The following is a 49,238-nucleotide window of genomic DNA, read 5'->3' as shown; positions in this document are numbered from 1 at the left end:
TCAGCGGCCACACCAAAGCCGATCTCAAACACATCCAAGACAAGCTCAACAGCCGGCCCCGGCCGACCCTGAACCTCGACACACCCGCCCAACGCCTCGCCAACCTAATTAGCCAAGCCGCCTAAATGTTGCACTAACCACTTGACAACGGGCGAGTGGGCCGCGCGCTCGCGTCGATTTCGGTGCCCAAAAGCGCGATCAGGCGCGAGCGGCGATGTAGGCCATCACCCGGTCGAGGATGAGGTCGTAGGTGTCGCCGTCTTCCACGAGGCGGTCCAGTCCCTGCCGGCGCAGGAAGCCGTCGAGGCGCCGATCCAGCGGCCAGTCGGCATAGTCGTCGTCGGCGTAGGGCGAGTGCAGGAATTGCCACGCGAGCGTGTCGACGTCGCCGTCGGTCAGCAACGGCGGACCGCTTGGCACGGGAGTCATTTCAGCCGCGGTCCGCTCGGTGGATCGCCGCCTGGACCGCGGCGATCCGAGACCGCGCGCGCTCGTCGGCGGCCCTCTGCTCGGCGGCGGTGACGACGATCGCGTCCGGGCCCGGAAACACGGTCGCCTCTTCGTCGGTGTCGAGCCATCGAACCCGAAACGGCGGCTCGCCCTCCGGCGAATGCACCGCGGTGATCAGCCCGCGCAGGTCGCGGCGCCCGACCGTGCCGCCCTTGATCACCAGCCAGTCCCCGGCTTCGGCCTTCATCGCCGAATCTCCAGCACTTCCCGCATCGGCCGCCGCGGGGTCGGCTTGGGGGCCGGTTCGCCCTCGGGTTCGATGCCGACCCTGATCAGAACCTGAGGTACCGACGCCGGACGGGCCGTGAGGTCGACGATGACGTCCCGGCTGGACACCAGTTCCGTGAGGTGCGTGACCGGGCAGGTGGCCAGCCCGGCCATCGTGCACTCCAGCAGGATCGCCGAAAGTGCCTCGCCGCAACGCAGGGCGTCGGCGCGGGTGTCCTGCGGGGTGGACAGCACGAGAATCTTCGCCTCGTCGTAGGTGCCCGCGGAGCTGCGCTCGTCCGACGGATCAACGGGGAACCGGCGGTTGACGTCGACCCGCCGGGCATCCGACTGCGAGACGAGCGCGCTGTCGGGGATGCCCTCCTGCTCCCGCAACGGCGATGTCCACCACAGCAATTCATGCTGATAGGAATCGTCGTAGCGGCGCAGGGCGTCGGTGAGCCGGGACGCATCGGCCAACTGCGGCCTGGCCGCCTCGGTCAGCACGTCGAGGAACACCGCGTCCTTGTCGAACGAGCTCCGCAAGACCGGTTCGAACGTGCCCCAGTGCCTCGGGGCGCGAAACGGCAGGCGGTTGGTCCGGCGATGAAGTATCGCGTCGGCGCGATCGCGCCGTGCCTGCGTCACGTCGTCGACCGGGGCGAAGTCGGTAGCGGCGAGGTGGTCGAGGTTGTTCGGGTTGGGAAAGCGATCGACGTCGGTCGCCCACCCCGCCGCGGCCATCGCCACCCGGAAGTGATCGAGCGCCGCGCCACAGCTGATGATCGCCTCGCGACCCGAGGTGTCGGTCGCGGTGACCGTTCGACGCGGGTCGACGAACAGGTCGACGCTCGTGCCGCCCGCAACCCAGTGCCACGGCTGGATGTTGTGCAGGGACGGAGCACGGCACGCGAGTTCCACCGCGCTAGTGATCACGCCGGTGTCCACCGTCGTTCGGGTCATGCGCTCACCCTCCGGCATGCGCGCACATCGACGCCAGGGTCCTTGGTCCCCTGCCCCACGTCATTGGGCCCGACGCGACCGTCGGGACGACCGGCCGGTCATTGATGACTTTCGTCTCTATTGCGGCACCGGGGCCCGGCAAACGATGAGGATGCCCAGGCGAGGAGAAATGTGCCCCCATGGAAATGATCCGCAAGACGCCCCACGACTTCTCCGTCCGTCCCAACCTCACGGACTATGAACGCACACGCGCGCAGTTCCACTGGTCCGACGTGCCGGCGCTGTGCGAAGGGATGGGTCCGGGCCGGTGCAACATCGCCTACGCCGCGCTGGACCGGCACGCCGACGGCCCGGCCTCGACGCGCACGGCGCTGAGGTTCGTCGCCGACGTGGGCTGGAACGGCGCGATCACCACGCACGACCTCAGCTACGCGGAGCTCGGACACTTCGCCAAGCGGTTCACCAGCGCCCTGCGCTCGCTCGGGATCGACAAGGGCGACCGCGTTTTCACGATCATGGGCCGCTGCCCCGAGCTCTACATCGCGATGCTGGGCGCGCTGCGCAACGGCAGCGTGATCTCGCCGTTGTTTTCGGCCTTCGGGCCGGAACCGATCGCCACCAGGGTGACCATCGGGCAGGCCGACGTGCTGGTGACCACCAGGGCGATCTACGAGCGCAAGATCGCCAAGATCCGCGATCGGCTGCCGTCGGTCCGCCACGTCTTCGTCGTCGACGGCGGCCGCGGGGGCGACCCACCGCCCGGGACGCTCAACTTCTGGGACTGGCTGGACGCGGCCGACGAGAACGCGCCGATCGAGCCCACCACCGCCGAGGACCCGTCGCTGCTGCACTTCACCAGCGGCACCACCGGCACACCCAAGGGCGCGATCCACGTGCACGGCGCCGTGGCGATGCACTACGTCACCGGCCTGTACGCGCTGGACCTGCATCCCGACGACACCTATTGGTGCACAGCGGATCCCGGCTGGGTCACCGGAACGTCCTACGGCATCATCAGCCCGCTGCTGCACGGGGTCACCTCGATCGTCGACGAGGCCGACTTCGACGCCCAGCGGTGGTACCAGATCCTGCAGGACCAGGCCGTGTCGGTGTGGTACACGGCGCCGACCGCGATCCGGATGCTGATCAAGGCCGGCCCCGAGCTGCCCGCCCAGTATCGATTCCCACGGCTGCGCTTCATCGCCAGCGTGGGCGAGCCGCTCAACCCCGAGGCCGTGTGGTGGGGAAAACGGGTGCTGGGCTTGCCGATTCACGACAACTGGTGGCAGACCGAGACCGGCGGCATCATGATCGCCAACACTCCCGCCTTCGACATCAAGCCCGGCTCCATGGGGCGGCCGCTGCCGGGCGTCGACGCCTACATCGTGCGCCACAACGACGAGGCGTCCGGTGGCAGCACGGAGGTCGTCGACGAACCGGACGTCGAGGGTGAGCTCGCGCTCAAGCCGGGATGGCCGTCGATGTTCCGCGGCTACCTCAACAACGAGGAGCGGTACCGCAACGCCTTCGCCGACGGGCTGTACCTGAGCGGGGATCTGGCCAAAAGGGATGCCGAAGGCTACTTCTGGTTCGTCGGGCGCAAGGACGACGTGATCAAGTCCGCGGGCCATCTGATCGGCCCGTTCGAGGTCGAGAGCGCGCTGACCGATCACCCGGCGGTCGCCGAGGCCGCCGTCATCGGCATACCGGACCCGACGGTCGGCGAGATGGTCAAAGCCTTTGTCACGCTGAAGAATGGCGTGACCGGCGACGAGGACCTGCGCCTGGAGCTGCTGGGCCACGCGCGCAAGCGGCTCGGCGCGACCGTGGCGCCCAAGGAGATCGAGTTCGTCGACTCGTTGCCGCACACCAGCAGCGGCAAGATCATGCGCCGACTGCTCAAGGCCCGCGAACTCGGCCTGCCCGAGGGCGACACCTCCACGATCGAAAAACACCCTGACCACCACACCGAGGGGGTGCCGTCATGACCGACACCAAGCTGGCCCATGAGCTGCTGACCGACATGATTCGGGTCCGGCGCATGGAGGAAAAATGCGCGGAACTGTACAGCGCGGCCAAGATTCGCGGGTTCCTGCACCTCTACGTCGGGGAGGAGGCCGTCGCCGCCGGGTCGTTGCGCGCCCTGGCCGACGACGACGCGGTGGTCGCGACGTATCGCGAGCACGCGCACGCGCTGCTGCGCGGCATCCCGATGACCTCGATCATGGCCGAGATGTTCGGCAAGCAGGAGGGCTGCTCACGCGGCCGCGGCGGGTCGATGCATCTGTTCGACGCGGCCAAGCGGTTCTACGGCGGCAACGCGATCGTCGCCGGCGGCCTGCCGCTGGCCGTGGGCATCGCCCTGGCCGACGCGATGCTGCAGCAGAAGCGGGTGACCGCCTGCTACTTCGGCGACGGGGCGGTGGCCGAGGGCGCGTTCCACGAGTCGCTGAACATGGCCGCGCTGTGGAACCTGCCGGTGCTGTTCTGTTGCGAGAACAACCTTTACGCGATGGGCACCGCGCTGGACCGCGCGCAGTCGCAGACCGACCTCACCGTCAAGGCGGCGTCGTACCGCGTTCCCACGATGGCCGTCGACGGGATGGACGTCGAGGCGTGCCACGTCGCCGCGCAGCAGGGCGTCGATCACGTCCGCGACACCGGCGGGCCGTTCTTCATCGAGTTCCGCACCTACCGGTTCCGGGCGCATTCGATGTTCGACCCCGAGCTGTACCGGGACAAGGGCGAGGTCGAGAAGTGGCGCGAGCGCGACCCGATCCGGTCGTTCACCGACAAGTGCCTGGATGACGGCAGCCTCTCCGAGGATGACGTGCGTGAGATCGAAGACGCGGCCGCCGCCGAGATCGAGGCCGCTGTGGCGTTCGCCGAGGCCGGAACGTGGGAGGACGTGGCGGATCTCGAACGCGACGTCCTCACCCCGCAGCCGGAGGCCCTGCGATGAACACCGCGAAGACCACCTACCGGTCCGCCGTTCACGACGCGATGCGCGACGCGATGAACGACGACCCGCGCGTCGTGCTGATGGGAGAGGACGTCGGCCGCTACGGCGGAACGTACGCGGCGTCCAAGGGCCTGCTGGAGGAGTTCGGTCCCGAACGGGTGCGCGACACGCCGCTGTCGGAACTGGGCTTCGTGGGGATCGGGATCGGGGCCGCTATCAACGGGCTGCGCCCGATCGTCGAAGTCATGACGGTGAACTTCAGCCTGCTGGCGCTCGACCAGATCGTCAATACCGCTGCGGCCCTTCGTCATATGTCCGGCGGGCAGTTCTCCGTCCCGCTCGTCGTCCGGATGGCCACCGGCGCCGGACGACAGCTCGCCGCCCAGCACTCGCACAGCCTGGAACCCTGGTACGCCCACATCCCCGGCATCAAGGTGCTGGCCCCGGCCACCGTCGAGGACGCCTACGGCATGCTGGGCCCGGCGCTGGCCGATCCGGACCCCGTGGTGATCTTCGAGCACGTCCAGCTCTACAACACCTCGTCCGACGTCGGCGCGCTCGGCCCGACCGACATCGCCCGGGCGGCCGTCCGGCGCAACGGCACCGACGTGACCGTGGTCGCCTACGGCGGCTCGCTGTGGAAGGCGCTGGACGCGGCCAATGAGTTGTCACTGACCGGAATCGACTGCGAGGTCATCGATCTGCGGATCCTACGGCCCCTCGACGAGGGCACCATTCTCGAATCGGTGCGCAAGACTCATCGCCTCGTGGTCGTCGACGAGGCCTGGCGCAGCGGCAGTCTGGCCGCGGAGATCACCGCGCGCGTGGTGGAGGGCGCGTTCTACGACCTCGACGCCCCCATCGCCCGGGTGTGCAGCGCCGAGGTCCCCATGCCGTATGCGAAACACCTGGAACAGGCGGCCCTGCCGCAGGCCGCCCAGATCGTCGCCGCCGTCCAGAACCTCTTCGGTGAGCGGCAATGATCGAGTTCACCATGCCGGCCCTGGGCGCCGACATGGACGAGGGCACGCTCAACGAGTGGCTGGTCAAGCCCGGCGACAAGGTGACCCGCGGCCAGATCGTGGCCGTCGTCGAAACCACCAAGGCCGCGGTCGAGGTCGAATGCTGGCAGGAGGGGACGGTCAGCGAGCTGCTCGTGCCGGTCGGTGAAACCGTCCAAGTGGGAGCCCCGTTGGCGACGCTGCTGGCCCCGGGTGAGAAGGCGGAGAAGCGGCCCGCGAAGCCGCGGCCGGCGGCGAGCGAGGTCACCGAGCCGGAGGCGGCACCGGCGAAGCCGCACATCGCCGTCACACCGCCCGGCATCCCGCAACATCGCCGCTGGGTATCGCCGGCCGCGCGCCGGCTGGCCCTGTCGCAGAACGTCGACCTCAATGCGGTGAGCGGCACCGGTCCGCAGGGCGCCGTGACCATCATCGACGTCGAGCACGCCGCCGCGCACCTGCATCACGAAGCCGTTGCCGCTCCCAAACCGGCCGCCGAGGCCCCGGCCAAGACCAAGCCGGCGGACCGCGCGGCGCTGATGCGCAAGTCGATCGCGGCGGCGATGAGCCGTTCCAAGCGGGAGATCCCGCACTACTACCTCGCCGAGGAAATCGTGCTGGACAGCGCGATGACGTGGCTGACCACCCGCAACGCGCAGCGCTCCATCGACGAACGGGTGCTGCCGGCCGTCCTGCTGTTGAAGGCCGTCGGCGTTGCCGCGCAGCGATTCGGCGAGTTCAACGGGTTCTGGCGGGACGACGGCTTTCAGCCCGCGAACGGGGTGCACGTCGGCGTGGGGATCTCGCTGCGCGGCGGCGGCCTGGTCGCCCCGGCCATCCACGACGTCCCGGAGAAGAAGCTCGACGAGCTGATGGACGATCTCACCGATCTCGTGGCGCGGGCGCGCTCGTTCTCGCTGCGGAGCTCCGAGATGTCGGATCCGACAATCACCATCACCAACCTCGGCGACCAGGGCGTCGACGCGGTGTTCGGAGTCATCTACCCGCCGCAGGTGGCGCTGGTCGGTTTCGGTCAGCAGGCTCAGCGCGTCTGTGTCATCGACGGCGGAATCCGGGTCGTGACCGCGGTGCAGGCCACGCTGGCCGCCGACCATCGGGCAAGCGACGGCCACCGGGGTGCGCTGTTCCTGAAAGCCATCAACGAGCTGCTCCAGCAGCCCGACCTCTTAGAAAAGTGAGTGTGCAATGACGACGAACGAAGACACCCGCGCGGTGGTGCTGTCGGTGCTGACCACCATCGCCCCCGAAGTCGAGCCGGACGACATCCGCGACGACGTCCTGCTTCGCGACCAGGTCGATCTCGATTCGATGGACTGGCTGAGCTTTCTGCGCGGCATCCACCGGCGGCTGCACGTCGAGATCCCCGAATCGGACTACGCATCGCTGCGGACGCTGGCCGACGTCGTCGGCTATGTCGAAAAGAACGCCACGGCACCCAGTGCGTAGCAGCGCGGCGCAGGGCCTTTCGGCCCACCGATGCCCCCGTCGACCGGGGACGAACGGCCCTGCCCACGGCCCGCGAACTCGCCTACCGTCGATGCCATGATCGCGACGCTGGACACCCAGACCCTGAAGAGCGCGGTGCAGCTCGCGTGCCGGGCCCCGTCGGTGCACAACAGCCAGCCGTGGCGGTGGGTGGCCGAAGACGGGGTTGTGCACCTGTTCGTCGACCGCGACCGGACGGTGCCGGGCACGGACCGTTCCGGGCGGGAAGCGATCCTCAGCTGTGGCGCCGCGCTCGATCACTTCCGGGTCGCGATGCTCGCCGCGGGTTGGGGCACGGAGATCGACCGATTTCCCAACGCCAAGGAGCCCGACCGGTTGGCGACGGTCGAATTCCGTCCCGTCGAACACGTCACGCGCGCGCAGCGCGACTACGCCAACGCGATCATGCAACGCAGAACCGACCGGCTTCCGATGGGTCAGCCCAGCTACTGGAGCCTCTTCGAGCCCGTGCTGCGCGGTGCGTTCGACGCGAACGTGGTGATGCTCGACGTGCTCGCCGACGACCACCGGCCAAGCCTGGCGCGGGCCTCCATGCTCACCGAGGCGCTGCGCCGCGATGACGCCTCGTATCACGCCGAACTCCAATGGTGGACTTCGCCGTTCGCGTCGCACGCGGGCGTGCCGCCGGGCGCGCTGCTGTCGGACAGGGAAAGCCACCGGGTGGACGTGGCGCGCGAGTTCCCGGTCAGGAGCCACGAGGATCGCCGCCCCGAGGTGGCGGTGGACTGGTCCAAAATCCTGGTGCTCTCCACCCCGAAGGACACCAGGGAGGATGTGCTGCGGTGCGGCGAGGTGTTGTCGACCGTCCTGCTGGAGTGCACGATGGCCTTCCTGGCGACCTGCACACTGACCCACCTGATCGAACTGGACGAGAGCCGCGAGGTGGTGCGCGGCCTGCTCGACAAGGGGGGCCACCCGCAGGTGCTGATCCGCGCCGGGATAGCGCCGCCGTTGGAGGCCGTTCCGCCGCCCACCCCGCGGCGCCCTCCGGGCGACGTCCTCGAGATCCGCTAGCACCCGCGGTTCTGCAATAGCCTTGTTGTCGAACACGACCCATCAAAGAAGGGTGGCTGATGTCTCCGACGTCCGGGATCGACGATGAGGTGACCATCCTGCCGGTGCACGAGTGCTGGGAGCTGATGGCCGGTGTCACGCTGGGGCGGCTGGTCACCAGCGTGGACGGCCAGCCCGAGATCTTCCCCGTCAACTACGTCGTCCAGAACCACACCGTGCTGTTCCGCACCGCGGAGGGCACCAAGCTGGTCAGCACCGCGATCAACAACCGCGTGCTGTTCGAGGTCGACGACCACAACGTCGCCGAGGGCTGGAGCGTGATCGTCAAGGGCAGGGCGCGCTCGCTGCGCACCAACGAGCAGATCGAGGAAGCCGAACGCGCCCAGCTGCTGCCGTGGACGTCGTCGGAGAAGAACCATTACGTGCGGGTGATGCCCGAGACGGTCACGGGCCGCCGGTTCCGGTTCGGTCCGCCGCTGCTGGGCAGCCGGGATCGCACCTGAGTCATCGGACCAGCCGCCGACGGCGCGGCCGCGGCATGAACTCCAGCGACAGCAACACCAGCAGCGCGGCCGGGATGTGGTGGGCGCACACCACCACATAGCGCCGCTCGGCCAGCGCGTGGAACTTGCGCAGGTAGCGGTACAGCGACTCCAGGCGGATGAACGGGTCCAGCAGGTGAATCAGGCGGTACGCGACCCGCTGCAGCGGGGTCGGTTGCGCCGCATCGAAGATCTCCGGAAACGCGGCGAATGCCAGCGAAAGGCGCAGCGCGCCTTGGCTTTTCGCTGCGGTGATCATCTCGACGCTGAGCCGCTCGTCGACACCGTTGGGCGCGTCGGGGCGGCGGAACGGCGCGTCGAGGCTGACTTCCAGCCCGGCGTCGGCGGTGGCGTATCGGTGAAATGCCACCGCCCGCCCGCGCCGGTCGCGCGCGATGGCCAGCTGCACCCCCGGGTAGCGTCCCCGCAGGGCCCCGTCGAGGTTCATGCAGAACCCGCGCTCGGTGCGCGCCGCGCGGTGGGCGGCGTAGAGCACCTCGGTGAGCTCGGCGGTCAGTGTTGGATCGAGTCCCTGTTCGTCGACGATCTGCGTGGTGATCCCGCTGTTGCGGGTGCGCTGCACCGCCTGGCGGAGGTTGCGAAAGCGGCGCCCCCGCAACGTGAAGTGGCGAACGTCGACGACGACGTCGCGGCCGATCGGCACCGTGATCATCTTCTGCCCGACCACGTCGTCGCGCCATAGCGCGACGTGCCGCTCGCCGCCGGCCAGCACGATGATCTGCCAACCCCGGCCGCGGCACATGCGGACGAAATCGGCCACCAGCCCTTCGAATCGGGCGGCGTCGCCGATCGGGTCGCCGCTGACGACGGCGAACCCGAGGCGGGTGCGGAATGCGATCGCCGCGGATCCGTCGGCGTTGAAGTGGTAGCTCTTGCCCGAGTGCATGGCAAAGGGCGCCAGCGCGTCCCCGTGGGTGGCGTCGACGAGCGGCCACACCCGATCCAGTAGCTCCGGTTGGGGTTTGGCCGTGGTCGGCGACATCAGCGCGAGCCCGCTGGCCGCGATGAGGAAGTTCCCCAGCCCACCGAACGACAGGAAGTGCGCGCACAATCCGGCGCCCACCGCGGCGGCGGCGATCGCGGCGTGCCCGGTGGTGACCGGCCGGCCCAGAAAGATGCCGCGCGCGATCAGCGCCGCGGCGGCGAGCAGCGCCACCGACCACCCGAACCTGCCGGGGGCGGCCCGCTCGTAGCCGAGGTGTTCGCGCGCGGCCAGCACGGTCAACCAGGCCAGGGCGCACAGCAGAACTGCGAGGCTGCCGAGGCGGGCGCCCCGGACGTCGGCCCTGACCAGAACCCGCTCGCGGCCGCGCGCCGCGACGGCCCCCCGGCTGCCCTGGTTAGTCCTCATGGCGCGCTCTGTTTCCCGGCCGCGTCGCGCAGGCATTCGTCGGCGGGCCGAACGGGCTGGTCGGACATACATCAACCTTTTCCGACAGGGTTTTGAGGCGGCCGTCAACGACGCTCCCGACGCTAATCGGCGCGGCCCGCATCGGGGAGAGCCGTTTGTCCTCCGGTTATTGCCATTGGTCCCCGGCGCTGAGCCGGCTGCCGGCGCTGCGCGGCACCTCGGCTACGCGTCTCGGGCTTTCGAGACCAGGCCCCACAGGCAGGCGCGAAAAGCGCTCTCGTCGATGCGCATTCGCGAAGCGATCTGGCCGTCGGTATGGCCCCGCAGGACCAAACCGAGAAGCTCACCTTCGAGTTCGGTCAACGACGCGGCGTCCAGGAGGTTCGCGCGCGCCCGGTCGGCGAGGTAGGCGGTCGCGGCGCCGGTGTCGTAGAGCAGGTCACCGGCCGCGGCGCGTTTGATCCCGGCGACCACTTCGGATCCCTTCGCGTTTCTCACGATGCAACCGTCGGCGCCGGCGCGCATCGCGTCGAAAAGATCGCTGCTGGACCCGAATGAGGTGAGGATGATGCAGTGCAGCCCCGGCACCAGCGAACGCAACTCCCGGCACAGGCCGAACCCACCGCCGTTGGGCAGCCGGTCATCCAGCAGCACCACATCGGGGCGGCACGGCGGGATGCGCGACAGCGCTTCGCCGACGTCGGCCGCTTCGCCGACGACCTCGATGTCGGCGTCGCATTCGATCAACTCGCGCAGCGCGTGCCGGACGATGGCGTCATCGTCGACGAGGAACACGCGGACTACGCGTCGCACGAGACGAGTCTCCCCTCCCCCAGGGCCGGACAATCCCGATTCGGAGCACCGCCGTCATTCCCGGTGCGGTGCCTGGCAGGCGGTCAGCCGGCGAACAAGCACGTCCGCCTCCGCGAGGCCGGCATGGACGAAACGTTACAGATATCCGTAACGATGCGGCAAGAAACGGTCCGCACCGTGCCAGGGGTCCTCCCCGACAGGGCGTGTCCGCCCGCATCAGACGCGCGTTGCGCTTTCTGATCGCCGGCGGTCGATCTCGGTCACTGCTAGGCCGACGACCTCGGGGACGGCGCGCTCGACCCGGGGATCCAGGCCGGCGCCGTGGCCGGTGTCGGCGACGTCGACGGTGAGCAGCACCAACTCCCCGGGTACCCGGTCCAGCGCCGCACCCAGCGCGTGGGTACGCACGAGATCGACGCCGTGCGAACTCAAGCCGTCACGCGTCGCCACGTCGCCCAGGCCGCAGCGCCGCACCCGGCCCGGCCTCGGCGGCGTCCCGACCGCGCCGTCGATCACCACGGCGAGCGCCACGCCCGACCACGCCTCCAGCAGGCTCAGCGGATCCACGATGTCGGTCACCACCCGCACACCGGGCAACGCCAGCCGGCTCAGCTCGTCGGCCGCCGCGATGCCGACGCCGTCGTCGCGGCGGAAGCGATTGCCCAGGCCTATCACGACCGCGTCGACCGCGTCGACCGCCTCGACGTTCTGACCGGTCACGTGCGGTGGATCGTCAACGTCAGGAAGTGCGCCGAACACGAGATGCACGGGTCGTAGCTGCGGATCAATTGCTCGCACAGCGCGGTCAGCGCGGTGTCGTCGAGGGTCAGGTTGCCCGACACCAGTCGGGCCAGGTCGGCTTCGATCGCCGCCTGGTTCTGCGAGGTGGGCGGGATGATCTGCGCCGCGGACACCAGCCCGTCGTCGCCGATCCGGTAGCGGTGATACAGCAGCCCGCGCGGCGCCTCGCTGACGCCGTGCCCGACTCCGGCGCGCGCCGGGACGTCGACGAACGGGCGCGGCGGGCGCTGGTAGGCGTCGATGATCCGCAGCGCCTCCTCGATCGCGTAGACCACCTCGACGGCGCGGACGACGATGCTGCGGAACGGGTTTCGGCATTCGCCCGAGAAGCCCGCCGCGGCGGCGGCCTGCGCCGCGACTGGCGACAGCGTCGCGGAGTTCAGCGCGAACCGCGCCAGCGGCCCGGTCAGGTACCGGCCGCCGTCGAGGGTCGCGTGCAGGGCGGTGGAGTGGGGCACCTGCGACTCGGCGACGTGCTCGCCGAAGTCGGCCACCGGAAAGGACGGGCCGGCGCTGCGCGCGATCGCGCCGTTCTCGATCGGGTAGCGGCCGGGCGCCGTGAGCGCGAGGAACTCGTGATCGAGCTCGAGGTCGGGGAACTCGAACCCGGCCACCCACTCGACGGTGGCGAGCGCGTTGTCGAGCGCGCGGCGCAGCTGTTCGGCGATCGGCCCGAAGTCCGAACGCGTTGGCACCGAATAGAATCCGCCGAGCCGGACGTTGACCGGGTGTATCGCGCGCCCGCCGACGAACTCCATCAGCTGGTTACCCGCCTTCTTCAGCGCCAGCCCGCGCTCCACGGCCCACGCGTGGTCGCGGGCCATGCCGATGATGTCGGGGTAGCCGAGGAAGTCGGGGGCGTGCAGCAGGTAGATGTGCAGGACGTGGCTGTGGATCCATTCGCCGCAGTAGAGCAGGCGCCGCAACGCGACGAGCTCGTCGTCCACCTCGACGCCACAGGCGTTTTCGATCGCGTTGCAGGCGCTGACCTGATAGGCGACCGGGCAGATGCCACAGACCCGGGCCGTCAGGTCGGGCGGCTCGGTGTGGGCCCGTCCGCGCAGGAACGCCTCGAAGAACCGCGGCGGCTCATAGATGTTGAGTTGCACGGTTTCCAGGGCACCGTCTTTGAGCGTGACGTGCAGCGCGCCCTCGCCTTCGACGCGCGTCAGGGTGCCGACGCTCAGCGTGCGGGTGGACTCGGTCACGGGCGGCTCCGCTCGGCGTGAAAGGCCGCGACGTTGAACGTCGAGAAAACCCGATCGACGTCGCCGTCGGACATCCCGTCGCGGCGCAGCAGCGGGATCAATGTCGCGGTCCGCGGCGCCGCGGACGGCCCGAAACAGCCGAAGCAGCCGCGATGGTGCCGGGGGCACAGCGCCCCGCACCCGGCGTGCGTGACCGGCCCCAGGCACGGAATGCCTTCGGAGACAACGACGCACGTGACCCCGCGGAGCTTGCACTCGGTGCACACCGTCTTGGCCGGGAGCCGCGGTTTGCGACCGATCAGCAGCGCCGAAAGGGTGTCGAGCAGCTGACCGCGGTCGATCGGGCAGCCGGGCAGCTGGTAGTCCACCTTGACGTGCGCCGACGCCGGCGTGGAGGTGGCCAGCGTGTCGACGTACTCCGGTTTGGCGTAGACGACCGACGCGAACTCGGCGACGTCGGCGAAATTGCGCAGCGCCTGCACTCCCCCGGCCGTGGCGCACGCGCCGATGGTCACCAGAACCTTCGACTGCTCACGGATTTCGCGGATGCGATGCTCGTCGTGACGGGTGGTGATCGAGCCCTCGACGAGTGACACGTCGTACGGTCCGCCGACCATCGCGCTGGAGGCCTCGGCGAACGTGGCGATCTGCACCTGGTCGGCCAGGGTGAGCAGCTCGTCCTCGCAGTCCAGCAGGGTCAGCTGGCACCCGTCGCAGGAAGCGAACTTCCACACGGCCAACGTGGTTGGGCCCATCTACAGCTCCTTCACTCGCAACAGCGGGCCGGCGACGTCGTAGCCGACGACGGGGCCGTCCCGGCACAACAGCAGCGGTCCCAGCTGGCAGTGACCACACCAGCCGACCCCACACTGCATGTTGCGCTCCAGCGACACCCGGATGTCCCTGGCGGCGAGCCCTTTGGCGAGCAGGGCCTCGGCGCCGAAGCGCAGCATCGGCTCCGGCCCGCACAGGAAGGCGGTGGTGCGGCCGGGGTCGAGCGTCAGCCGGCGCAGCGGCTCGGTGACCAGGCCGACCTCGCCGTGCCAGCCCTGGACCGGGACGTCGACCGTGACGTGCACTTCGATCTGTGGGTCTTCGGCCCACTTCGCGAGCTGATCGGCGTACACGAAGTCCGTCCGCGAGCGGGCGCCCGCGATGAGCGTCACCCTGCCGTAGCGGGCCCGTCCGGCCAACGCACCCAACACCGCGGGGCGCAACGGGCACAGGCCCACCCCGCCGGCCACCATGACCAGGTCCCGGCCCGCGGCCTCCTCCAGCCCCCAGCTGGTGCCGAACGGGCCCCGGACCCCGACGACGCTGCCCGGTTCCGCGCCGTGCAGGGCGCGGCTCACCGCCCCGACCGCGCGGATGGTGTGCGTGATCGACCCGTCCGTCACCGAGGGATCGCCGCTGATCGAGATCGCGGCCTCGCCCACCCCGAACGCGTACAGCATCATGAACTCGCCGGGCTGCGGCGTGCGCAGCGCCTCGGCGACGGGCTCGAGGCACAGCGTCGCCGAATCAAGGCTCTCCACAACGCGACTGCGCACCCGGTACGGGACGGGCGCCATGGCCGGCGTCGGCTCAGCAAGTTCAGTCATCGCCGGCCATCTTGTTCATCTCCGCGGTGATGTCGATTCCGGTGGGGCACCAGGCGATGCACCGGCCGCAGCCCACGCAGCCCGACATGCCGAACTGGTCGTGCCAGGTGCCCAGCTTGTGGGTCAGCCAATGCCGGTACCGCGAGGCCCCGGACTGGCGCACGCTGCCGCCGCCGTGCACGTAGGTGAAGTCGAACTCGAAGCACGACGCCCAGTGGCGCCAGCGCTCGGCGTGCTCGCCGGTGAGGTCGCTGACGTCCTCGGTGCCGGTGCAAAAGCAGGTCGGGCAGACCATGGTGCAGTTGCCACAGGTCAGGCAGCGGCTCGCGACCTCGTCCCACTGCGCCGACTCGCGGTTGGCAATGAGCAGCTCCCGCAGGTCCGTCTCGGGCATGTGGCGGCCCATCTGGTGGGCCGCGGCCGCGACATCGTCACGCGCGGAACCGATTTCGTCGTCGCTGGCCGCGCGGTGCGTGATCGCCGCGAGCACGTCGGCACCCTCGGGACTGCCGACGTCGACGACGTACGACGGCGCGTCACCGTCGAGGCGCTCCGTCAGGGCCAGGTCGTAGCCGGGGCCGGCCGCGGGTCCGGTGCGCATCGACGCGCAGAAGCACAGCCCGCCCGGCTCCGTGCAGTTCACCGCGACGACGAACGCCCGGCGCCGGCGGCCGGCGTAGGAGCTGTCCGGGTAGTCGGGCCGGCCGAGCACCCCGTCGAGGGTGGCGATCGCGGCCAGGTCGCACCCGCGCACTCCCAGAAACGCGTAGCGCGGGACTTCGTCCTCAGCGTCACCTGCCCCGTCCCGGGTGCCGGCCCACATCCGTTGCCGCGGGGGGTGAAGGAACTGCTTCCACGACTGCGGACCGGCCGAGTGCCCGAATGCCGCGTCGTCGTCGCGGCGCCGCACGCGGTAATGCCCCGGACCGACGTCCACGCCCCAGCCGCGCGGCAGGTCGTCCGCCGATTCGAGTTCGGCGAGCACGATCGCGTTGTCCCGCAACGTCGGACCGACCACCCGGTAGCCCCGCTCGATCAGCACCTCGACGAGGCGGTGCAGCGCGGCCATGTCGAGCCAGGCGGCCCGCTGATTTTCGGCGTCTGGACTCACCGACACATCATCCGCCTGAATGGCGTGGGCTGCATAGGGGTTCGCGTGCCGCCGGCCTCATTGCCGATTGGTCCGGCCGCCGTCGTCCACCAGGAATCTGATCGCACGGTCCCATTGGGCGTCGCGCGTTCGATCGAGCCGCGACCGGATGCCGGCCACGAACGCGGCGATCCCGAGGGCCGCCAGCAGCGCGATCGCGCCCGCGATGCCGACCGCGTCTGCCACGGCGTGCCACGTCGGGGTCGGCGGCAGCGACTGCTTGCCGTCCTTGTCCACCCACAAGTCGATCCGCTCTCCCGTCTCTGCGGGGGCGCTGAGTTGCACTGTGCCCGTGCGCTCGCCGGCCGCCACCGGCCACCGGGCTTGCACGACGGTCGTGCCGAAGGCCGCGCGCCGCGCGTCGGCGACGGTGGCGGTGACGAGGTGCCGCTCGTGTGCCTCCTGGGCGTAGAGATGTGCGCGCGCGTCGTAGGCCATCGCGCCGAGCACCCCGACGACCGGTATCGCGACGAGCGACGCGAGGAGCGCGACCACGGTGACCGCCGCCTCGATGCGGTCGGCGCGCCGAAGCAACGGGTTGCGGCCGAAGATCCGCGCGACGGGCCAGCGGCGCGGGTTGATCGTGAACGTCTCCATCACGACTCGGTCACCCACTCGACGAAGTCGGAGAGCTCGCGCCGCGGCGTCGCCGGCAGGGGGTCGGCGTTGATCGGCGCCCAGCCCACCCGGAGCAACATCTGCGGGTAGTCGCCGCCGCCGAAGATGTCGCAGCGGACCGACGCGCGCGTCTCGGGGATCTCCAGCGGTTCGGTGACCGGGCAGCTGGCCAGCCCCATCGACGTCGCGGTCAGCAGAACGACGCTGGTGGCCTCCCCGGCGCGCAGCTGCGCCAACCGGTCGTCGGCCCGCGTCCCGAGCGCAAGCACGACGGCGTTGTCGTCGCCGGGCGACGAGTCCGGCGCCATGGGCAGCGTGGGTCCGGCGAAGAACCGGCCCGGTATTTTCGCCGCGGGATCGGACGCCGGCGTGCTGCGGGCCGGCACACCCGCCACCGACGCGTAGCGCCCGCTCCATGCGGTGAGCTCCGCGACGTAGTCGCGGTTCAGGTGCTCCGCAACCGATTCGGCGACGATCTTGTGCAGCCTGTCGAGGTCTTCGACCTGGCACAGCGTCACGCCGTTTCGGGCCGCCCGCGCCGCCATCAGCGCGATGTCGGCGACCGGCACCGGCCACGAACTGTAATGACGGCGATCGGTCCGGCGCCGCGGTATCGCCGCGGCGAGCGCGATGTCGACGGCGTCGGCGGGGTACGGCGACAATTCGATCGAGGCGAGGTGATCGAGGTCGGCCGGATTCGGCAGCCGGGTCACCTTGGACAGCCAACCGACGGCCGCGAAGGCGGCGACGCAGTGGTGTAGCGCCGCGCCGCAGCTGAGGATCAGGTCGCGGCCGTCCGGGTCGGTGTTGGGCAGTTGGCGTTCGGCGTCGGCGTAGAGATGCACGCTCGCGGCGTCGACGCGCCATCGCCACGGCTGCGTGTTGTGCACCGAGGGTGCCCGAGACGCCAGTGCCAGGACGGTCCGGACCGTGCCGGCGTCCGGAAAACGTGCGTTCATGGCTGTCGTTCCCTTCGGATGAAGCTCCTTGACGTCCACCATCGCTCAATCGCGCGGGGCCAAACGAGAGCACGACGGCACTAGCCAAAAGGACTTTGGGCCAATCCCCTAGGCCCCGGCCGGGGCGGGCTTTTGCGCCTTTCCGCTTGCCTGGCCGCGAGCCGCCAGGGCGCCCGCAATCGACGTGCTGGTGACCGTCAGCAGGGCTCCGAACATCAACGCCGACGCTTCGCCCGCGACGAGAAGGTGTTCCTGCGTCCCGATGGTGGCCGCGGCCACCGGCACCCCAAGCTGGCCCGCCGACAGCACCGCCAGCGTCAGCGGCTGGCCGAGCAGCCGTCCCGCGCTGTGCGCGAGCACGGCGCCCAGCCCCAGCCCGACGCCCAGCAGGATCAGCTTCGGGTGCGAACCCAGCTCGCGCACCTGCAGCGAGGCGCCCAGCCACACGAAGAACAACGGACTGAAAAAGCCCTCGGTGATGCCGAACAGCTGGCGCGCCAGCCGGTGCGGCTCGCCGACCATCGCGATCACCAGACCCAACGCGAAGCCCGCCAGCATGATCGACACGTGGGTGTCTACGGCGAGTGCCGCAAGGGCGAACAGCACCACCAGGTTCGTCCGCAATTCGAGCGCGAATCGGCGAGTTTCGGAGTAGACGTGCAGGCGCCGGCGCAGGTGCCGGCTGTCGGCCCCGCGCAGCACCAGGAAGAGCACCACCGCGCAGCCGGCGATCGCAAGCGCGCCGAGGGCCGCGACCGGCGCCCGTCGTAGGTCGATCACCAAGGGCAGCAACACAATACACGCGGCGTCGGCGATCGCGATCTGCACCGTCACCGACAGGACATCCGGTCCCTGCAGCCGCAGCGAATCGATCACCGGCAAGGCCAGCGCCGCCGACGACGACGCCATCAGCACCGCGTACAGCGCAGCGTGGCCGGTGCCGAACGCCGCGGCCAGCCCGGCACCGAGGGCCGCCGCCACGGCACCGACCGCGACCGCCCGCACCAGCGCGCGCGACGCCAACGAGCGCAGCGCGGGATCACGGAGCGGGACATGGGTGCCCACCACGAACATCACCAGCGCGAAGCCGATGTTCGCGAACAATTGAAAGGTCGGGTTGGTGTCGTCGACGAGCCCGAAACCGGTCCTGCCGACGACGAGCCCGGCGAACAGCTCGCCGATGATGACCGGTATCCGCAGTCCCGGCAGCGAAGCCAGCAGCGGACCGGCGAAACCCACGGCGGTCAGCAGCGCCAGGGTGTGGAAGCCGAACCCGTGCACGTCAGCGGCCCTTCCCCGCGGTCAGCATCACGTCATTCTGCATCGGCGTCCGCAAAAGGCCAGGGAAATGCCCCGGAGAGTCATTGGGGACCATTTCCCCTGTTGACGGGAGACGGGCTCCGCTTAGCATGCGCTCGACGGCATCTGTCGTCCGTTGCCGTCAGCGTGATCACGTGAAGGAGCCCGCCATGTTCGTCCCGACCGCCTTCCCGCGCCGGGTGATAGCCAGTGCGATCGGGGCCGGCGCGCTCTTGTGCGCCGGCGCGGCGACCGCCGCCGCGGAACCGGCGCCGCGGCCGGCCAACTGCACGGCCGCCGACGTGGCCGGTGTCGCGGCCGGCGTAGCGGCGTCGCTGTCGACCTACCTTTACACCCATCCGGATCTGAACGGGTTCTACACCGGCCTTCAGGATCGCCCCAAGGACCAGCTCCGCGACGACGTGCAGAACTACTTCAGCGCCAACCCGCAGGAACAGGCCGACCTGGAGAACATCCGGCAGCCGCTGGCCGACATCAGGCAGCGGTGCCAGTGGACCCCGCTGCTCGGGGAGACCGGAACCACCCCGTGAACGAGAAGGAGACCGCGATGAGGCTGTGGGTACGATCGTGGACCGCCGCGGGGATCACGGTGCTGGCCCTCGCGGCGATTCCCGAGATGTATGCCGTCGTGCGGCCCTCCGGCGTGGCCAACGCCGACGTCTGCGCGAGCGTCGGCAGGCGGGTCTCGGTGAGCGGGTGCACCAATGTGGCCGACACGGTCAACACCTACGCGCCGCCGCCCGGCGACTATGCCCCGCTGCCGCAGGACTTTCCGCCACCGAACGCGAGCGTCTGTGTCAACGCGGGGCGGCGAATCCATGTGAGCGGCTGCACCTAAAAGCGCTGCGAGGCGGTTGCTCAGGCCCAGCTGGACCCGACGGCGCTGTCGGTGCTGGCCATGTTGCTGCCGGCGCTTTGCACCTTCTGGCCGTGGGCGTTGGCCTGCTCGTAAATCACCTGGAAGTTACGACCCAACGCGGTGATGAACTCCTGGCAGGCCACCGAACCGGCGCCACCCCAGAAGTCACCAGCGGCCAGCACATCGCGAACGATGGACTGGTGCTCGGCCTCCAACGACGCCGCCTGGGCGCGAATCGTCGCGCCATGGGCGTCGACGTCGCCAAACTGGTAATTGATGGTCATGTTTACGTCCTTTCAAGTCTTGGAAGTTGTTGGACGACAGCGCCGTTGGGCTAGCTGCCGAGGATCTGCTGCGAGGCCTGCTCTTGCTGCTCGTAGTTGTTGGCGTCGCGGATCAGCCCGTCACGCACACCGTGCAGCATGTTCACGATGTTGCGGAAGGCCTGATTCATCTGACCCATGGTGTCGTAGGAGGTCGCCTGCGCCTGGCCACTCCAGCCGGCACCGGCGATGTTCATCGACGACGCCCACATCTTGCGGGCCTCGTCCTCAACGGTCTGCGCGTGGACCTCGAAACGGCCCGCCATCGCCCGCATCTCGTGCGGGTCGGTCATAAAACGTGTTGCCATCACACTGCTCCGTTCATTTCATCGGTTGTAACTGTCAGGGCTTCGTATCGCTTGACTCAGACGCCGGTCCGTGACACCACGCCGGGCCGGGACTGCACGACATGCGCGACGCTGCCGCCGCTCGTCATCCGCCCGGGCATGCCGCCGCCGGCGCCGCTCATCGGCATCGGCATCATCGGCATGCCGGTGCCGGCCGCCACGGCGGCCGAATTGGGCACGCCCGTTCCCATGCTCCCCAGGCCGGTCACCGCAGAACTGCCCATCGGCGCGGGCACCGACCCGGCCCACGTCGGCGGCACCGACAACGCCCCGACCATCCGCGCCCGACCCAGGCCCGCGGCGGCACCCGATGCGCCGCCGCCCGGGGGTTGCACCGCTTGGGCGCCGCTCATCAGCGCGGGCGCCCCCGGCAATCCGGCGACCCCCGCCAACCCGGCGCCGCTTTGCGTTCCCGTCTGCATGGCGCTGCTCATCAGCATCATCATCGGAGACATCGCCATGCTGGCCGGGGTCGCCAGCGCCTGCGCCCCCTGCGTCGCGGCCCCCAGCGGCAACGACTGCACCGCCGACATCAGTTTCGGGGCCGCGGTCGACATCGCGGTGCCCGCCGCTTGCGCCGTGCCGGCCAGCCCGGCCAAGCCGGTCGGGGGCTGGTCGAACGGGGTCAGCAGCGAGGCCACCGACACCGCGTCGGCGTGGTAGCCCATCATCGCGGCGATGTCCTGGGCCCACATCTGAAGGTACTGAAGTTCGGTGTCGGCGATCGCCGGAGTGTTCTGACCCAAGAAATTCGTCGCCACCAACAACGACAGCAGCGAACGATTGGCCGCCACCGCCGTCGGATGCACCGTCGCGGTCTTCGCGCTTTCGAATGCCGTCGCGGCGGCCCGGGCCTGGGCGGCGGCCACTTCGGCCAGGTCGGCAGACGCACTGAGCCAATCCACGTGGGGTGTTGCCGCGGCGGCCATCGCCGCCGATGCCGGACCCGTCCAGCATGAGCCGGCCAGCGCGGAGGTCACCGAGTCGAACCCCGCCGCCGTCGCCTGCAAGTCAGCGGCCAACCCCTCCCAGGCCGCTGCGGCGACGAACAACGGCCCGGACCCGGCGCCGGCGTACATCAGGGCCGAGTTGATCTCCGGCGGCAGCAGTACAAAGTCCATCACGAAAAGCGTTCCTCGAATTGGTGTTTCCCGGCCGGCATGGAGCGCCGGCTCGCTGACAACAGTGACCGCTTGATGCGCCGCGCCGCCATCGCACGACTGGTGATCTTTAAGCCGGGAACATGTGATGCGCAAGGACAGGCCGAAACGGGTGCTGCCGTGGCCTCCTTAGCCATCGCATGTTCCCGGCTTAAAGATCACCAGTCGTGCGATAGCCCGGCGGTAGGTCGACCGGTCACCGTTGTCAGCAAGCCGGCACCACAGCCGGACTCTGTCATTTGCACCTCGCCGCAACAGCTCGCTGGCGTGCGCCATTCGGAGCCGGGGTGCCGAGAAAGGAACACCAAGATGTCGTTTGTCACCATCGCGCCGCAGTACGTGGAGGCGGCGGCCCAGGACTTGGCCGGCATCGGCTCGTCGCTGAGCGAGGCCACCAGCGCCGCCGCGGCTCCCACGACCGCGCTGGCCCCCGCCGGTGCGGACGAGGTGTCGGCCGCCATCGCGGCGTTATTCGGCGACCACGCCCAACAATTCCAGGCCGTCGCCGCCCGCGCCTCGGCGTTTCACGAGCAGTTCGTGGGCCTGTTGAACTCCGGTGCCGGCGCCTATCTCGGCACCGAGGTGGCCAACGCCGAGCAGACCATGCAGGCCGTGACCGCAGCGCCGGCCCAGTCGCTCGGTGGCGCCGTGGCCGCCCTGCAGGGTGCCGACACCGCCGCGATCGGACAGTCCATCGCGGGCTTCCAGACTCAATTTGCGGCACTCGAGGCGGGCGGGGTGCCCGGTCTGATCAACGGGTTCAACACTTTCGGTGCAGATGTCGCCGCCCCGTACCAGGCGCTCGTCACGAACACGGCCGCAAACCTGCAAGCCATCGGGGGCAGCTTCACCGCCAACCCACTGCCCTTGCTGCACCAGATCGCCAGCAACCAGATCGGCTACGCCCAGGCGATGACCTCAGCGATGGGGACTGGGATGCAGAACCTTCCCGCCGCGCTCGCCGGTCTGCCCGCGACCATCCAGACCGGCGCCCAAACGCTCGTCACATCCGCGCAGAGCGCGGCCTACGAATTCGCCAGCGGTTTGCAGGCCTTGCCGGCCGACCTGCAAACCGGCCTGCAGGCACTGTCCGCCAACCCGGCGGCTTTCGTGCAGCATCTCATCGACAACCAGATCGGCTCCACCACGATCGGGGCGTCGCTACAGCTCGCGGGCCAGGACTTCAATGCCGGGCTGCCCACCGCGTCGGCGGGCTTCCACTCGGCTTTCCAAGACCTGTTGGCGGGCAACCCCGTCGGCGCGTACGACGACATCAACCAGAGCCTGATCAACGCCTTCCTCCCTGCCTTCAATGGCGGCAATGGCTATATCAGCGGATCGGTCTTCGGCTTCAATTACGTACCGCTGGGTCCCCTGGGAGACCTGGCGCCCATCTTTGCCTTGCCCGGCCAGATGGCCCAGAACCTCACCAACCTGCTGCCCGCCGGCTCCATCCCCGCACAGATGGCGCAGAACCTCACCAACCTGGTCGATGTATCCACGAACTTCGGGGCCACTCTTAACCTCACCAATTCGGACCTCACCTTCGGGTTGCCGTTGCAGGTCCTTTTCGACGCCATCGGCGGGCCGGCGAACGCCCTGAGCGCCCTGAATTCCACCGGAGTGGCGCTAGCCGGCGCGGTGCAAACCGGAAACGCGTCAGCGGCGGCCGCGGCTCTCCTCGATGCGCCGGCGTACGTTGCGAACGGCTTCCTCAACGGCTCGACGCTGATCACCCTCCCGCCGGCTTACATCTTTGATTTTCAGGTCATGTCATTGATCCAGATCCCCTTAGGAGGGGTTCTCACTCCACTCAGTTACCCCTTGGTCTTCACCAGTTTCTTCGGGCCCCCGGCTCCCTTCGCGATCGGGACCGGTAGTACCGAGTTCGGTGGCCTCATTCCCGGGCTACTGAGCTTCGGGCCCGAACTGGCGCAGGCGATTGCCTAGGGACCGTCAGAGCCTGAGGGGCCCTCTTATGCGCTGGGTTCGAGCCGCGCGGCGGCGCCGCCGGGCAGCGCATGGGAGAGTTCCGCGCGGGAGCGGATGCCGAGCTTGGCGAACACCTTGCGCAGGTGGTATTGCACGGTGCGGGGGCTGATGAACAGCTGCACGCCGATGTCGTTGTTGGACAAGCCCTGTCGCGCGAGCCGCGCGACCTGCAGCTCCTGCGGGGTCAGTTCGGCACCGGCCTGGACGGAGCGCTTACGCGCCGATTCGCCGGTGGCCAGCAGCTCGCGTCGGGCCCGATCGGCGAACGCGTCGGCTCCCATGGCTGAGAACATCTCCTGGGCCGCCCGCAGCTCGGCGCGGGCGTCGATGCGCCTGTTCTCGCGCCGCAGCCATTCGCCGTAGATCAGATGTCCGCGGGCGCGCTCGACGACAATTGGTGTCCGGCCCAGATGTTCGAGCGATTCACGATAGAGACCGTCCGCGACATCGCCGTCGCTCGACAGCGCGCGGATGCGTGCGTCGATGCCGAGCGCCCATGGCGTAGGCGTCGCCTGCGCGCGGACCGCCATCCACACCCGCGCGGCGGCAAGGAGTTCGACGTCGCCCGTGCGGGACGCCGCCTCGGCCACCTCCGGGACGACCAGGGCACCAAAGCCCGCGTGGTCGCGATCGAAAACCGGCTTGACGGACGCCAGCGCGTCGGCGTGGCGGCCGGATCCGTTGTCGAGCACCGAGCGTGCGTAGGCGGCGAAATCGGCGGCCCGGCAAACCCCCTCGGAATTCGCCAGCGCCGTGGTCTTCTCGATGAGTTCGCACGCGTTGTCCCGCTCGCCGCGCCACGCGGCGAGCAGCAATGCGCCAAGCCACAGCGGAGGTATGCCTGTCGCGGCCGAGGCGGCGCGATCCTCGTCGATCACCGACGCCGCTTTCCCGAATTCACCGCGCAGCACGAGCGTCCAGGCCAGGTAGTGCAGCGCGAACTGCAATTGGATTGGAGCGCCGGTCGTTCGGGCGAACTGTGCCTCGCGCAGCGCCAGGGCATACCAGGATTCGGCGTCCCACACCTCGGCGCCGAGCGCGACCCTCATCTTGGAGCGGGTGATGGGCAACCAGCTGTCGAGCCGATCGGCCTGCACCTCCGCGGCGAGCAGCATCTCGATCGCGCGATTGAGCAGCGGCGCGGCGGCCGCGTAACCATCGGTGAACCGAATGACGAACGCGTCCAGCAGGACGTCTACCGCCCGCGGCGGGTGCGGGCTCGGCGGCCCGGCGAGGACGGCGGCGACCGTTGCGGCGATGCCGCTCTCGCCGGGGTCCGCCAGCCACGTCGCGGCATCCAGCGCCCGCAAGCGCACCTCGCGCGATGTCTCGGCGCGAACGGTTTCAAAGCGCCCGGCCGCGGTGTTCAACAGTTCAGCCGCCTCGCGCACCCGCCACCGGTCGAAGGCGATCTCCCCCCGCAGGTACTCGACCTGCGCGGTTTGCAACGCGTCGAGGGGTCCCGTTGCGGCCGTGGCCAACAGCCTGAGCGCGGCGTCGAGGACGCCGGCGTCGCGTTTCGCCTTCGCCGCGGCCAGCATTCGTACCGCACGACGATCCGCCGCCGGTGTGAGCATCGCCGCACGTTCCAAAAACGCCGCCCCGGCGGCCATTCCGCCGCGCGCCAGGGCCCGGTCGGCGGAGCCCTCGAGTTCCGCGGCCACCGTCTCGTCGGGCCCGGCCGCGGCTTGCGCTCGATGCCATGCCCGACGGTCGAGGTCCGACCGCGGGTCGGTGGCCTCGGCCAACGCCCGGTGTACGGCTCGCTTCTCCGTGACCGACGTCGACCGACACACCACGCCGCGAATCAGTGGATGACGGAACTGCACCCGAGTGCCGAAGTCGATCAGGCCGGCCTCGATCGCCGGGGTCGCGGCGGCGGGATCCAGCCCCAGTCGCCCCGCGGCGTCCCTACGAACGGACGGCTCGCCGACCGGATCCGCGGCGGCCAGCCGCAGTATCTTCTTGGTCGCCGACGGCAAGGCCTCGATGCGCCGCGCGAAGCTGTCCTCGAGGCGCTCCGACACCGGCATTGCGGCCGGCAACCCATACCCGCCCGCCAGCTGTGCCGGCGTCATCCCGCGCGGCAGCTCCAACAACGCCAGCGGGTTGCCGCGGCTTTCGGTCACCAGCTCGTCGCGGATCAGCGGATCAAGCGGCGCGGTCAGTGCGCTGTCCAGCAGCGCGTGGGCGTCGGCGTTGCTCAGGCCGTCGAGGCGCAGTTCGGGCAGTCCCGAAAGTTCGTCGGTGGCAACCTCGGTGGCAAAGACCAGGCCCACCGGCTCGTCGCCCAGGCGCCGCGCGACGAAGGCCAGCGCCTGCGCTGACGCGCGGTCCAGCCACTGCTCGTCATCGATCAGGCAGATCAGTGGCTGCCGCGTTGCGGTGTCGGACAGCAAGCCCAGCGCGGCCAGCGCGATCAAGAACCGGTCGGGGGCCGCGCCGGCCTGGATGCCGAAGGCCGTCTGCAACGCCTCGCGCTGCGGCGGTGGGAGGTCCGGCAGCCCAGGCAGGATCGGCAGGAGCAGCTGATGCAGGCCGGCGAATGCAAGCTCCATCTCGGCCTCGACCCCGGTCGCACGCAACACCTGGCAGTCGCCGGCCTGCTCGACGACCCACTCGAGCAGCGCCGTCTTGCCGAGGCCGCACTCACCGCGCAGCACCAGAACTCGGCTGGAACCCGACCGGACATCGTCGACGAACTCAGCGAGCGTCCGCGTTTCCGCGTCCCGCCCAATCAGCCCGGCGGTGCGCATCGCCGAATCGGGGCCCCCGTTCGCATAGGTGCACGCTACACCGCGGACCAGCCGCGACGGCTGGCCAATGGCGGACTCGAAGGCCCGCCGCGGGCCGCCATACTCGACGGCATTGGCCCGGGGGGGACGTCCATCTGGAGGATCCCATGTTCAGCGGCGGTCGCTCGTGACCACGCCGATCCGCGGTCGCGAGCGTGAGCTCGAGGTCGCCCGCGAGCTTGACGCGGCGCTCGCGGCGCGTCGCGGCGGCGTCGTCATCGTGACGGGCGCGCCGGGTATCGGGAAGACCCGGCTGCTTCGGGAATTCGTCGCGCGCGCCGACCGGCGCGTGCGACCGCTGCTCGGCCAGGGCTTCGAGCATCAGCGGACGGTTCCGTTTGCGCCGCTGTTCATGGCGATCCGGAGCGCCGATCCGGCGCTCGGTCAGAGCCCGGCGCCGGGCCGCGCCGGGCCCGCGACGGTGGACCACGCGGTGGTCCGGGATTTGCACGGCGCGATCGGCGCGGCGGCGGCGGAAGCGCCGATCGTCATCGTTATCGACGACTTCCACTGGGCCGACGATGCGACCGCGCTGGCCGTGCGGTCATTGACCGCCGGCCTCGCCCGCGACCGCGTGCTGTGGGCGCTCGCGACGCGAACCGGCGCCGGGGGCCCGGAGGTCGCCGCGACGGTCAACCTGCTCGAACGCGACGGCGCGCGGGTATTGAGGTTGGGCGGCATCGAAACGACCGCGGTGGAAGACATCGTCGCCGACGTCCTGCGCGCGGAGGCCGACGCGTCGCTGCTCGCTCTGGCGCGCCTGGCGGACGGCAACCCCTTTCTGGTGATGGAGCTTATCCATGGGCTGCAGGAAGAGGACAGAATCAGCGTCACGGGCGGGCGTGCCAGCGTCAGGGGACACGAGCTGCCACGGCGGCTCACCGCCACCCTGGACGAACGCGTGGGCCGGCTGTCGGCGGAAGCGCGCCGGGTGGTGCAGGTCGCTTGCGTTCTGCCCGAGAGCTTTTCGGCGGCGTTGCTGGCCGAGTTGCTCGAACGCCGCCCAGTCGGGCTGATCTCGGCAGTCGAGGAGGCGGTGCGCGCCGACCTGCTGGCCGAGGACGGCGACCGGCTGCGGTTCCGGCACGTTCTGCTGCGGCAAGCCGCCCGCGAATCGCTGCCGCGGTCGCTGCGACGAGCGATGGAGCGTGACGTCGCGACCGCCCTTTTGGAAGGCGGTGCGCCGCCCGCGGAGGTGGCGACCCAACTCTTGAGCAGCGCCGAGGTCGGCGACAGGGTAGCGATTCGGGCACTGCGGCACGCCGCGCAATCGCTCGCGGCCAGCGATCCGTCCACCGCCGCCGACATCAGCGAACGCGCCTTGCGATTGCTGCCTTGGCGGCATCGGGCGCGCGGGCCGTTGGTCGCCGAAACCGTCGTGCTGCTCAACCAGGCCATGCGGCACGGCGAGGCGCAAAAGCTCGCCGCGGCAACCCTTTCCGAGGACCTGTCGCCGCAGGAAGAGGCGGACGTCCGGCTTGGCCTCTCAATGCTGTCGCCGCGCCCGGCCGGCCAGCGCGCGGCGGAAAACCGGCGTGCCCTGGAGCTGGCCAGCATCAGCAACCTCACCAGGGCGCGCCATCTCGGCTGGCTGGCCTACAACCTCGCGATGGACGGACAGGCCCGCGATCTCCGCCGCGCCGTCAGCGACGCGCAGCAAGCCGCGGCCTCGACCGATGACGTGCTGACCGGCGTGCTCGCCGAACTCTCGGTGGCGCTGGCGAACTGCGCCGACGGGCACGCCGGGCGCACCGAGGAGTCCCTCGAGCACCTCGACGCCCTGACGCGCAGCGCGGAACCCGTGGCCGTGCGGCACTTCGCCGCGGTGAACGGCGCCATCCTTCTTGTCACGATCGGCGCCGTCGACGAGGCCGCGACGAGTGTGTTCCAGAGCTTGCAAGTGGCTCGCGCACAACGCAACCAGATGGCGCTTCAGCTACTCACCCAAGTACAGGCACTCATCGATCTGGCCGCCGGGCGATTGGACGCGGCGCGCGCCGCCGTCGAGTCGCTTCCCCCGCGGGAGCGAATGAACTGGACGCGCATCGGGGGCCGGATCGGGCTGATGACGCTGGCCCGGGTCGCAGTGCATACCGACGACCGCCCACTGTTGCGTGAGGTCGCCATTCATGCGCGTGACGCTTATGCGGCGGGCGGGCCCGCCCATCGACGGGAGGGGGTGGCGGCCCTCGCTCATGCTGCATGGCAGCGCGGCCACACCCAGGAGGCGCAGCGCTGGCTTACCGACGACTTCGCACTGCTGCAGGCTCCCGTATGGGCCGTCGACCTCGATCACGTCGTCCTGGCCGCCCGCGTCGCGGCCGCCGCCGGTGACCCCGGGCTGCGCGGACAGGTTTTGCGCGCCGCCGAGTTGCTCGCACGGGAAGGACCTGGGGCGACGTTGTTCAACGCGGTCGCCCAGCACGCGCGCGCCATCCTCGAGCGCAACCCCGACGCGCTGGTCGTGGCGGCCAAGTCGCTGAGCGAGTTGTCCCGGCCGCTGCTGCACGCTGCCGCAGCCGAGGACGCGGGCGCCGAACTGGCACGGACCAACCGCGTCTGGGAGTGCGTCGACCAGCTCGGCGTCGCCTTCGACACTTACGTGCGCTGCGGTGCGATCGCCGATGCCCGTCGAGTCGGCCAAGCCCTGCGCGAACACGGCGTGTCACGTCGGGTGGTGGGCAGGCCACGCCCGCGGACCGGGCTGGACAGCTTAACCGACAGCGAGCTCAAGGTCGCCCACCTGGTCGCGGCCGGCGCCACGAATCGCGGCGTGGCGCAACGTCTTTGCCTGTCCCCGCACACGGTGAACTCTCACCTTCGCAGCGTGTTCGGCAAGCTCGGCATCCGGTCGCGCACCGAGTTGAGCGGGCTCATCGACGGCCCGTCACCGCCGGGCACCAAGGCGTCGTAGCAGCGGTCCGCGCCCAGAAATCGAAGGTCGTCGTCCCGATCCCGGTGGGGCTGTAGCTGACGTACACCGGTTGTCCCAGCTGTCCTGGACCTCCCCGGTACTGCCTGGCAGCAGCGCCCGACCGCAGCCGACGCAATTTTACGTTTTTGCAATAGCGGCGAAATGCTTTGCACAACCTTCGGGTGTCACGATGGCAACGTAGGTGACCCGACATGATGCGGAGAGTTGATGCCGTCTCACGTGAAGATCAAAACGGCGATCGCCGGTTGCGCGTTCGTGGCCGCCTTCGCGGCCGGCGCGGGAAGCGGTGCCGGGTTGAGCAACGCCACACCACTCGCGGCGGGTGAGTCGCCCATTCCCGTGATGGAGCCGCCCACCCCACCACCCGACCCTTCCGAAGCGCCCGGCCCCCCTCTGAAAACCAATCGGGTCCCAGGTGGACGCACTTACCTCGCTCCATCGGAGATACGAGATTAGCGCTGCTGCGCCGGGCTGCGCGGTTCTGAACCCCAATCCGGCTCCGGGTGGGCCGGCGCAACCGTCATGCTCCGCTGCGCCAAACCACTATTCAGGGACTCGTCGCGCAGCCCTGCGGGCCGTAGCCGGCGCGGCGGTCTGGCACCCGTCAAGAAACCGTAAAAATTCAGCTGAAACCATCGCTATCTCGATTATCGCTATGCCAGTCGACTTTGCGGATCATGTTGAGGCACAACCCAATTGGCCAGACCTGGCGAACGGCTACCGGCTGTCGAGCAAGCGAAAAGTTTCTGTTAGCTCGCTGTTTATTTGACTCGGCTTGGCGTTCGGGTGCACCATATGCCATGCAAGCACCTCGCTAGGTGAGGCGTCCGCACGGATATAGGCCACTGACCTCGAACGTCGAAAGACGCCCAGGGTCAGGACAGCTCCTCCCGGATTAAGGGTTGAGCCCAAGTGGCTTCCGGCTCCGATCGAGCCGGATACGCCGTGTGGTGCCGAAGCTCTGACGAGAGGGGTGCCGGGCTCGGTCGCGTTGCCGGGCGCTCATCCCATGTGCAATACGTGGCATCCCCGCATGCCCCGGCCGTGAGGAGGTGGAGCGAAACTGATTCCGAGCGATAAACATCTAACCTGTTCAGGATTCGTCGGCGTTTCGTCTCGACCCGGCCCCGGTGTCGTTTCGGCCTGAATCCTCTTGTAAGAAGCTAGCTCTCGCGTCCAGCGCGCCCGCTGAGACGTGACATCGGTGTGCGCCTTGGCGCGCCCGCAGCCCAAGCCCTGCTTATCCGCGTGAGGAGAGTTCCGATGGTTTTTGTCACTGCGCAACCGGAATCGCTGGCCGCCGCCGCCAGCCGTTTGCAGGCGATCGGGTCGGCGCTGGCCGCCCAGAGCGCTTCAACCGCAACCCCGATGACCGGCGTGGTGCCCGCGGCCGCCGACGAGGTATCGCTCGTAACCGCGGCAAAGTTCGCCGTTCACGGCCAGACGTTTCAGGCGCTGAGCGCTCAAGCCACCGAGATGCACGAGAAGTTCGTTGCCACGTTGCTGAGCAGCGCCGGATCGTACGCGGCGACGGAGGCCGTCAACGCCGCCGCGGCGCAGTGAATTCCCAAGGGGGAGAACAATGATCGACTTTGCGGCGCTACCGCCGGAGATAAACTCGGCCCGAATGTATTCCGGCCCCGGGTCGGGGCCCATGCTCGCCGCTGCAACGGCGTGGAACACGATGGCCGCTGAAATGCGTTCCGCGGTGGCCGCCTATGGCTCTGTGCTGTCGGAGCTGACCAGCGAGAGCTGGCTCGGACCGTCATCGATCTCCATGGCCGCCGCAGCGGCGCCGTACCTCGAGTGGATGAGCACTACCGCCACCCAGGCCGAGCAGGCCGGGACCCAAGCTCAATCGGCCGCGACCGCCTACGAATCGGCGTTCACCATGACGGTGCCGCCCCCGGTCATCGCGGCCAACCGGGCCCAACTCGCGGCGCTGGTGGCCACCAACGTGTTCGGGCAGAACACACCGGCTATCGCGGCCACCGAGGCCCAATACGCCGAAATGTGGGCACAAGACGCCGCAGCGATGAACGGCTACGCCGGCGCATCGGACGTTGCGTCGGATTTGACGCCGCTGAGCCCGCCGCGGTCCACGACCAACCCAGACGGAATGGCCAACCAGGCCAACGCCGTTGCCCAGGCCGCCCAGACGCCGGCCGGAACGGCGCAGTCGATATTGTCGTCGGCGACATCGAGCAACCCCGGCAGCGTCATCGGGTGGCTGGAAAGCCTGCTGGCCACAGGTTCCGACCCGTCATCGCCGTTTTATGGACTGGCGCAGTTCCTCAACGGGTCATCCAACTCGTCGCTGTGGAGCTTCTTCAACAGCAGCTTCGTCAGCACCGGTGTTGTCAACGGAGCGCTCGCCGGCGGCCCGTTCAACCCGCAGTTCATCCTGGGTACCGTCGCGGGGTTCAACTACCTGTTCCCCAAGGCGGCGGCGGCGTCGGCGGATGCGGGCGCCGCCGCTTCGGCGGAAGGCTCGCTGGCGTCCGCGGGCCTTCCCGGCCTGGGCGCGGCCGCGTCGGCTGGGATAGGTCATGCCAACCTGGTCGGCGCGCTGTCGGTGCCGAAGAGTTGGGCCTCCGCGGCAAACATCACCCCGGCCGCAACAGCCACGCCCGCGACCGGCCTCAGCGATATCGGATCGGGTGGGGCCGGGGGGCCCGGGGCCTTCGCCGGGCCGATGGCGACGACGGCCAAGCGCCTGCGCCGCGCCATTCCGAAGTACGGGTTCCGACCCGTCGTCATGCCACGCCCACCGGCCGCCGGTTGACAGGAGAGGTGCTTGTGATGATCGACTTTGCAACATTGCCGCCCGAAATCAACTCGGCAAGAATGTATTCCGGCCCCGGGTCGGCATCGATGGTGGCCGCGGCCGGCGCTTGGAACGCCCTGGCCGCTGAAATGCGTTCCGCGGCGGCCACTTACGGCGCCGTGGTGGCGGGGTTGACCAGCGAAAGCTGGTTCGGGCCGTCGTCGATGCAGATGACGGCAGCCGTCGCGCCCTACCTGGAGTGGCTCAGCGCCACCGCCACCCAGGCCGAGCAGACCGGCACGCAAGCCAACGCCGCCGCGGCCGCCTACGAGTCGGCGTTTGCGGCGACGGTGCCCCCGGCGGTCGTCGCGGCCAACCGCGTTCAGCTGTCGAATCTGACGGCGACGAATGTCTTCGGGCAGAACACCGCGGCGATCGCGGCGACCGAGGCCCAGTACGCGGAAATGTGGGCACAGGATGCCGCCGCGATGAACGGCTACGCCAGCGCCTCGAGCGCGGCGACACAGTTGACGCCGTTCACCGCTCCGCAATCGGCCACCAATTACGGCGGCGCGGCCAACCAGTCCAACGCGGTTACCCAGGCGGCCGGCACATCGGCCGCGGCTACTCAGTCGGCCACGCAGTCACCACTTCAAAGCGTCATCTCACAGCTGCAACGCATCGTGGCGCCCGGGTCAAACCAGGACACCACCGGGCTTTCCGGGATCCTCAACGATCTGAGCGGGTCCAACGGTGCGCTGCTGGGAGGCAGCGTCTCCAATGCCTCGATCGCCAACTTCACCAACGCATTCACGACCAGCGGACTGATCAACCCGACGTCGATGATCGATTCCGCGACGGCCTACAGCTTCCTCTACGCGCCGGACACCGCGGCCGGCGCCGCGGCGGCGGACGCGCCGAGCGTGGCGGCCGGCCTTGGTTCGGCGGAGCCGGTGGCAGCGACCGGCCTGCCGGGCCTGGCCACCGCGGAGATGGCGCGCGCGAATCTGGTGGGCTCCCTGTCGGTACCGCCGGCGTGGGGCGACACCGGAGCGACCATCAGCCCCGTTGTATCGACGACCCAACTCGGCGCAGGGGCCTACCAGAGCATCGGTGCCACCCCGATGGTCATGGAAGACGTTGGGCCCGCGGGTATCCCGGGCGTGCCGCTGGGGGGAATGGGGGCCACGGCCGACGACGAGTTCAGCGCACCCATCTACGGGTTTCGCCCGCGCATCCTGGGTCGCCCCCCGGCCGCGGGCTAGCCGCACACCTTTGGAGGCCGGCCGTGAGCATGAGAAGTCGCATTGGCGCCGCCATCGCTACCGCGATCGCCATCGCGGTTGTGGCGCACCGAGCGCGCCGGGGCGCACCGCCAAGCAACGGCGCCGGCCCGAGCGCATTCAACAACTTGAGCGACGGGTCCGCTCTGGCCGACGCGATAAATCGGGGAATCGAGGACGGATTGGCGGGACGCAACGAGCCAAGCGCCATTGGTAGTGCCAGGAGGAACAAATGAGCACATCGGACAGGGCGTCGGAGTCCCGCAACGGGTTGCCCGTGATCGACCTTTCGCAGGTGCTGGGCGCGCCGGTGCTGTCCCGGTCCGGCGAAGCCGTGGGCCGGGTCGAGGACGTCATCGTTCGGCTGCGCGGGGTCGACGACTATCCGCTGGTCACCGGGATCGTGGCCGGGGTCGGCGGGCGACAGGTGTTCATCGGTAGCCAGGCCATCGACGAGTTTGCGGCGGAGCGAATTCTCTTGGTAAGAAACAAGGTTGACCTTCGCGGTTTTGAGCGCCGCGACGGTGAGGTGCTGTTGCGCGCCGATGTGCTGGGGCACCGGCTGATCGACGTGGCGGCCGTGGAATTGGTACGCGCCTATGACGCCAGACTTGAAGACACCGGAGCCGGGTGGGTACTCACCCGGATCGACACCCGCCGGCCCCCAAGGTTTTTCGGGCTGATCAAGGGATCCGGCGGCCAGGCGCCTCGGGATTGGAAGGCATTCGAGCCGCTGATCGGCCACGTCCGCTCCGATTCGATACGTCGCCACTGGGGACGGGTCGGCGGCTTCAAACCGGCCGAGATCGCCGATCTGATCGAAGTGGCCGATAAGGCCGAGGGCGGCGAAATCCTCGACCGGGTCCGCAGCGACCCGGAGCTGGAGGCCGACGTGTTCGAGGAGCTGGACCCCGAGAAGGCGAGCCGCCTTTTCAACGGCATGCCCGATGACGAGGTCGCCGCCCTGCTGGCGCGGATGCGGGCCGACGATGCCGCCGACGCGGTGGCCGACCTGCGTCAGTCGCGACGCCGGCGGGTGCTCGACCTGATGCCGGCCCCGCAGCGCACCAAGGTGATCACCCTGATGGGGTTCAACCCCGAAAGCGCCGGCGGCCTGATGAACGTCGACTTCGTCTCGTGCACCGCCACTGCCACCGCCGGTGCGGCGCTGGCGCTCATCGCGGCCGCCCGCACCGTCCAGCCCGAGGCGCTGGTCAAGGTGCATGTCCTCGATGAGGATATGCACCTTACCGGTGTGGTCTCGGTGATCACCCTGCTGCAGGCCGAGCCCAGTGAAAGCGTTGCGACACTGATGGATTCCGATCCGGTGCGGGTCAGTGCCGACATGGATCTGACCGACATCGCGCTGTTGATGGCCGACTTCAACCTGTACTCCATTCCGGTCGTGGACGAGCAGGAGCGCGTGCTCGGGGTGGTCACCGTCGACGATGTCCTAGAGGCGACCATTCCCGAGGACTGGCGCCGGCGCGAGCCCGCCCCCCGCCCGATCGGCGAAGTCTCGCAACCCAACTCGAGCCCGCCCGCCGTCGAACGGCCGACGTCATGACCTCGCGCACCGAAAAGACCGGCGGCGCAGGGGCGCGGGACGGTCACGTCGAACCGGCGATGGCTGCGCGCTCGGCCGTGCTCGACAGCGCACACCTGGGCGATATCGAGGGGGCGTTCGGGCGGATCAGTGTCGGCGACTCGGAGCGGCCGGGCACGTGGAAGACCCGCCTGCTGACCCTGCTGGCCATCATGGGCCCGGGCATCATCGTCATGGTCGGTGACAACGACGCCGGCGGAGTGGCCACTTACGCGCAGGCGGGCCAGAACTACGGCTACTCGCTGCTATGGGTGCTCCTGTTGTTGATCCCGGTGTTGATCGTCAACCAGGAGATGGTGGTCAGGCTTGGCGCGGTCACCGGTGTCGGTCATGCCCGGTTGATCAACGAACGCTTCGGCCGCGGCTGGGGCTGGTTTTCCGTCGGCGATCTGTTTGTGCTCAACTTTCTGACCATCGTCACCGAGTTCATCGGCATCACTTTGGCCGCCGACTACATCGGCATCTCCAAATACGTTGTGGTGCCGACCTCCGCGGTGGCCCTGATCGCGATCATGGCCAGCGGCAGCTTCCGGCGCTGGGAGCGGGCCATGTTCGTCTTCATCGCGGTATCCCTGCTGCAGATCCCCATGCTGCTGATGTCGCACCCGCAATGGGGCAATGCGGCGAAGTCCTTTGTGGTGCCTACCATTTCGGGCGGGGCGAGCTCGGACGCCGTGCTGTTGATCATCGCGATCGTGGGCACGACCGTGGCGCCGTGGCAGCTGTTCTTCCAGCAGTCCAACGTCGTCGACAAACGCATCACCCCCCGGTTCATGGCCTACGAGCGCGCCGACACGGTATTGGGAGCCTTCGTCGTGGTGATCGGGGCCGCGGCGCTGGTGATGACCGGCGACTGGGCCGCGCGCTCCACCGGCACCGTGGGCGGTTTCACCGACGCCGGGGCCATCGCCCACCTGCTCGGTCAACACAGCGACATGCTCGGTTCCATCTTCGCCATCGTCCTCATGGACGCCTCGATCCTCGGCGCCGCTGCAGTGACGCTGGCCACCAGTTACGCGTTCGGCGACGTGTTCGGCCTCAAGCACTCGCTGCACCGGGGGTTTGCCGATGCCAAACAGTTCTACCTGTCCTACACCGCGATGGTGGTGCTGGCCGCGGCCATCGTGCTCATCCCGGGCGCACCCCTGGGGCTCATCACCACCGCTGTGCAGGCCCTCGCCGGCCTGCTGTTGCCCAGCGCCAGCGTCTTCCTGTTGCTCTTGTGCAACGACCGGGAAGTGCTGGGGCCCTGGGTCAACCGGCCCTGGCTCAACTGGGTCGCCGGGCTCATCGTCGGCACCCTGCTGCTGTTGTCGGGAATCCTGATGGCCACCACCCTGTTTCCCCACATCGACGTCATCGCCGTCGCCGGCTACCTGGCCGTGGCGTTGGTCGTTCTCGCCGCCGCCGCGATACCCGCGCTGCGCTGGATGGCGCGCCGCCAGCCCGCAGCGCCGGCACCGAAGGAGCCGGGGCATCCTGTCGACCGCGACACCTGGCGGATGCCCCCACTGACGCTGCTCGAGCCGGTCACCTGGTCCCCTGGCACCCGGCTCGGCATGATCGCCCTGCGCAGCTATCTCGTCGTCGGCGCGCTGCTCTTGATCGTCAAAGCGATCCAGCTCAGCGGGCACTGACCGCCCCGACCTGACAACCATCACAATGATCCCGCTATCGGCCGGCTGGCTCGCCACGGACAACGACTACCTACCGCATTACACCCACACCCAAGCGGTCACAGGGATTGCGATCCTTGGCGCGATCGCCGTGGTCACAGCGGTGGCATTCATCGTCGTCCAGTGTCGACGGGGCCGATGAGATGAACGGCGAAGACCTTGTCCTGCATCAGATTCACTGGGCGAAGCTGTCCGCCGATGTGACGGCGGAAGTCGTTTCGCTCCCGTTGATTTGGACCGGACATCGCCGCCTCGGCATGGCTGTTCATCTGGTGATTCCGGTACTCGCCTCGGCGGCCCTGCTACGCGCGGACACCAGCCGCCTGCGATCCAGTCGGCGCGGCATTTACGTCCTACGGCACATGACCCCGGCGGCACAAGCGGTGCGCTTGGCGGGCGACGCGGTGATGACCGTCGGCGCGTGGCAACGCAACCGTCTTATCGTCGCCGGTGGCGCCCACATCGTGATGGCAGGGTGGTCACATGGCCTGATCGTGCGGGGCGCCGACCGAGCCGACACGGCCGACAAGCTTGGGAATCAGGACGGGATGTCCGCATAGCGCGGGCAGTACGCCCGTTCCGCGACGGCGACGAAATACCCGGCGTTTTCGCTGTCCAGCCCGCTGCTGTTCATCACGTCGGTCGCGATGTCTTCCTGCGTCTTGCCCATGTCGAGTTGATGACACACCAGGTGGCCGGCCGCGATCGCGGCCTGGTTGGATTCGTGGACGATGCCGTGGGCCTTCAATGCCGCGATGAAAGCGTCGTCGGTGGCGTCGGCGCGAGCGATCCCGGCCGGCGCGCCCAGCACCACCACCGCCGCCAATCCCGAAGCGGCCCACCCGAACCGTCGCGCCGGTCCGGCATTGCGGATGTCGTTGCCCGTCATGTCGATACTCCTTGTGGAACGCGGCGGTTGGTCGTCTCGCCCGCAATGGACAGTCAATCAAGGACACCCTCCGGTGGCTAGGGCCGCAATACCCGTCCGCCGCGGGCCGGAAGGCCCACCGTTCCGGTCGGGCCCCGTATCACGTTGCTTCTCAGCGCTTCTGGGTTCGCTCATGCGCGGCCAGGGCCGCGGACAACGCGGCGCCGACAGCCGCCGGACGTCAGCCCTGGGCGAGCGCGCGGTCGGCGAGCGCCTCGATCGCCGGCGCCAACAGCCGGGAGTATTCGAGCGTCAGGTGACCCGCGTCGACGTACACCAGGGTGTTGCCGACGATCACCGGGCAGCGGTTCTTGGTGCAGAACAGATCAGTGAGGTCGGCGTATTGTCCGCCGCCGTCCTTGACGGCGGCGGCCTCGGCCGCCATGCCGGTGCGGTCGAACGCGTACGACATGGGCGGCGAGCAAGCCGTCGCGTCAGTGAGGTGCTCGGACAGGCACCCCGGCACCGCGGTGGTGAGGTGCGGGAGCGGCCCGAGCACCAGCACCTTGGCGCCGGTCTCGCGCAGTTCTCGCACCAGGCGGGTCAGGCCGTCGATCCACGCCGGGTCATAGGACGTGAAACCCGACCGGAAGCCGTTGCTGTGGGTCGCCGTGTACCCCCGAAACACACTCACCATGACCAGTTTCGGATGCTCGGCGCGTAACCGGGCCAGGATCTGACCGCGCCATTGCCCGCAACGTTCAAAGTATTCGACCAGCGGGCTGACGATGGGGTTGGCGACGGGCAAATCCAGCATCGGGCAAGCCGCCTTGGCCATCGCCTCGAGCCGCCAGGGCCGCTGCGAGCCGATCTGCCGGAACGCCGGAATCCACATCGAGGAATGCGAGTCGCCGACCATGGCCACCGTCGTTTTGGAGGCGGTATCGCCCATCGCGCACTCGGGCTGTCCGGCCTGGAAAGGCGCGCGCAGGCAACCGTTGAACAACATGGCTCCGAGTTCGCCCGCCGCATCGCCGAGCGACGGGCTCAGGTTCGCCGGTACGGCTCTCAACTCGGCAGATGACGCGACCGCGGCCTGTACCTGCGAGAACACGTTCTGCACCGCCGCGTCGTAGGCCTCGATGTCGGCCGCCGCCGGGCGAGGCGGCGCGGCGATCGTCAGCGGGGTGGCCTGCGCGCCGAGCGCAATCGGGACGGGCATCGGCAGAGACGACACCCACATCAGCAACGCCACGCCCACACAGGCCGCCGCCGACGTCGCGACGCCGCCGACCGCCAGGCTTTTCATCGGCGACTTACGCAGCGGGGCGGCGTAGCGCAACGGGTTTTCGATGAAACGCAGCGTGAGCCACCCCAGCCCGCCGGAGACGACGACCGCGGCCACGAACTTGCCGGCCAGCCCCAGCGGGTGGCCCACCAGAATCGGTGCGAACACCAGCACCGGCCAGTGCCACAGGTACCACGAGTAGGACAGCCGTCCGACCGCCCGCATCGGAGACCATCCCAGGACGCGCCCGGCGCCCTGCGACGGCGTCGAACAGCCGGCGCCGAGCACCAACGCGGTGCCCAGCACCGGCAACAGCGCGGCAGTACCCGGGTACGGGACGTCCGGGGTCAAGAAGATGCAGGCCCACAGGACCATGGCCATCCCGCCGCAGCCCGTGAGCACCGCGGCTCGCGCCGGGAGCCGGCGCCAGTACTCGGCGGTGAGGGCGACCAGGGCGCCGGCGGCCAACTGCCAGGCCCTGGTGAACAGCGAAAAGTACGCCGCCAGCGGCATCACGTAGGTGATCAGCAGCGACAGCGCGAACGACACGGCTGCGATCAGCGTCACGAGCACCAGGTACGGGCTTCTCGACGGACTTCTCGACGGGCTCTGTGCTGGGGCCGCACCGGCCTTCGCGCGCCGACGCGACCGCCGGATCAGCCACGCCGTGCCGACGATCAGGGGCGGCCACAGCAGGTAGAACTGTTCCTCCACGCCCAAAGTCCAGTAGTGCTGGAACGGCGAGGGCACGCCGCCGGCGAAATAGTCGACCTGCTGGAAGATGAACCAGAAGTTCGGGACGTACAGCGCGCACGCGATGGCGTCCTTCAAGGCGCTTTGCGCCTGCACCAGGGGTAGCAACAGTGCCGCGGCAATCGCGGTGACGACGCCGACGGTGGCCGAAACCGGCAGCAGCCGGCGGGCGCGGGCCCCGTAGAACTTGCGCAGCCCGATGGTGCCGGTGGTACTCACCTGGCGCCAGAGCTGCCCGGTGATGACGAAGCCCGAGATTTCGAAGAAGATGTCGGGGCCGACGAAGCCACCACTGACGCCGGGCATGGAGATGTGGAAGCCGAGGATGGCCAGCAACGTGAAGCCGCGCAAGCCCTCGATGTCGTCGCGGAATCCGGGCTCCGCCGGGCGCTCGGCCGAAGCCCGTTGAGCAGTGCTCGTAACCCCTCGAGCAGGGCTCATGGCGTCGGCCTGGCGCACGGTCACGCGCTAATGGTCCCAGAGGCGTCCCCGTTCAGCAGGAAAATGGCTTCAAAGTGTCCTCCGAAGCCATTTCCGCTGCTGGCGCGCGCCCTCAGGTGGCGCCGGCGTTCCGGTTGCGTCGTGCGGCCGATCGGGGCGGCCGAGAACGCATGTGGTCGCGGGCGCGGCTCATCATGTCGCCGAGGGCGCGCACGTCGCGATCGGAGAGCGAGTCGAACAGGAGGTCGCGCACGACCTCGATGTGGCCGGGCAGCACCTTGGCGACGCGGGCACGGCCCGCCTCGGTGATGCCGACGACCGTGGCGCGCTGGTCATCCGGCGACGCCGCGCGGGTGATGAGGCCTGCGGCTTCGAGTAGCCCGGCCTGATGAGTGAGGCCGGAGCGGCTGTACACCACGCCGTCGGCCAGGTCGGTCATGGTGAGTGGGCGATCGGAGTCGGCCAGCTTCGCCAGAATCTCGAATTGCACGTAACTCAGGCCGCCGTCGGCCAGCAACTGCTGTCGCACCGCGTGCTGCAGCAGGCTGACCGACTCCATCAAGGCGAAGTAGGTGCGCAGCTGGACGGGGTTGAGGGCCTTCGCCACCCCCCGAGCGTAGTGCTTCGACATCGAATCGATTCGAACGTCGTCTTTCAGCCGCGGTAGCGCGTGGCGAGTTCGGGGCTTTGCGCGCCGAAGGCGGCCAGGTCCGCCCGGAAGACCGCGTCGAGCAGGCTCGCGTCCTCGACGCCGGGGGCGCAGACCGTCTCGCCCAACTGCAGGCCACGCAGGCTGGCGGTGACGACGTCGTCGGCGCTCATTCGGGGCACCGCGCTGAGGTCCATGTTCTGCCGCTCGTGGAACTCGGTCGCCACCACCCCGGGGCACACCACCTGCACGACGACCCCGGTGCCCTCCAGCTCGGCGCCGAGGGTCTGCGACATCGTGACGAGGTAGGCCAGGGTCCCGGCGTAGACGGCGCGGCGGGGCATCTGCGAGTGCGGCGCGGGGCCGCTGAAGGCGATCATGCCCGCCATGTTGACGATCGCGCCCGTGCCGCGCGCCAGCATCCCGCCGACCGCTGCGCGGGAGAGCATCGTGGGGGCAAGCACTTTCACGTTGACCAGTTCGGCGGCCTTGCTCGCGGGCAACTGGGCCAACGGCATGTAGTGGGCGACACCGGCGTTGTTCACCAGCATCGTCAGCGGCTCGGCGGCGCAGATCTCGGCGACCCGGGCGACGTCTTCGGCGGCGGAAAGATCCGCGACCACGGTTCGGACCTGCACGTCGGGGTGGGCGTCGGCGAACTCCGCCAACCGCTCCGCGCGCCTGCCCACGATCACCAGGTCGTGGCCATCGGCGGCGAGGCGGTCCGCATATGCGCGCCCAATTCCCGACGTGGCCCCGGTGACGAGTGCGAGTTTGCCCATGATGCTGTCTCCTTTCAGGGTACGTCACGTCATTCCGGGTCCCAGGCCGGCATTCGCGCGGCCTGGGCGGCCTCGGCTATTCCTCTTCACTGAATCTGGTTGTGGGAGTGGGTTACTGGTCGGCGGGCAGGAGGATGGTCTTGCCGTGCAGGCGGCCGGAGTCGGAGTCCTCGTGCACGGCCGCGGCCTGCTCGAGCGGGCGCCGGTCGGCGACCTCGATGCGCAGTTGCCCGTCGTCGACGCGGCGGACCAGCCCGGCGAGCTGGGCGGCGTCGCTGCGAACGAAGACGCGCTGCGTGCGCACTCCCCGGCCGGGGTTCTCCGGCCCGAAAACCATGGTGCCGACGTGGACTCCGCCGTCGGCGACCAACCCGATGAGGGCTTCGGTCTGCTCGTCGGTGGTGCTGACCAGGTTGAGCACCACGTCGAACGGTGCACCCTCGACCTCGATCGGCGACCGGGTGTAGTCGATGTAGTCGACGATGCGGTCGGCACCCAGGCCGCGCAGCCGCGCGGCGTCACGCGCCTTGGCGGTCGCGGTGACGACGGCTCCGGCCTGCTTGGCCAACTGGATGGCGTACCCACCGACCGCACCGGAGGCGCCGTTGATCAGAACCGACTGGCCGGCGCTGAGCCCGGCGAGCTCGAACAGGGCCTGCCAGGCCGTCAACGCGGGTTCGGGCAGGGCCGCCGCGTCGGCCAGCGGCACCGTCGTCGGGGCGGCGGCCAGCAATTCGGACGGCACCAGCGCGTACTCGGCGCCGGCACCGTCGGCGTCGAGCGCCAGGAACGCCACCACAGCGTCGCCGACGTTCCAGCCCCGCACGCCCTCGCCCACCTCGGCGATGGTCCCCGCCACGTCGACGCCGGGAATGTGCGGGAAGCTGATCGTGTACACCTGCGCCAGGTAGCCGCCGCGGATGCCCGCGTCCACCGGGTTGAACGAGGTGGCCGCCACCTTCACCAGCACCTGCCCGGGGCCCGGCACCGGGCGCGGGGCCTCCTCGTATCGCAGCACGTCGCTACCGCCGTACTCGTGGTACCGCACAGCCTTCATGGTTTCCCTCCTTGGTCGATTGCTTCGAATTCGAAGCAGCTACGGGCGGTACACCTTGCTTCGATATCGAAGCAATTCCCGGGCGGCGTGTGATCGTCGTCATACCGGTCGAGGGTCGGGGCTTTGCCCCGGTCACACCCGGCTCAGCGCGCCCAGCAGTCGCGACGGGGCGAGGCGCCGGTCGGGGTCGACGGCGGTGCCGATGCGGGCCAGGCGCTGCAGCCCCGCTGTGATCAGGAGGCGAGCAGCAGCGCGGTGGTGATGAGCATGACGACCGCGGTGCCGCCGTGGACGCCCCAGGCGATCGACTTGGAGCCGCCGTTGCGCAGCACGATGGAGGCGTCGACGAGCGGAATGATGGTGGCGGCCAACATCACCCAGCCGACAAGGTGGGTCGCGCCCGCGGCCATCAGGATGATGACGAACAGTCCCGTGGCGATGTCGCGCACGCCCTTGACGCTCAGGTAGGCGCCCGCACCGGGCTGGTCCAGATCTGGGAGCACGCCGTAGCCGGCGGCGGCGACGCGCGGCGCGACCAGGAAGCGCGCGCCGATGAAGATGATGGCCGCCGCGAGGAGTCCGGCGAGGACGTAGCCGATGGTGGTGGTGATGGTCATGTCGAACGCTCCTGGGGTGTCGTTAGCGAATCGGTGAAAACGGTGTCGGGTCAAGCAGTGTCGTCCGAACGTCGACGATGTCGCCGACGTCGAAGCCGGCCATGTCGGTGGCGAATTGCGGGCTGCCCATGATGTGCCGCGTGAGCTGTTCGGGGTCGGCGCCCGGTGGATAGCCGATCAGCGCGACGAGGCGATTCGCGCCTTCGCCGTGTTCGGTCCACACCCCGTGGGTGGTGACCCCGAACGTCGGGAAGGTTTCCAGGTGGCGCGCCCAGTGCACCGCCGCGTAACGGTGCAGCGCTTCCGGCGATCGCAGGGTGTAGGTCCGGAGTTGAAACATGGAAGTCGTTCTCCTTCAGGCGAATTCGGCCAGGTATGGCGTGTCAGTTCATCAGCACCACGCAGAGCGCGACCACGGCCACGCCCTGCAGCAGCGCGCGGGCGCCGATGATCGAGTCCCACTTGGCCTGCAGCGCAAGCCCGTTCGGGAGCGTGTGGCCCGCGTCGGTGGCCGCTGTCATCTGCCGGTTGATTGGCGCACTCACCCGGGTGTAGAGCACGAGCCAGGCCAGCAGCGGAGCCAGCGCGACGCCCGCCGCGATCGTCTGCGCCCAGTGCGAGGTGACCGCGGCCAGCACCGCGCTCGCAGCGGTGGCCATGACGCCGAGCACCCCGGGCACCGGCATGCGCCGGTCGGCGTACCGGTGCACGCGCCCCATCACGGCGACCAGGGCATCGTTGTCGACCGACGCCAAGGCCGGTCGCAGCGCGATCGCGCAGAACACGTCGGTGCCGTAGACCACCGCGCTACCCAGCACCGCGATCAGTGCCGCGGCGCGGGTGATGTCATCCAAAGCCATGTCACAGCTCCCCTCATTCGTAGGTGTTAGCAACGCTAACCCTCTGCGCTGCTCGCGTCAATAGCATTGCTAGCTTTTCTAGCTGTGATATCTTCGGGTATGCCTCCGGAGGATCGACGTGAGCGCGAGCGGGCCGCCCGTCGGCGGCTGATCGTCGGGACCGCGCGCCGGCTGGCCGAGTCGGAAGGCTGGGACGCCGTCACCACACGGCGGCTGTCCACTGAGATCGAGTACAGCCAGCCGGTGTTGTACAAGCACTTCACCGGCATGGAACAGATCGCCGACGCCGTCGCCCTCGACGGGTTTGCCGAACTCGCCGAGGTGATCCGGGCCGCCCACTCCGAGACCGGCGCTGCCGGTGACACCCTGACCCGGATCGCGCGCGCCTACCTTGACTTCGCCCGCGACAACCCGGCGGTCTACGACGCGATGTTCACCCGCGCGACCGGCCTGCGCTTCGCCGCCGAGGACACGCCGCCGGAGCTCATCGCGGCCTTCGCCGCGTTGCATCAAGCCGTCGGCATGGTCGCCGGCGGCCAGGACGCCGACACGCTCACCGAGGTGTTCTGGGCCGCGCTGCACGGGCTGGTCACCCTCGGCCGCACCGGACGACTGCGCCCTGAATTCGACTCGGAGCGTCTGGAACTGCTCGTCAACGAGTTCAGCCGCGGACGATGACCGGGGAGCTAGCCGGGCCGCGATCCCGGGGAGCGTCCCAGTAACTGCCGTACCGTGAAGCTGTGAAGAAGGTGACGGTCTCTGTCCCTGACGACGTCTACCGCGCTGCACGGATTCGAGCCGCAGAGCTCGGCACCTCCGTAAGCGCCCTCGTCGCGGATTATTTGAATTCGCTTTCTGAGCGGGCGGCCGAATTCTCCCGGCTCGAGGCAAAGCGGCGGACGGTCCAGGAAGAAATTCGCCGGTTCAGCGCACGCGATCGGCTGAGCCGGGACGCAGTCCACGACCGTGCGGTTCGTTGACACTGACGTCCTGCTCTACGCGATCTCACGCGATCCGAAAGAGTGGGAACAAGCGCAGCGTGCAAACGCGATCCTGGGCGACCGCGACCTTGCGGTGTCTGCGCCGTTCGACTGTTCTAGTCTTCCCCAGAACTGTTAGCCGCTAATGTTCCCAAAGGGTGCACACCGGGCATGAAAATGGCTCCCGGAGGATCTCCGGGAGCCATTTCACCTGGTAGCGGGGACAGGATTCGAACCTGCGACCTCTGGGTTATGAGCCCAGCGAGCTACCGAGCTGCTCCACCCCGCGTTGGTAAATGACAGGTTACCGAATTCGCGTCGCGGCGGCCAAATCGCGGCGTGACCAGCGGGTTTCTCAGCGGCGTACGCGCGCGGTCAGGGCGCCGAGGCACCGGAAGTCGCCCACGGGCTGCAGGCCGATCATCAAACGCCCGTCGACCAGCCACGCCGGCGTGCCGTCGACGCCGCGGTGCCGTGCCACCCACTCGGCCTGACCGACGGCCGCCACCGCGGTGCCGTCGGCCAGGGCGGCGTGCAGGCGGCGCACGTCGACGCCCGCCGCGAGGGCATGCCGGTCGATGACCTCCTGGTCGTCGATGTCCTCACCGAAAACGAACTGCGCGTCGAACACTCGGCGGTGCAATTCGGCGAAAGCGTCGGGCTGATGGAGCCGCGCCCACTCCGCGGCCGCCAGCGCCCGCCGACCGTGCGGTGTCCGCGTTGGCCAGCGCAACGGCATCTCCAGCGCCCGCGCATGCCGCTCGATCATCGCGTGCCTGGTTCCGGGTCCGACCTTCATCGGCAGGCCACCGGGCGGCATGCCCGGGTGCGCCTGAAACGGCAGCAGGACGACGTCGAATCCGGCCTCGGTGAGGAGGGCCGTCCGATGCTGCCCCAGATAGGAGAACGGGCACGCGAAGTCGTACCAGTGCAGCACCGTGCGCTCGTCGTAGTAGGGCTCACTCATCTTTTCCTCCCTGGCGCGCCGTGGATTCCCGGATCAGCGCTTCGGTGGCCCGCGTCAGCAGACCGGCGGCGTGGGTGGTGCAGCGCTGCAGATCGGGCTCGAGTTCGTTCAGGGTGCGGACCGCTGCGAAGCCCGCCGCACGGGCCTGGGGACCGGTCAGGGTGGACACCCCGGCGATCGCGAAGGTCGGCACGCCGTGCCGGTGGGCACGCCGGGACACACCAACGGGCGCCTTGCCGCGCAGCGATTGCACGTCGAGGGACCCCTCGCCGGTCACCACCACCTTGGCGCCGGCCAGGTTTCGGTCCAGGTCGATCAGTTCGAGGATCATCTCGATGCCGGGCCGCATGCGTGCGCCGAGCACCGACAGCGCCGCGAAGCCCACGCCGCCCGCGGCGCCGGCGCCGGGTTGATTGCGGCAGTCGGTGCCGGTCGCCCGGTCGACGAGATCCGCCCAGCGGGACAGGCCGCGGTCGAGCGCCGCGACCTGGTCGCCGTGGGCGCCCTTCTGGGGTCCGTAGACGATGGCCGCGCCGTGCGGTCCGCACAGTGGGCTGTCGACGTCGGCGGCGAGCGTGAAGGCGCTCTCGCCGATGGCCGGATGCAGCCCGCTGAGGTCGAGGCGAGCGGCCCGCGCCAGACCGAGACCCCCGGGCGGGATCGGGTTGCCTTGTTGGTCAAGGATTTCGGCTCCCAGCGCGACGAGCATGCCGGCGCCGCCATCGGTACTCGCGCTGCCGCCGACGGTGACGACGATGTCGCGGCAGCCGTCGTCGAGCGCGCGGCCGATCACACTGCCCAGCCCGTAGGTGGTGGCCGTCATCGGCGCCGGGGTCGCCGACGGCAGCCGCTGCAGACCGCAGACGTCGGCCAGCTCGATGACGGCGCGCGTGCCCCTGCGCGCGTAGGCGGTGCGCACCCCCGCACCGGTCGGTCCGCTGACATAGGCATCCATGCGCCGGAATCCGGCGGCCAGCACGGCGTCCAGGGTGCCCTCCCCGCCGTCGGCGACCGGGCAGGCGACCGTGGTCGCCTGTGGGTCGGCCCGCCGCACGCCCTGCGCCATGGCCCGCGCGGCCTCCTCCGCCCGCAACGAGCCCTTGAACTTGTCCGGCGCCAGCACGATGTGGCCGCCCATCACACGACCATCCAGCCGAGCCACGGAGTGCTCTGCAGGTAGACCAACAGACACATCAGCGCCAGCAAGAACATGCTCCACTTGAACACCTTGCGGAACAGGTCACCCTCCTTGCCCTTCATCTGCACCGCGGCGGTGGCGATGACGAGGCTCTGCGGCGAGAGCATCTTGCCGATCACGCCTCCCGACGAGTTCGCCGCCGCGAGCAGGGTCGGGCTGAGGCCGGCCGCATGCGCGGCGCTGACCTGCAGCACCCCGAAGAGCGAGTTGGAGGAGGTGTCCGAACCGGTGACGGTGACACCCAGCCAGCCGATGATCGGCGCGACGATCCCCAGCAGGCCGCCCGCGCCCGCGATCCACAGGCCCAGGGTGGTCGTCTCCCCCGACAGGTTGAGCAGGTAGGCGAGCGCCAGCACCAGGCCGACTGTGATTGCGGCGCTGCGCAATTGGACCGCCGCCTGGGCGTATGCCCGTACCGCCTGGCTCACCGAAGTGCGCAGCACCAGCATGGTGAGCAGACCGCTGACGAGAAGCAATGTGCCCGCGGCGGACAGGAAGTCGAGCTTGTAGATGGTCAGCGGGGAGGCCTTGTGCGCCGCGTTGGCGACGTGCAGGCCGGGCCAGGCGAAGCTGGTGCCGCCGTGCTTGAGCAGCGCGGTGAACGGCTTCCACATCGACAGCGTGAACATCACCGTGACCATCACGTACGGCGCGTAGGCCAGCAGGACGTCCTTGCGCGAGTCGACCACCTCCTCGCGCACCCCGCTGGCCGGGTGGGCGGTCAGCACGGAGACGTCCGAGCGGTCGTTGTGCGGGGCGGCGCCCAAAGGCGCTGTCAGGCTTCCGGATTCAGCGCTCAGCGCGACCTCCTCGGTCGCGGCCACCGGTGACGCCTTGGGGCGCCACACACGTAGCAGCAGCACGATGGAACCCGCGCTGATGATCGACCCGGCGATGTCGGTGAGCTCGACGGAAAAGAAGTTGGAACAGAAGAACTGGACGATCGCGTAGACGCCGCCGCCCATCGCGGCCGCCGGCCAGGCCTGCTTGAGGCCGGCGCGGCCGTCGACCATGAAGATCAGGATGAAGGGCACGATGCAGGCCAGGATCGGGGTCTGCCGGCCGACCATCGCGCCGAGCGTGTCCAGCGGCAGCCCGGTGACCCCCGACAGCGCGACGATCGGGATCCCGAGGGAGGCGAACGCCACCGGCGCGGTGTTGGCCACCAGCGCCACGGAGGCGGCCTTGAGCGGCGAAAAGCGCAGCGCCACCAACATCAGCGACGTGATGGCCACCGGCGTGCCGAAGCCGGCCAGGCCCTCGATGAGCGCGCCGAAGCAGAAGGCGACGATGACGGCCTGGACCCGGTGGTCGGGGGAGATCGAGGCCATGGACCGGCACAGCACGTCGCGGTGGCCGGTCTGCACGGTCAGGTTGTAGATCCAGATCGCGTTGAGCACCAACCACATGATCGGAAACATCCCGTAGGCGAACCCGAGCACCGCCGAGTCGGCGACCTGCGCCACGGGCATGTGATAGACCCCCCACGCGATCAGCGCCGCCGTGCCTACGCCGACCGCGGCGGCGATGGGCGCACGCAGCCGAAGCCCGCCGAGCAGGACGAACATGATGACCAACGGCAGCGCGGCGACGGCCGCGCTCCAGGCGAGGGAATGGGCGACGGGGGTGAAGTCGGGCTGAAACATCTAGAGCACCGCCCCGGGGTTGAGGATGTTCTGCGGATCGAGGGCCCGCTTGATGCGGCGGGTCAGTTCCATCACGTCGGGGCCCACCTGGTCCGGCAGCCACGCCTTTTTGAGCCGGCCCACGCCGTGCTCACCGGTGATGGTGCCGCCAAGTTCGATTGCCAGCTGCATGATTTCGCCGAACGCGAGATGCGCGCGACGCGACTGGTCTGCATCGGCCGGGTCGTGCACGATCAGCGGATGGGTGTTGCCGTCGCCGGCGTGCGCGATCACCGCGCAGACGATGTCGCGCTCCTTGGCGATGGCCTCGATGCCCTCGACGAGCGTGGGCAGCGCCGGCAGTGGCACGCCGACGTCCTCGAGCAGCAGGTCGCCAAGCCGCTCGACGGCCGGGATGGCGAACCGTCGCGCCGCGGTGAACGCCTCGCCTTCCGCGGCGTCGTCGGTGGCGAACACGTCGGTGGCATGGGCGCGTTCGAAAACCCCTGCCATGAAGGCGGTTTCGGCCTCCCGATCGCCGGGTGAGTCGGACTGGGCGATGATCATCGCGCGCGCCCCGAGATCCAGGCCCATCCTGAGGTGGCTTTCGACCGCGGAAATCGCGGTTTGGTCCATGAATTCGAGCATCGCGGGTCGCATGACGCGCGTGATGTTGCAGACCGCCTCGGTGGCGTCGCGCACCGTGGCGAACGAGGCGACGATGGTGCTGGCGGGCGGCTGCGGTGGCAGCAACCGCAGCGTCAGCTCGGTGATGACGCCGAGCGTTCCCTCGCTGCCCACGAACAGCTTGGTCAGCGAAAGACCTGCCGAGTCTTTGAGGC

Annotated in this window: 48 protein-coding genes, 1 tRNA gene and 1 riboswitch (1 of these 50 only partly in view); of the genes, 19 read left to right on the top strand and 30 right to left on the bottom strand. The window is 69.3% G+C overall.

Translation table 11 applies throughout. The features are described 5' to 3' along the window. Window positions 1-198: 198 nt before the first annotated feature. Genes A5696_RS22265 through A5696_RS22255 form a run of 3 tightly spaced genes read right to left on the bottom strand, consistent with a single transcriptional unit; the run spans window position 199 to window position 1,680 of the window. Window positions 199-429, bottom strand: coding sequence for a hypothetical protein (locus A5696_RS22265; RefSeq protein WP_067883143.1), 231 nt, complete (start codon window positions 427-429; stop codon window positions 199-201). Between the two features lies 1 nt (window position 430). Next, window positions 431-697 (bottom strand): DUF1918 domain-containing protein, encoded by a 267-nt coding sequence (locus A5696_RS22260; RefSeq protein ID WP_067883142.1) that lies wholly within the window; start codon window positions 695-697, stop codon window positions 431-433. Further along, window positions 694-1,680, bottom strand: a complete 987-nt coding sequence (locus A5696_RS22255) for a nitroreductase family protein (RefSeq protein ID WP_067883141.1) — start codon at window positions 1,678-1,680, stop codon at window positions 694-696. Before A5696_RS22255 ends, A5696_RS22260 begins: the two co-directional genes overlap by 4 nt. Before the next feature lie 179 nt (window positions 1,681-1,859). Here A5696_RS22255 and acsA point away from each other — a divergent pair, with 179 nt between their 5' ends. From acsA to A5696_RS22220, 7 genes are all read left to right on the top strand, one after another. Continuing rightward, the gene (acsA, locus tag A5696_RS22250; protein WP_067883140.1) at window positions 1,860-3,668 is read left to right on the top strand and encodes an acetate--CoA ligase; all 1,809 of its coding nucleotides are present in this window, start codon (window positions 1,860-1,862) and stop codon (window positions 3,666-3,668) included. Next, entirely contained in the window at window positions 3,665-4,642 is a 978-nt protein-coding gene (gene pdhA / locus A5696_RS22245) for a pyruvate dehydrogenase (acetyl-transferring) E1 component subunit alpha (protein WP_067883139.1), read from the top strand. Before acsA ends, pdhA begins: the two co-directional genes overlap by 4 nt. Continuing rightward, window positions 4,639-5,625, top strand: a complete 987-nt coding sequence (locus tag A5696_RS22240; protein ID WP_067883138.1) for an alpha-ketoacid dehydrogenase subunit beta — start codon at window positions 4,639-4,641, stop codon at window positions 5,623-5,625. Before pdhA ends, A5696_RS22240 begins: the two co-directional genes overlap by 4 nt. Next, window positions 5,622-6,842, top strand: coding sequence for a dihydrolipoamide acetyltransferase family protein (locus tag A5696_RS22235; RefSeq protein WP_067883137.1), 1,221 nt, complete (start codon window positions 5,622-5,624; stop codon window positions 6,840-6,842). The genes A5696_RS22240 and A5696_RS22235 overlap by 4 nt, the downstream gene beginning before the upstream one ends. A gap of 7 nt (window positions 6,843-6,849) precedes the next feature. Continuing rightward, window positions 6,850-7,110, top strand: coding sequence for an acyl carrier protein (locus tag A5696_RS22230; protein WP_067883136.1), 261 nt, complete (start codon window positions 6,850-6,852; stop codon window positions 7,108-7,110). A 96-nt stretch (window positions 7,111-7,206) separates the two neighbouring features. Next, window positions 7,207-8,184 carry an NAD(P)H nitroreductase gene (locus tag A5696_RS22225; RefSeq protein WP_067883135.1) on the top strand — a complete coding sequence of 326 codons (978 nt, stop codon included), beginning with the start codon at window positions 7,207-7,209 and terminating at the stop codon, window positions 8,182-8,184. Window positions 8,185-8,243: 59 nt separating this feature from the next. Beyond that, the gene (locus A5696_RS22220; protein WP_067883134.1) at window positions 8,244-8,687 is read left to right on the top strand and encodes a pyridoxamine 5'-phosphate oxidase family protein; all 444 of its coding nucleotides are present in this window, start codon (window positions 8,244-8,246) and stop codon (window positions 8,685-8,687) included. 1 nt (window position 8,688) lies between these two features. Here the strand turns inward: A5696_RS22220 and A5696_RS22215 are convergent, their stop codons facing one another. The 10 genes from A5696_RS22215 to A5696_RS22170 all read right to left on the bottom strand — a co-directional run bounded on the left by A5696_RS22215 (window position 8,689) and on the right by A5696_RS22170 (window position 18,529). Continuing rightward, window positions 8,689-10,098 carry a bifunctional lysylphosphatidylglycerol flippase/synthetase MprF gene (locus A5696_RS22215; protein WP_067883133.1) on the bottom strand — a complete coding sequence of 470 codons (1,410 nt, stop codon included), beginning with the start codon at window positions 10,096-10,098 and terminating at the stop codon, window positions 8,689-8,691. A 222-nt stretch (window positions 10,099-10,320) separates the two neighbouring features. Then, window positions 10,321-10,911, bottom strand: a complete 591-nt coding sequence (locus A5696_RS22210; protein ID WP_067883132.1) for a response regulator transcription factor — start codon at window positions 10,909-10,911, stop codon at window positions 10,321-10,323. Window positions 10,912-11,127: 216 nt separating this feature from the next. Beyond that, window positions 11,128-11,631 carry a hydrogenase maturation protease gene (locus A5696_RS22205; protein WP_067883131.1) on the bottom strand — a complete coding sequence of 168 codons (504 nt, stop codon included), beginning with the start codon at window positions 11,629-11,631 and terminating at the stop codon, window positions 11,128-11,130. Beyond that, complete coding sequence (locus tag A5696_RS22200) at window positions 11,628-12,920, bottom strand: Ni/Fe hydrogenase subunit alpha (RefSeq protein ID WP_067883130.1); 1,293 nt, start codon at window positions 12,918-12,920, stop codon at window positions 11,628-11,630. The genes A5696_RS22205 and A5696_RS22200 overlap by 4 nt, the downstream gene beginning before the upstream one ends. Next, window positions 12,917-13,675, bottom strand: a complete 759-nt coding sequence (locus A5696_RS22195; RefSeq protein WP_067883129.1) for an oxidoreductase — start codon at window positions 13,673-13,675, stop codon at window positions 12,917-12,919. The genes A5696_RS22200 and A5696_RS22195 overlap by 4 nt, the downstream gene beginning before the upstream one ends. Beyond that, complete coding sequence (locus A5696_RS22190; protein ID WP_067883128.1) at window positions 13,676-14,521, bottom strand: FAD/NAD(P)-binding protein; 846 nt, start codon at window positions 14,519-14,521, stop codon at window positions 13,676-13,678. Further along, window positions 14,514-15,590: a 4Fe-4S dicluster domain-containing protein gene (locus A5696_RS22185; protein WP_067883166.1), complete on the bottom strand. Its 1,077-nt coding sequence runs from the start codon at window positions 15,588-15,590 to the stop codon at window positions 14,514-14,516. Before A5696_RS22185 ends, A5696_RS22190 begins: the two co-directional genes overlap by 8 nt. 99 nt (window positions 15,591-15,689) lie before the next feature. Next, on the bottom strand, window positions 15,690-16,286 hold the full coding sequence (locus A5696_RS22180; RefSeq protein ID WP_231964552.1) for a hypothetical protein: 597 nt from the start codon (window positions 16,284-16,286) through the stop codon (window positions 15,690-15,692). Continuing rightward, the gene (locus A5696_RS22175) at window positions 16,268-17,248 is read right to left on the bottom strand and encodes an NAD(P)H nitroreductase (protein WP_067883165.1); all 981 of its coding nucleotides are present in this window, start codon (window positions 17,246-17,248) and stop codon (window positions 16,268-16,270) included. Before A5696_RS22175 ends, A5696_RS22180 begins: the two co-directional genes overlap by 19 nt. Before the next feature lie 108 nt (window positions 17,249-17,356). After that, the gene (locus tag A5696_RS22170) at window positions 17,357-18,529 is read right to left on the bottom strand and encodes a cation:proton antiporter (protein WP_067883126.1); all 1,173 of its coding nucleotides are present in this window, start codon (window positions 18,527-18,529) and stop codon (window positions 17,357-17,359) included. A gap of 188 nt (window positions 18,530-18,717) precedes the next feature. Between A5696_RS22170 and A5696_RS22165 the strand changes: the two genes are divergently transcribed. Further along, on the top strand, window positions 18,718-19,098 hold the full coding sequence (locus tag A5696_RS22165; RefSeq protein ID WP_067883164.1) for a heme-binding protein: 381 nt from the start codon (window positions 18,718-18,720) through the stop codon (window positions 19,096-19,098). 17 nt (window positions 19,099-19,115) lie between these two features. Then, the gene (locus A5696_RS22160) at window positions 19,116-19,406 is read left to right on the top strand and encodes a hypothetical protein (protein ID WP_067883163.1); all 291 of its coding nucleotides are present in this window, start codon (window positions 19,116-19,118) and stop codon (window positions 19,404-19,406) included. A 20-nt stretch (window positions 19,407-19,426) separates the two neighbouring features. Here the strand turns inward: A5696_RS22160 and A5696_RS22155 are convergent, their stop codons facing one another. From A5696_RS22155 to A5696_RS22145, 3 genes are read right to left on the bottom strand one after another with little or no spacing between them, the layout of a single operon-like run. Next, the gene (locus A5696_RS22155) at window positions 19,427-19,711 is read right to left on the bottom strand and encodes a WXG100 family type VII secretion target (RefSeq protein WP_067883125.1); all 285 of its coding nucleotides are present in this window, start codon (window positions 19,709-19,711) and stop codon (window positions 19,427-19,429) included. A 50-nt stretch (window positions 19,712-19,761) separates the two neighbouring features. Next, the gene (locus tag A5696_RS22150; RefSeq protein WP_066914021.1) at window positions 19,762-20,058 is read right to left on the bottom strand and encodes a WXG100 family type VII secretion target; all 297 of its coding nucleotides are present in this window, start codon (window positions 20,056-20,058) and stop codon (window positions 19,762-19,764) included. 56 nt (window positions 20,059-20,114) lie between these two features. Next, a complete protein-coding gene (locus A5696_RS22145; protein WP_067883124.1) occupies window positions 20,115-21,218 on the bottom strand; it encodes a PPE family protein in 1,104 nt (367 codons plus the stop codon). A gap of 39 nt (window positions 21,219-21,257) precedes the next feature. Between A5696_RS22145 and A5696_RS28965 the strand changes: the two genes are divergently transcribed. Beyond that, the gene (locus tag A5696_RS28965) at window positions 21,258-23,207 is read left to right on the top strand and encodes a PE family protein (protein WP_082969100.1); all 1,950 of its coding nucleotides are present in this window, start codon (window positions 21,258-21,260) and stop codon (window positions 23,205-23,207) included. Window positions 23,208-23,233: 26 nt separating this feature from the next. On the opposite strand, the gene A5696_RS22135 is transcribed toward A5696_RS28965, so the two are convergent. Then, window positions 23,234-26,005 carry a LuxR family transcriptional regulator gene (locus A5696_RS22135; RefSeq protein WP_067883122.1) on the bottom strand — a complete coding sequence of 924 codons (2,772 nt, stop codon included), beginning with the start codon at window positions 26,003-26,005 and terminating at the stop codon, window positions 23,234-23,236. 166 nt (window positions 26,006-26,171) lie between these two features. Here A5696_RS22135 and A5696_RS22130 point away from each other — a divergent pair, with 166 nt between their 5' ends. The 7 genes from A5696_RS22130 (at window position 26,172) to A5696_RS22100 (ending at window position 36,871) form a co-directional block, all read left to right on the top strand. After that, window positions 26,172-28,958: a LuxR family transcriptional regulator gene (locus tag A5696_RS22130; RefSeq protein WP_067883121.1), complete on the top strand. Its 2,787-nt coding sequence runs from the start codon at window positions 26,172-26,174 to the stop codon at window positions 28,956-28,958. Window positions 28,959-29,782: 824 nt separating this feature from the next. Beyond that, window positions 29,783-29,959, top strand: a riboswitch (M-box (ykoK) riboswitch). A gap of 283 nt (window positions 29,960-30,242) precedes the next feature. After that, complete coding sequence (locus A5696_RS22125; protein ID WP_067883120.1) at window positions 30,243-30,542, top strand: PE family protein; 300 nt, start codon at window positions 30,243-30,245, stop codon at window positions 30,540-30,542. 19 nt (window positions 30,543-30,561) lie between these two features. Then, window positions 30,562-31,764, top strand: coding sequence for a PPE family protein (locus A5696_RS22120; RefSeq protein WP_067883119.1), 1,203 nt, complete (start codon window positions 30,562-30,564; stop codon window positions 31,762-31,764). A gap of 17 nt (window positions 31,765-31,781) precedes the next feature. Further along, window positions 31,782-33,011: a PPE family protein gene (locus A5696_RS22115; RefSeq protein WP_067883118.1), complete on the top strand. Its 1,230-nt coding sequence runs from the start codon at window positions 31,782-31,784 to the stop codon at window positions 33,009-33,011. 250 nt (window positions 33,012-33,261) lie between these two features. After that, entirely contained in the window at window positions 33,262-34,596 is a 1,335-nt protein-coding gene (locus tag A5696_RS22110; RefSeq protein WP_067883117.1) for a magnesium transporter MgtE N-terminal domain-containing protein, read from the top strand. Window positions 34,597-34,655: 59 nt separating this feature from the next. Next, entirely contained in the window at window positions 34,656-36,272 is a 1,617-nt protein-coding gene (locus A5696_RS22105) for an Nramp family divalent metal transporter (RefSeq protein WP_067883162.1), read from the top strand. A gap of 182 nt (window positions 36,273-36,454) precedes the next feature. Continuing rightward, a complete protein-coding gene (locus A5696_RS22100; protein ID WP_067883116.1) occupies window positions 36,455-36,871 on the top strand; it encodes a hypothetical protein in 417 nt (138 codons plus the stop codon). On the opposite strand, the gene A5696_RS22095 is transcribed toward A5696_RS22100, so the two are convergent. The 8 genes from A5696_RS22095 to A5696_RS22060 form a co-directional block, all read right to left on the bottom strand. Next, entirely contained in the window at window positions 36,850-37,200 is a 351-nt protein-coding gene (locus A5696_RS22095) for a DUF732 domain-containing protein (RefSeq protein WP_067883115.1), read from the bottom strand. The genes A5696_RS22100 and A5696_RS22095 overlap by 22 nt on opposite strands. A gap of 220 nt (window positions 37,201-37,420) precedes the next feature. Continuing rightward, on the bottom strand, window positions 37,421-39,661 hold the full coding sequence (locus tag A5696_RS22090) for an acyltransferase family protein (protein WP_067883161.1): 2,241 nt from the start codon (window positions 39,659-39,661) through the stop codon (window positions 37,421-37,423). A gap of 112 nt (window positions 39,662-39,773) precedes the next feature. Next, window positions 39,774-40,268, bottom strand: coding sequence for a MarR family winged helix-turn-helix transcriptional regulator (locus tag A5696_RS22085; protein ID WP_082969098.1), 495 nt, complete (start codon window positions 40,266-40,268; stop codon window positions 39,774-39,776). 47 nt (window positions 40,269-40,315) lie between these two features. After that, complete coding sequence (locus tag A5696_RS22080; RefSeq protein ID WP_067883113.1) at window positions 40,316-41,092, bottom strand: SDR family oxidoreductase; 777 nt, start codon at window positions 41,090-41,092, stop codon at window positions 40,316-40,318. A 112-nt stretch (window positions 41,093-41,204) separates the two neighbouring features. Then, a complete protein-coding gene (locus tag A5696_RS22075; RefSeq protein WP_067883112.1) occupies window positions 41,205-42,149 on the bottom strand; it encodes an NADP-dependent oxidoreductase in 945 nt (314 codons plus the stop codon). A gap of 233 nt (window positions 42,150-42,382) precedes the next feature. Further along, window positions 42,383-42,766 (bottom strand): DUF4267 domain-containing protein, encoded by a 384-nt coding sequence (locus A5696_RS22070; RefSeq protein WP_067883111.1) that lies wholly within the window; start codon window positions 42,764-42,766, stop codon window positions 42,383-42,385. A 22-nt stretch (window positions 42,767-42,788) separates the two neighbouring features. Then, window positions 42,789-43,106 (bottom strand): NIPSNAP family protein, encoded by a 318-nt coding sequence (locus A5696_RS22065; protein WP_067883110.1) that lies wholly within the window; start codon window positions 43,104-43,106, stop codon window positions 42,789-42,791. Window positions 43,107-43,149: 43 nt separating this feature from the next. Then, window positions 43,150-43,626: a DUF1772 domain-containing protein gene (locus tag A5696_RS22060; protein ID WP_067883109.1), complete on the bottom strand. Its 477-nt coding sequence runs from the start codon at window positions 43,624-43,626 to the stop codon at window positions 43,150-43,152. Between the two features lie 99 nt (window positions 43,627-43,725). Between A5696_RS22060 and A5696_RS22055 the strand changes: the two genes are divergently transcribed. Together A5696_RS22055 and A5696_RS27770 are read left to right on the top strand one after the other, a co-directional pair. Then, entirely contained in the window at window positions 43,726-44,304 is a 579-nt protein-coding gene (locus tag A5696_RS22055) for a TetR/AcrR family transcriptional regulator (RefSeq protein WP_067883108.1), read from the top strand. A 62-nt stretch (window positions 44,305-44,366) separates the two neighbouring features. Continuing rightward, window positions 44,367-44,606 (top strand): DUF6364 family protein, encoded by a 240-nt coding sequence (locus A5696_RS27770; protein ID WP_156738539.1) that lies wholly within the window; start codon window positions 44,367-44,369, stop codon window positions 44,604-44,606. Window positions 44,607-44,818: 212 nt separating this feature from the next. On the opposite strand, the gene A5696_RS22050 is transcribed toward A5696_RS27770, so the two are convergent. From A5696_RS22050 to A5696_RS22030, 5 genes are all read right to left on the bottom strand, one after another. Then, window positions 44,819-44,895, bottom strand: a tRNA-Met gene (locus tag A5696_RS22050). Window positions 44,896-44,961: 66 nt separating this feature from the next. Beyond that, the gene (locus A5696_RS22045) at window positions 44,962-45,573 is read right to left on the bottom strand and encodes a DsbA family protein (RefSeq protein ID WP_067883107.1); all 612 of its coding nucleotides are present in this window, start codon (window positions 45,571-45,573) and stop codon (window positions 44,962-44,964) included. Beyond that, window positions 45,566-46,711 (bottom strand): glycerate kinase, encoded by a 1,146-nt coding sequence (locus A5696_RS22040; RefSeq protein ID WP_067883106.1) that lies wholly within the window; start codon window positions 46,709-46,711, stop codon window positions 45,566-45,568. Before A5696_RS22040 ends, A5696_RS22045 begins: the two co-directional genes overlap by 8 nt. Beyond that, on the bottom strand, window positions 46,711-48,417 hold the full coding sequence (locus A5696_RS22035) for an L-lactate permease (protein WP_067883105.1): 1,707 nt from the start codon (window positions 48,415-48,417) through the stop codon (window positions 46,711-46,713). The genes A5696_RS22040 and A5696_RS22035 overlap by 1 nt, the downstream gene beginning before the upstream one ends. Continuing rightward, window positions 48,418-49,238: the 3' portion of an FAD-binding oxidoreductase gene (locus A5696_RS22030; protein WP_067883104.1), read on the bottom strand. Its footprint extends 544 nt past the window's final position; only the last 821 of its 1,365 coding nucleotides appear in the window; its start codon lies beyond the right edge, outside the window; the stop codon is at window positions 48,418-48,420.

The sequence above is a fragment of the Mycobacterium sp. E2699 genome (assembly GCF_001666745.1).
Lineage (GTDB): Bacteria > Actinomycetota > Actinomycetes > Mycobacteriales > Mycobacteriaceae > Mycobacterium.
Note: the sequence above shows the minus strand (reverse complement) of the source record. Positions and strands in the feature narration are given on the sequence as shown.

What these genes read in the sequence shown, in the direction of transcription:
- A5696_RS22265 (WP_067883143.1), bottom strand. Translation starts at nt 429, where the DNA reads ATGACTCCCGTGCCAAGCGGTCCGCCGTTGCTGACCGACGGCGACGTC.
- A5696_RS22260 (WP_067883142.1), bottom strand. Translation starts at nt 697, where the DNA reads ATGAAGGCCGAAGCCGGGGACTGGCTGGTGATCAAGGGCGGCACGGTC.
- A5696_RS22255 (WP_067883141.1), bottom strand. Translation starts at nt 1,680, where the DNA reads ATGACCCGAACGACGGTGGACACCGGCGTGATCACTAGCGCGGTGGAA.
- acsA (WP_067883140.1), top strand. Translation starts at nt 1,860, where the DNA reads ATGGAAATGATCCGCAAGACGCCCCACGACTTCTCCGTCCGTCCCAAC.
- pdhA (WP_067883139.1), top strand. Translation starts at nt 3,665, where the DNA reads ATGACCGACACCAAGCTGGCCCATGAGCTGCTGACCGACATGATTCGG.
- A5696_RS22240 (WP_067883138.1), top strand. Translation starts at nt 4,639, where the DNA reads ATGAACACCGCGAAGACCACCTACCGGTCCGCCGTTCACGACGCGATG.
- A5696_RS22235 (WP_067883137.1), top strand. Translation starts at nt 5,622, where the DNA reads ATGATCGAGTTCACCATGCCGGCCCTGGGCGCCGACATGGACGAGGGC.
- A5696_RS22230 (WP_067883136.1), top strand. Translation starts at nt 6,850, where the DNA reads ATGACGACGAACGAAGACACCCGCGCGGTGGTGCTGTCGGTGCTGACC.
- A5696_RS22225 (WP_067883135.1), top strand. Translation starts at nt 7,207, where the DNA reads ATGATCGCGACGCTGGACACCCAGACCCTGAAGAGCGCGGTGCAGCTC.
- A5696_RS22220 (WP_067883134.1), top strand. Translation starts at nt 8,244, where the DNA reads ATGTCTCCGACGTCCGGGATCGACGATGAGGTGACCATCCTGCCGGTG.
- A5696_RS22215 (WP_067883133.1), bottom strand. Translation starts at nt 10,098, where the DNA reads ATGAGGACTAACCAGGGCAGCCGGGGGGCCGTCGCGGCGCGCGGCCGC.
- A5696_RS22195 (WP_067883129.1), bottom strand. Translation starts at nt 13,675, where the DNA reads ATGGGCCCAACCACGTTGGCCGTGTGGAAGTTCGCTTCCTGCGACGGG.
- A5696_RS22190 (WP_067883128.1), bottom strand. Translation starts at nt 14,521, where the DNA reads ATGACTGAACTTGCTGAGCCGACGCCGGCCATGGCGCCCGTCCCGTAC.
- A5696_RS22185 (WP_067883166.1), bottom strand. Translation starts at nt 15,590, where the DNA reads ATGGCCGCGCTGCACCGCCTCGTCGAGGTGCTGATCGAGCGGGGCTAC.
- A5696_RS22175 (WP_067883165.1), bottom strand. Translation starts at nt 17,248, where the DNA reads ATGAACGCACGTTTTCCGGACGCCGGCACGGTCCGGACCGTCCTGGCA.
- A5696_RS22165 (WP_067883164.1), top strand. Translation starts at nt 18,718, where the DNA reads ATGTTCGTCCCGACCGCCTTCCCGCGCCGGGTGATAGCCAGTGCGATC.
- A5696_RS22160 (WP_067883163.1), top strand. Translation starts at nt 19,116, where the DNA reads ATGAGGCTGTGGGTACGATCGTGGACCGCCGCGGGGATCACGGTGCTG.
- A5696_RS22155 (WP_067883125.1), bottom strand. Translation starts at nt 19,711, where the DNA reads ATGACCATCAATTACCAGTTTGGCGACGTCGACGCCCATGGCGCGACG.
- A5696_RS22150 (WP_066914021.1), bottom strand. Translation starts at nt 20,058, where the DNA reads ATGGCAACACGTTTTATGACCGACCCGCACGAGATGCGGGCGATGGCG.
- A5696_RS22145 (WP_067883124.1), bottom strand. Translation starts at nt 21,218, where the DNA reads ATGGACTTTGTACTGCTGCCGCCGGAGATCAACTCGGCCCTGATGTAC.
- A5696_RS28965 (WP_082969100.1), top strand. Translation starts at nt 21,258, where the DNA reads ATGGAGCGCCGGCTCGCTGACAACAGTGACCGCTTGATGCGCCGCGCC.
- A5696_RS22135 (WP_067883122.1), bottom strand. Translation starts at nt 26,005, where the DNA reads ATGCGCACCGCCGGGCTGATTGGGCGGGACGCGGAAACGCGGACGCTC.
- A5696_RS22125 (WP_067883120.1), top strand. Translation starts at nt 30,243, where the DNA reads ATGGTTTTTGTCACTGCGCAACCGGAATCGCTGGCCGCCGCCGCCAGC.
- A5696_RS22120 (WP_067883119.1), top strand. Translation starts at nt 30,562, where the DNA reads ATGATCGACTTTGCGGCGCTACCGCCGGAGATAAACTCGGCCCGAATG.
- A5696_RS22115 (WP_067883118.1), top strand. Translation starts at nt 31,782, where the DNA reads ATGATCGACTTTGCAACATTGCCGCCCGAAATCAACTCGGCAAGAATG.
- A5696_RS22110 (WP_067883117.1), top strand. Translation starts at nt 33,262, where the DNA reads ATGAGCACATCGGACAGGGCGTCGGAGTCCCGCAACGGGTTGCCCGTG.
- A5696_RS22105 (WP_067883162.1), top strand. Translation starts at nt 34,656, where the DNA reads ATGGCTGCGCGCTCGGCCGTGCTCGACAGCGCACACCTGGGCGATATC.
- A5696_RS22100 (WP_067883116.1), top strand. Translation starts at nt 36,455, where the DNA reads ATGAACGGCGAAGACCTTGTCCTGCATCAGATTCACTGGGCGAAGCTG.
- A5696_RS22095 (WP_067883115.1), bottom strand. Translation starts at nt 37,200, where the DNA reads ATGACGGGCAACGACATCCGCAATGCCGGACCGGCGCGACGGTTCGGG.
- A5696_RS22090 (WP_067883161.1), bottom strand. Translation starts at nt 39,661, where the DNA reads ATGAGCCCTGCTCGAGGGGTTACGAGCACTGCTCAACGGGCTTCGGCC.
- A5696_RS22080 (WP_067883113.1), bottom strand. Translation starts at nt 41,092, where the DNA reads ATGGGCAAACTCGCACTCGTCACCGGGGCCACGTCGGGAATTGGGCGC.
- A5696_RS22075 (WP_067883112.1), bottom strand. Translation starts at nt 42,149, where the DNA reads ATGAAGGCTGTGCGGTACCACGAGTACGGCGGTAGCGACGTGCTGCGA.
- A5696_RS22070 (WP_067883111.1), bottom strand. Translation starts at nt 42,766, where the DNA reads ATGACCATCACCACCACCATCGGCTACGTCCTCGCCGGACTCCTCGCG.
- A5696_RS22065 (WP_067883110.1), bottom strand. Translation starts at nt 43,106, where the DNA reads ATGTTTCAACTCCGGACCTACACCCTGCGATCGCCGGAAGCGCTGCAC.
- A5696_RS22060 (WP_067883109.1), bottom strand. Translation starts at nt 43,626, where the DNA reads ATGGCTTTGGATGACATCACCCGCGCCGCGGCACTGATCGCGGTGCTG.
- A5696_RS22055 (WP_067883108.1), top strand. Translation starts at nt 43,726, where the DNA reads ATGCCTCCGGAGGATCGACGTGAGCGCGAGCGGGCCGCCCGTCGGCGG.
- A5696_RS22045 (WP_067883107.1), bottom strand. Translation starts at nt 45,573, where the DNA reads ATGAGTGAGCCCTACTACGACGAGCGCACGGTGCTGCACTGGTACGAC.
- A5696_RS22040 (WP_067883106.1), bottom strand. Translation starts at nt 46,711, where the DNA reads ATGGGCGGCCACATCGTGCTGGCGCCGGACAAGTTCAAGGGCTCGTTG.
- A5696_RS22035 (WP_067883105.1), bottom strand. Translation starts at nt 48,417, where the DNA reads ATGTTTCAGCCCGACTTCACCCCCGTCGCCCATTCCCTCGCCTGGAGC.